Origin of the sequence: Lyngbya confervoides BDU141951 (genome assembly GCF_000817775.3) — a bacterium.
GTDB classification, from domain to species: Bacteria; Cyanobacteriota; Cyanobacteriia; order Thermosynechococcales; family Thermosynechococcaceae; genus Lyngbya; species Lyngbya confervoides.
The window spans coordinates 1-57,671 of the sequence record NZ_JTHE03000106.1 but is presented as its reverse complement, the minus strand read 5'-3'; the positions used below and the strand labels follow the sequence as shown (position 1 = coordinate 57,671).

General features: G+C 50.0%; 44 protein-coding genes (1 of these 44 running past the window's edge). 34 read left to right on the top strand and 10 right to left on the bottom strand.

From position 1 onward, the window contains the following. The 14 genes from QQ91_RS18965 to QQ91_RS18900 all read left to right on the top strand — a co-directional run. Window positions 1-1,430, top strand: the 3' end of a protein-coding gene (locus QQ91_RS18965; RefSeq protein WP_166277412.1) for an SDR family NAD(P)-dependent oxidoreductase. It extends 3,877 nt beyond the left edge of the window; only the last 1,430 of its 5,307 coding nucleotides appear in the window; the start codon falls outside the window, past its left edge; it ends in the stop codon at window positions 1,428-1,430. Between the two features lie 151 nt (window positions 1,431-1,581). Then, window positions 1,582-2,760 carry a bifunctional chorismate mutase/prephenate dehydrogenase gene (gene tyrA, locus QQ91_RS18960; RefSeq protein WP_166277409.1) on the top strand — a complete coding sequence of 393 codons (1,179 nt, stop codon included), beginning with the start codon at window positions 1,582-1,584 and terminating at the stop codon, window positions 2,758-2,760. A gap of 56 nt (window positions 2,761-2,816) precedes the next feature. After that, window positions 2,817-4,265, top strand: coding sequence for an MOP flippase family protein (locus QQ91_RS18955; RefSeq protein WP_166277406.1), 1,449 nt, complete (start codon window positions 2,817-2,819; stop codon window positions 4,263-4,265). Window positions 4,266-4,461: 196 nt separating this feature from the next. Next, window positions 4,462-5,388: a sulfotransferase family protein gene (locus QQ91_RS18950; RefSeq protein ID WP_166277403.1), complete on the top strand. Its 927-nt coding sequence runs from the start codon at window positions 4,462-4,464 to the stop codon at window positions 5,386-5,388. Between the two features lie 30 nt (window positions 5,389-5,418). Further along, the gene (locus QQ91_RS18945) at window positions 5,419-6,360 is read left to right on the top strand and encodes a sulfotransferase family protein (protein ID WP_166277400.1); all 942 of its coding nucleotides are present in this window, start codon (window positions 5,419-5,421) and stop codon (window positions 6,358-6,360) included. A gap of 30 nt (window positions 6,361-6,390) precedes the next feature. Then, on the top strand, window positions 6,391-7,479 hold the full coding sequence (locus QQ91_RS18940; RefSeq protein ID WP_166277397.1) for an acyltransferase family protein: 1,089 nt from the start codon (window positions 6,391-6,393) through the stop codon (window positions 7,477-7,479). Between the two features lie 101 nt (window positions 7,480-7,580). Then, entirely contained in the window at window positions 7,581-8,840 is a 1,260-nt protein-coding gene (locus QQ91_RS18935; protein ID WP_166277394.1) for a glycosyltransferase family 4 protein, read from the top strand. Between the two features lie 246 nt (window positions 8,841-9,086). Beyond that, window positions 9,087-10,352 (top strand): glycosyltransferase, encoded by a 1,266-nt coding sequence (locus tag QQ91_RS18930; RefSeq protein WP_166277391.1) that lies wholly within the window; start codon window positions 9,087-9,089, stop codon window positions 10,350-10,352. Between the two features lie 189 nt (window positions 10,353-10,541). Next, a complete protein-coding gene (locus QQ91_RS18925; RefSeq protein WP_250833407.1) occupies window positions 10,542-11,645 on the top strand; it encodes a glycosyltransferase family 4 protein in 1,104 nt (367 codons plus the stop codon). Next, window positions 11,642-12,787, top strand: coding sequence for a glycosyltransferase (locus QQ91_RS18920; protein ID WP_201277200.1), 1,146 nt, complete (start codon window positions 11,642-11,644; stop codon window positions 12,785-12,787). Before QQ91_RS18925 ends, QQ91_RS18920 begins: the two co-directional genes overlap by 4 nt. 155 nt (window positions 12,788-12,942) lie before the next feature. After that, window positions 12,943-14,166: a glycosyltransferase family 4 protein gene (locus QQ91_RS18915; RefSeq protein WP_166277383.1), complete on the top strand. Its 1,224-nt coding sequence runs from the start codon at window positions 12,943-12,945 to the stop codon at window positions 14,164-14,166. 25 nt (window positions 14,167-14,191) lie between these two features. After that, window positions 14,192-15,262: a sulfotransferase family protein gene (locus QQ91_RS18910; RefSeq protein WP_166277380.1), complete on the top strand. Its 1,071-nt coding sequence runs from the start codon at window positions 14,192-14,194 to the stop codon at window positions 15,260-15,262. A 278-nt stretch (window positions 15,263-15,540) separates the two neighbouring features. Continuing rightward, complete coding sequence (locus QQ91_RS18905; protein WP_166277377.1) at window positions 15,541-16,701, top strand: glycosyltransferase; 1,161 nt, start codon at window positions 15,541-15,543, stop codon at window positions 16,699-16,701. 166 nt (window positions 16,702-16,867) lie between these two features. Beyond that, on the top strand, window positions 16,868-18,226 hold the full coding sequence (locus QQ91_RS18900; RefSeq protein ID WP_201277199.1) for a hypothetical protein: 1,359 nt from the start codon (window positions 16,868-16,870) through the stop codon (window positions 18,224-18,226). A 286-nt stretch (window positions 18,227-18,512) separates the two neighbouring features. Here QQ91_RS18900 and QQ91_RS18895 read toward each other — a convergent pair whose 3' ends face one another. Next, the gene (locus QQ91_RS18895) at window positions 18,513-19,340 is read right to left on the bottom strand and encodes a hypothetical protein (RefSeq protein ID WP_166277374.1); all 828 of its coding nucleotides are present in this window, start codon (window positions 19,338-19,340) and stop codon (window positions 18,513-18,515) included. Window positions 19,341-20,606: 1,266 nt separating this feature from the next. On the opposite strand from QQ91_RS18895, the gene QQ91_RS18890 reads away from it, so the two are divergent. The 5 genes from QQ91_RS18890 to QQ91_RS18870 all read left to right on the top strand — a co-directional run bounded on the left by QQ91_RS18890 (window position 20,607) and on the right by QQ91_RS18870 (window position 25,637). Further along, window positions 20,607-21,404, top strand: coding sequence for a cistern family PEP-CTERM protein (locus QQ91_RS18890; RefSeq protein WP_166277371.1), 798 nt, complete (start codon window positions 20,607-20,609; stop codon window positions 21,402-21,404). 41 nt (window positions 21,405-21,445) lie between these two features. After that, window positions 21,446-22,303 carry a cyanoexosortase A gene (gene crtA, locus QQ91_RS18885; RefSeq protein ID WP_166277368.1) on the top strand — a complete coding sequence of 286 codons (858 nt, stop codon included), beginning with the start codon at window positions 21,446-21,448 and terminating at the stop codon, window positions 22,301-22,303. A gap of 5 nt (window positions 22,304-22,308) precedes the next feature. Then, the gene (locus QQ91_RS18880) at window positions 22,309-22,959 is read left to right on the top strand and encodes a cyanoexosortase A system-associated protein (protein ID WP_166277365.1); all 651 of its coding nucleotides are present in this window, start codon (window positions 22,309-22,311) and stop codon (window positions 22,957-22,959) included. Between the two features lie 44 nt (window positions 22,960-23,003). After that, a complete protein-coding gene (hpsJ-A, locus tag QQ91_RS18875) occupies window positions 23,004-23,708 on the top strand; it encodes an HpsJ-like protein, cyanoexosortase A-associated (protein WP_166277362.1) in 705 nt (234 codons plus the stop codon). 1,119 nt (window positions 23,709-24,827) lie between these two features. Continuing rightward, entirely contained in the window at window positions 24,828-25,637 is an 810-nt protein-coding gene (locus QQ91_RS18870; protein WP_201277197.1) for a WecB/TagA/CpsF family glycosyltransferase, read from the top strand. Window positions 25,638-25,678: 41 nt separating this feature from the next. On the opposite strand, the gene glmU is transcribed toward QQ91_RS18870, so the two are convergent. Then, entirely contained in the window at window positions 25,679-27,031 is a 1,353-nt protein-coding gene (gene glmU, locus QQ91_RS18865; RefSeq protein WP_166277539.1) for a bifunctional UDP-N-acetylglucosamine diphosphorylase/glucosamine-1-phosphate N-acetyltransferase GlmU, read from the bottom strand. A 211-nt stretch (window positions 27,032-27,242) separates the two neighbouring features. Between glmU and QQ91_RS18860 the strand changes: the two genes are divergently transcribed. The 4 genes from QQ91_RS18860 (at window position 27,243) to QQ91_RS18845 (ending at window position 35,044) form a co-directional block, all read left to right on the top strand. Continuing rightward, complete coding sequence (locus tag QQ91_RS18860) at window positions 27,243-29,183, top strand: AMP-dependent synthetase/ligase (RefSeq protein WP_166277359.1); 1,941 nt, start codon at window positions 27,243-27,245, stop codon at window positions 29,181-29,183. A 29-nt stretch (window positions 29,184-29,212) separates the two neighbouring features. Continuing rightward, window positions 29,213-29,680, top strand: coding sequence for a YlqD family protein (locus tag QQ91_RS18855; RefSeq protein ID WP_166277356.1), 468 nt, complete (start codon window positions 29,213-29,215; stop codon window positions 29,678-29,680). A gap of 281 nt (window positions 29,681-29,961) precedes the next feature. Further along, a complete protein-coding gene (locus tag QQ91_RS18850) occupies window positions 29,962-33,105 on the top strand; it encodes a valine--tRNA ligase (RefSeq protein WP_166277353.1) in 3,144 nt (1,047 codons plus the stop codon). A 115-nt stretch (window positions 33,106-33,220) separates the two neighbouring features. Next, window positions 33,221-35,044, top strand: a complete 1,824-nt coding sequence (locus QQ91_RS18845; protein ID WP_166277350.1) for a protein kinase domain-containing protein — start codon at window positions 33,221-33,223, stop codon at window positions 35,042-35,044. A 44-nt stretch (window positions 35,045-35,088) separates the two neighbouring features. Here QQ91_RS18845 and QQ91_RS18840 read toward each other — a convergent pair whose 3' ends face one another. Continuing rightward, window positions 35,089-35,451 carry a response regulator transcription factor gene (locus QQ91_RS18840; RefSeq protein WP_166277347.1) on the bottom strand — a complete coding sequence of 121 codons (363 nt, stop codon included), beginning with the start codon at window positions 35,449-35,451 and terminating at the stop codon, window positions 35,089-35,091. 267 nt (window positions 35,452-35,718) lie between these two features. Beyond that, window positions 35,719-36,807 (bottom strand): class I SAM-dependent methyltransferase, encoded by a 1,089-nt coding sequence (locus tag QQ91_RS18835; RefSeq protein ID WP_166277344.1) that lies wholly within the window; start codon window positions 36,805-36,807, stop codon window positions 35,719-35,721. A gap of 77 nt (window positions 36,808-36,884) precedes the next feature. Between QQ91_RS18835 and QQ91_RS18830 the strand changes: the two genes are divergently transcribed. Next, entirely contained in the window at window positions 36,885-37,895 is a 1,011-nt protein-coding gene (locus QQ91_RS18830; protein WP_236095965.1) for a lysophospholipid acyltransferase family protein, read from the top strand. 95 nt (window positions 37,896-37,990) lie between these two features. On the opposite strand, the gene QQ91_RS18825 is transcribed toward QQ91_RS18830, so the two are convergent. Further along, window positions 37,991-38,647: a DUF8619 family protein gene (locus QQ91_RS18825; protein ID WP_166277341.1), complete on the bottom strand. Its 657-nt coding sequence runs from the start codon at window positions 38,645-38,647 to the stop codon at window positions 37,991-37,993. Between the two features lie 110 nt (window positions 38,648-38,757). Here QQ91_RS18825 and QQ91_RS18820 point away from each other — a divergent pair, with 110 nt between their 5' ends. Then, window positions 38,758-39,408, top strand: coding sequence for a J domain-containing protein (locus QQ91_RS18820; protein WP_166277338.1), 651 nt, complete (start codon window positions 38,758-38,760; stop codon window positions 39,406-39,408). Window positions 39,409-39,638: 230 nt separating this feature from the next. Continuing rightward, a complete protein-coding gene (locus tag QQ91_RS18815) occupies window positions 39,639-40,031 on the top strand; it encodes a hypothetical protein (protein WP_166277335.1) in 393 nt (130 codons plus the stop codon). 149 nt (window positions 40,032-40,180) lie between these two features. On the opposite strand, the gene QQ91_RS18810 is transcribed toward QQ91_RS18815, so the two are convergent. After that, complete coding sequence (locus QQ91_RS18810) at window positions 40,181-40,420, bottom strand: hypothetical protein (protein ID WP_201277196.1); 240 nt, start codon at window positions 40,418-40,420, stop codon at window positions 40,181-40,183. A 197-nt stretch (window positions 40,421-40,617) separates the two neighbouring features. On the opposite strand from QQ91_RS18810, the gene QQ91_RS18805 reads away from it, so the two are divergent. The 4 genes from QQ91_RS18805 (at window position 40,618) to QQ91_RS18790 (ending at window position 47,438) form a co-directional block, all read left to right on the top strand. Next, on the top strand, window positions 40,618-43,095 hold the full coding sequence (locus tag QQ91_RS18805; protein WP_166277329.1) for a U32 family peptidase: 2,478 nt from the start codon (window positions 40,618-40,620) through the stop codon (window positions 43,093-43,095). A 627-nt stretch (window positions 43,096-43,722) separates the two neighbouring features. Beyond that, a complete protein-coding gene (locus QQ91_RS18800) occupies window positions 43,723-45,783 on the top strand; it encodes a cation:proton antiporter domain-containing protein (protein WP_166277326.1) in 2,061 nt (686 codons plus the stop codon). 260 nt (window positions 45,784-46,043) lie between these two features. Further along, complete coding sequence (locus tag QQ91_RS18795; protein WP_236095963.1) at window positions 46,044-46,244, top strand: acetyltransferase; 201 nt, start codon at window positions 46,044-46,046, stop codon at window positions 46,242-46,244. Window positions 46,245-46,313: 69 nt separating this feature from the next. Beyond that, window positions 46,314-47,438 (top strand): alkene reductase, encoded by a 1,125-nt coding sequence (locus QQ91_RS18790; RefSeq protein WP_166277320.1) that lies wholly within the window; start codon window positions 46,314-46,316, stop codon window positions 47,436-47,438. 148 nt (window positions 47,439-47,586) lie between these two features. Here QQ91_RS18790 and QQ91_RS18785 read toward each other — a convergent pair whose 3' ends face one another. After that, window positions 47,587-48,135, bottom strand: a complete 549-nt coding sequence (locus tag QQ91_RS18785; protein WP_166277317.1) for a pentapeptide repeat-containing protein — start codon at window positions 48,133-48,135, stop codon at window positions 47,587-47,589. Between the two features lie 284 nt (window positions 48,136-48,419). Further along, window positions 48,420-49,583: a cysteine desulfurase family protein gene (locus tag QQ91_RS18780; RefSeq protein WP_166277314.1), complete on the bottom strand. Its 1,164-nt coding sequence runs from the start codon at window positions 49,581-49,583 to the stop codon at window positions 48,420-48,422. A gap of 168 nt (window positions 49,584-49,751) precedes the next feature. Between QQ91_RS18780 and QQ91_RS18775 the strand changes: the two genes are divergently transcribed. Beyond that, window positions 49,752-50,474 carry a sulfite exporter TauE/SafE family protein gene (locus QQ91_RS18775; protein ID WP_166277311.1) on the top strand — a complete coding sequence of 241 codons (723 nt, stop codon included), beginning with the start codon at window positions 49,752-49,754 and terminating at the stop codon, window positions 50,472-50,474. 224 nt (window positions 50,475-50,698) lie between these two features. Continuing rightward, a complete protein-coding gene (locus tag QQ91_RS18770) occupies window positions 50,699-51,325 on the top strand; it encodes a histidine phosphatase family protein (RefSeq protein WP_166277309.1) in 627 nt (208 codons plus the stop codon). A 51-nt stretch (window positions 51,326-51,376) separates the two neighbouring features. Here QQ91_RS18770 and QQ91_RS18765 read toward each other — a convergent pair whose 3' ends face one another. Continuing rightward, window positions 51,377-51,841, bottom strand: coding sequence for a nucleoside deaminase (locus QQ91_RS18765; RefSeq protein WP_166277306.1), 465 nt, complete (start codon window positions 51,839-51,841; stop codon window positions 51,377-51,379). Between the two features lie 265 nt (window positions 51,842-52,106). Here QQ91_RS18765 and QQ91_RS18760 point away from each other — a divergent pair, with 265 nt between their 5' ends. Both QQ91_RS18760 and QQ91_RS18755 read left to right on the top strand, forming a co-directional pair. After that, window positions 52,107-53,807: a mechanosensitive ion channel family protein gene (locus QQ91_RS18760; RefSeq protein ID WP_201277195.1), complete on the top strand. Its 1,701-nt coding sequence runs from the start codon at window positions 52,107-52,109 to the stop codon at window positions 53,805-53,807. Continuing rightward, complete coding sequence (locus QQ91_RS18755; protein ID WP_166277300.1) at window positions 53,792-55,105, top strand: YegS/Rv2252/BmrU family lipid kinase; 1,314 nt, start codon at window positions 53,792-53,794, stop codon at window positions 55,103-55,105. Before QQ91_RS18760 ends, QQ91_RS18755 begins: the two co-directional genes overlap by 16 nt. Window positions 55,106-55,899: 794 nt before the next feature. On the opposite strand, the gene QQ91_RS18750 is transcribed toward QQ91_RS18755, so the two are convergent. Continuing rightward, on the bottom strand, window positions 55,900-57,588 hold the full coding sequence (locus QQ91_RS18750) for an NACHT domain-containing protein (RefSeq protein WP_166277297.1): 1,689 nt from the start codon (window positions 57,586-57,588) through the stop codon (window positions 55,900-55,902). Window positions 57,589-57,671: the final 83 nt, after the last annotated feature.

Sequence of the window (57,671 nt, the reverse complement as noted above, 5' to 3'; positions counted from 1 at the left end):
TCACCTTGCGGGATCGAAAGCAGGGGTTAGAAGTGGAATCGGCGGAGATGGGAGTGTATGATTGCTTCGGTATCCTCAGTTCCTGCACCATCCATCACTTACCAGAGATGCCCCTCACTGACATTGGTGTGATCGATCGGCCGCAGTTGCTGACCCTGGGTTCCTCTACCAGTAACGATCTAGTGAATCCCCGCACCGAAGTCGAACAGAAGCTGGTGCAAATCTGGCAGGATGTGTTAGGCATTCCCCGAGTTGGTGTCTGCGACAGTTTCTTTGAACTGGGTGGCACTTCCATTCAAGCGGCCAAACTCTTCGCTCAAATTGATTATGTTCTAGGCACAAATCTACCTCTGTCCACTCTGTTCACGGCTCAAACCATTGAACAACTGGCATTTCTGATTCAGGACAATACAGAAATAAAGGAATGGTCTCCCTTAGTGGCCGTTCAGCCCAATGGCAACAACCCCCCAATCTTCTGTATTCATGGAGCTGGGGGCAATATTCTTATGTATCGAGAGTTGGTGCCTTACTTGGGCGAGGATCAACCTCTCTACGGGTTGCAGGCCGTTGGATTAAATGGAGGTGCTCCCATTACTCGGCTGGGAGAAATGGCCGGCATCTACGTTGAACACATCCTTAAGGCGCAACCTAAAGGCCCCTATTATCTGCTTGGATTATCGGTAGGCGGTATGATTGCTGTTGAAATTGCCCGAATATTGCAAGGAAAGGGTCATGAAGTCTCACTCCTAGCTATGATCGACTCCCTTGGTCCTGGTTATCCCAAGCTTTTGCCCGTAGTGCCCCGTTTCTTTTCTCTGCTGCCTTATGCCTTGTTGATGGGTGTCAAACGTCTGCCTGCTTTAATCCAGAAGAAACTGAACCGAGGGAAACCTGATATCAAACAAGCAACCACCTCTCTCCTGACAGATTCCCCTATATCCCAACGAAACAGCCACCTCCCGTCTGGACTGGCACCAGCTCTGACGACGGATGCTGACCAGCCCGAAGCGTCCTCGGCTCAATCCCAAAAATCAGTATCCAGTAGCCTGAACTGGCCGCTCAATCAAATCGAGGCTATCACCCTGAATCTCCTGAGATATACGCCGTGGGCGTTTGTGGTGCCCCGGTTCTACCTAGATAGTGGTCGCTCCCTGCCTCAACGCTATCAGCGAGTGCAGGAAGCCACTGTCAAAGCATTTCTGAATTATAACCCAGAACCGTATTCCGGTTCTGCTGTGCTGTTCCGGGCTAGCCAACAACCCCCCGGTTGTTACCCTGAACCTACCTTGGGCTGGAGCAAGGTTATTGAGGGTGAATTAAAAATTTTCGACGTGCCGGGGGTTCATGGCGAGTCCCTACTTTATCGGCCAAAGAGTTTACAGATACTAGGACCAAGGATTAGAGAAGTACTGGAGAATGTGCAACCCTAGTAGATTGTCAACCCTAGTAGATTGTCCACCCTCAGGGACGTACTATCTCACCTAGGAGATGCGTGAAAGTCTAACTGCTGATTACATTATGTTTTTAAATTTTCTAGAGCAGTTTAATCCATTCAAGGTTGGTTCTTAACGAGGAAAACCCATGTTTACCGCCGAACAAGTTCAAGCCCTAGAAACTGATCTCGAATCCATTGACGCTGCCCTGATTTATCTTCTGCAACAACGGATTGCTCTGATAGGGAATTCGCAATTTGCAAGGGGACACGCGCTGTCATTGCAGCAGCAACTTCAAACACGACAAGCCTGCTTGAAGCAGTACGACGTACCAGAACACCTCTGGGAGACCCTGGTCACTGGATGTACCGCCGCCGCTACGCTACAACAATCACAGAGTGCTACCCTAGGGACGGCACGACGGATTGCTGTTGTTGGTGGTCGTGGAGTCATGGGGCGATTCTTCTGCCAACGCTTTACTGCAGCCGGTCACATGGTTAAGGTTCTGGAACGGGATAACTGGTCATCGGCCGCTGAGTTGCTGGCCGATGTCGATCTGGTGTTACTTTGTGTCCCATTACATTTGACCGAGCCTTTAGCTTATCAAGTTGCCCAATATTTATCTCCGGGAACAGCTCTGGCTGATATTGCTAGTGTTAAAGCTCCAATTGTAAAAGCCATGTTAAAGGCTCATCAAGGGCCTGTAATGGGACTACATCCGATGTTTGGTCCTGGTGTTCAATCATTTATGGCTCAGAAAGTCGTTGTTTGTCCTGGTCGTCATGATGCAACATTTCAATGGTTGTTAGACCTCATTGAACAGGATGGTGGTCAATTAGTGATGGCATCTACTGAAGAGCATGACCAGATGATGGTTGTGGTGCAGGCAGTGCGCCATTTTTCCACCTTATGTCTGGGGGTCTTTCTAGCACGGGAAAATATCGATATTAATCGCAGTCTTGAGTTTGCTAGTCCCATCTATCGTATGGAAATCAATATGGTTAGTCGATTATTTGCCCAGGATACGGCTCTTTATGCTGATATCATCATGGCGTCTGATGATCGTTGTCAAGTGGTTCAACGACTCGTTGATACCTATCAGGAAATTGCTCAGCTCTTCCTCGGTAGGAAGCGAGAATCTCTGCTGAATGAGTTCCATGCGGCTCATCAAGTATTTTGTCTGGAATCGGAGCGGGCATTTAGTGAAAGCAATTATTTGATTAAGAATCTCAGTGATTTATTAATTGCCAGTCAGTTGGATACAAGGGCATCGTCTCAAGTTCCTATTCAAGTCAGCAATCGTCCTCATCATGAGCAAGCTGCCTGATAGTGTTTCACTAACTTCCTCTTAACTTATGCCTATATTTGAGAGTTAATATCTCCATGAGTTTCCAACAAAAAGTTGTTAAAGGTGTTCTTTGGACTTCAATTCAAAACTGGGGAAGTCAGGCTCTTTTTTTTGTTACTTTTCTCGTTTTGGCTCGGTTACTTGGACCCGAGACATTTGGCCTCGTATCTCTCTCAACTATCTTTATTCACCTGATCCAAGCGCTTTTAGGTCAGGGGTTCTCTGATGCTATTATCCAGCGGAAAGATTTAGATCGGGAACACCTGGATACAGCATTCTGGGCAAACTTTGGTATTGGTCTGTTCCTTTTTATACTGGGTGTGATCAGTGCCCCTGCTATTGCCCTGGCTTTTAAGCAACCGGACCTTATCCCTATTGTGCGCTGGATGTCATTGCTGGTTGTCTTCAACTCTGTGAACACAACCCAACAGGCAATTCTCCGCCGCGAGATGAACTTTAAAGCCCTAGCGGCTCGGCAACTGGCTGGACAACTGGCCGGTACCATTGTTGCTATTACCCTGGCGCTGATGAACTTTGGTGTGTGGAGTCTAGTCTGCCAACAGTTGGTAACTAGCATTGTGGGCACACTCTTGCTCTGGAAAATTACAAGATGGAGGCCAAAACTTAAGTTTTCGGTTAAGCATTTTCGAGATCTTTACCGTTTCGGCATTAATGTTGTTGGGATTAACATTTTGACTTTTCTAAATGTTAGGGGAGATGACCTGCTGATTGGATATTTTCTGGGGCCAGTGGCATTAGGTTACTACACCGTCGCCTATAAAATGCTCGTAACGCTTACTCAATTACTGACAGATACGATCCGACAAGTGGTGTTGCCGTCTTTCTCCCGGCTTCAAAATGATCTGGAAAAAATGCGTCGGGCATTTTATACAGCAACTGAGTTAGTTGGCTTTGTGACCCTACCTGCATTCCTTGGAATGGCCGTGTTGGCGCCAGAACTGGTGCTGGGTTTGTTCGGTGACCAATGGCAACCTAGCATTCCCGTAATGCAATGTCTGGCCTTTGTCGGGGTTGCCCGTGCCTTGGTCAACTTTACGGGGGCTGTAATTATGGCGATGGGAAAACCGTCATGGAGTTTGATGCTATCGTTATCTGACACGCTGGTGCGGATTATAGCCTTTGCGATCGCCGTGCAGTGGGGCATTGTGGCGGTGGCAATCGCCCTTGTTATTTCAACCTACCTGTTTGCTCCTATTCGATTGGTAGTGGTTAATCAATTAATACCACTTGATTTTCTCACCTATTGCAAACAATTTATCCCTCCGCTACTGGGTTCAGGTGTCATGGTTGTCAGTTTATTAACAGCAAAGCAATTTTTGAACTTGACACTGAATGCTCAATTTCTCCTGGGACTGTATATTCTAATTGGAGCGTTAGCTTATGGGCTGACAACTGCGATTGGAGCCCCTGACCTGACCCAGCGGTTGTTAAAGCTTGCCCGCATAGCTGGGCCTTTAGCATGAGGAAATAAAGCATAACCCTTGCCCACTGAACGTTTGCGGAATTGCCCTGAAATCTCCTAAGTATTTTCTATCTTCTAACTATAATTCTGTTCACTAGAGTGGATTTTATTGGCTTAAAGGTGTACAACCCCTACGCAGAGAGCAGCGCCCCCTGCAGTCCGAGTAAAAAGTGCTATATAACCAGGTTTCTATATTTATGATCGCCCATGATACTCAGCAAAAAATATTGCCTAACTTCTTAATCATTGGTGCTGCAAAGGCGGGGACAACTTCCCTCTATTACTATCTGAAGCAGCACCCCGACGTTTACATGAGTTCTTTGAAAGAACCACATTTTTTTAGTTTTGAAGGGGAAACTCTGAGGTTTGTTCGAGCAGGCAACTGCTCTGATCCAATTAATCAGACTGCTATTACCCGATTTGAGGACTACTGTCAATTGTTTCAGGGAGTCTCCAGTGAAAAGGCCATCGGGGAAGCCTCCCCAAGCTATTTACACACGCCTGAGGCTGCACAACGCATTAAATCCCGTCTTCCAGATGTGAAACTCATCGCCATCCTTCGGCATCCGGTAGAGCGGGCTTACTCTGCATTCACAGGACAATATCTCAATGGCATACAGCAGGGGATACCCCATTTAACAAACTTTGCGGAGGCAATTTATTCAGAAGAAAAATTCATGCGAGAAAACTGGACACCCATTTTCTTTTATAAGAAACTAGGCTTTTATTATGAGCAGCTTACCCACTATTACAGCCTGTTTTCTCCAAAGCAAATTCACGTCTGTCTGAATGAAGATCTGCAACGAGATGCCACGGGCACCTTGCAAGACATATTTAGATATTTAGAGATTGATGATACATTCGCACCAGATACATCAGTGCGAGCCGGAGTATCTGGTATACCAAAGAATCAATTCATTTATCGCATGGTTAAGCAAAAACCTTTGCAATCCGTTTTGAAACCTCTCTTGCCTAGAGGAATTGGTCAGAAACTTGAGAAGCATATGCTTAATAAACCTCAATTGAACCCCGAAATTCGTCAGGACTTGCTGGCTGTTTATCGTGAGGACACGCTAAAATTACAAAATTTGCTTCAGCGTGATTTGTCCGCCTGGTTGAAATAAGATTGTTGTTACATACGAAAGGAAAATAGGGTGAAGAAACCTGATTTTTTTATTGCCGGGGCACCAAAATGTGGAACAACTGCGCTGTATAGCTATCTAGAAAAGCATCCCGAGATTTATATTCCAGATACCTCCAGTACCATTGAGGCTACGTATGGTGGTAAGAAAGAACTACATTTTTTTGGACGGGACCTGGCTTTTTCTCGCCCGTCTCTGGAGGAGTATCTTGCCTATTATGCGAGTGCAACTCAAGAGAAACGGTTGGGTGAATCTTCTGTATTTTATCTGTATTCAAAGACTGCGGCCCAAGAGATTAAAGAGTTTTGCCCTACGGCCCGGATTATTATCATGCTCAGAAATCCAGTGGATATGATTTATTCCTGGTATTCCCAATTATTGTTCTGGGGTGACGAAGATGTATTCGATTTGGAGGTAGCCTTAGCGGTAGAAGCGGATCGTCAGCGCGGACAGAAGTTGCCGTCCCGACATGATCATCCGATTGAGTGTTTCTTTTATCGAGAAATTGCTCAATTTTATGATCAGGTAAAGCGCTATCTTGATATCTTCGGTTCTGAACAGGTGCAAATTATTATTTTTGATGATTTCAAGAAGGATACTGCGACAGTATATCGTGAAACCCTCAAGTTTTTGGACTGTGATGCCACCTTCATGCCGGAGTTTGAAGTTGTGAACTCAAATAAGACTATTCGAAACCGTTCACTGCAAACGCTCCTTAAGCGTCCCCCGAAATCGGCTCAAGTTGTCAAGCATCTGATTCCAGTCTCGCTGCGTCAATCCATTCGTCAATATTTACAAGGCTTCAATATTAAGACTGAGTCAAGGAAATCCATGAATCCTGAACTCAAGCAACAACTCCAGAAAGAGTTTGCAGGTGAAGTCAAAAGACTTAGTGGTCTGATTGGCAGAGATTTAACATTTTGGAGTCATGAATTGATTTTTGAGAACGACTGAATTATAAAACATAAATTTTGAGGATCAAGTATGTCCGAAAAAAATCGGTTGACGGGTATTGATTTATTGCGAGGGCTGGCAATCTATGCAGTCATTGTGTTGCATTCGGATGAACCCTTAACCCTGTCTCCCTACGGATGGAATAGTATTTTAGAGTTTTCTAAATTTGCAGTTCCCTTTTTCCTGGCAGCATCTTTCTATTTATCGTTTCTGAAATTTTATACTGCGCAAAAACCATTTCAGCTTAGGGTCAGAGCCATGCGATTATTGATTCCTTATGGCATCTGGAGTGGTGTTTATCTGGGGTATAAAGGGCTGAAATATTTATTGGATGGTGAAGCTGACAAAATTGCAACTATTGTTCAAGATCCAGTTGGAATAATTTTTTGCGGCGGGGCTGCTTTTCATCTCTACTTCTTGCCATTGCTTATGATGGGAACAGTTTTAGTTAAATTAATCTATCTCTTGCCCCGGCGAGACATCAGCATTTACTTATTAGTTGGGTTATTCATTGTTTCTTTAGCTGGATATCAGGCATTGCTGGCATCGGGTAATGAGTTTAATAATGCTCAAGGAGCCGCTTTTCTAACAATGCTCGATAACATATCTCCAGCACTCAGAAATAACATTCTGCTTAGACTCTTGTTGGTTGCTCTGGCCTGGACAATTCGCTGTTTACCTTACATTTTGCTTGCGATGGTCTGGACCCATCCCAAGGTTCAGAGTCGTCGGTTGGGGTTTCAGAAGTGGCAGGTTTCAGTAGCTTTTTTCATCTTTATTACCGTTAACCTAGGGGGCATTTACATTTTACCTGGATCTATGTATGAATTGGGGCGAGGATATACGGGATTGATGTTGGCACTAATGATTTCTCAAATTCTTCAGGGGAATGTCTGGATTCAAGATTTGGGTGTTTGTTCCTTTGGAATTTACCTCTCACATTTGTTTTTTGTAGAGAGCTTTTATATTGTAATTAATCGAGTCTATCCTGCATTTTTATCTAGTGCATCTAGTTTCACATTGTTGATTTGTTCTGGGCTAATTCTGTTGGTTTGTTGGTGGTTTACTAATTTAGTTAAACAGAAAAAACTGGCGGCACCATTTCTGTTGGGAACCTAGATTTAGGTAGAGAAATAATCTTTTTGGAAACAATACTATTAATCGCTGACCTAAGCATCTGACCACTGAATATTCATGACATATTTTAGGCATGTTGCCCTATGAACATTGTTCACCTCAGTACGTCTGACCTGGATGGCGGTGCGGCGCGGGCCGCGTACCGTCTTCATCAAGGATTAAATCGGCTGGGGGCTACCTCCCAAATGCTGGTGCGAGCTAAAGATAGCATTGATGATCAGGTAATCTCGGATGCCTCCTGGCAAACCCGCTTGGGGCCAGTGATGAACGGATTCCCCCTTAAACGTTATGCGAACCGCGATCGCGCTCTGTTTTCCCCGCAATGGTTCCCGGATGCCATCGCCCCTCGACTCAACGTCCTGAACCCGGACATTGTCCACCTCCACTGGATTTGTAACGGCTTTGTGCAGATTGAAACTCTGCCTCGTTTGCACAAGCCGATGGTCTGGACGCTGCATGATATGTGGGTGTTTACCGGAGGATGTCATTACAACAAAGACTGTTTTCAGTACAAGGAAAACTGTGGATATTGCCCCCAGTTAAACAGTCAGCGGGAGCAGGATTTATCTCGACGTATCTGGCAGCGAAAGGCAAAGGCATGGAAGGATTTGAATTTAACGCTGATTACCCCCAGCCACTGGTTTGCAGACTGTGTTCGTAGCAGTTCTCTGTTCCGGAATCGGCGGGTGGAAGTGATTCCCCATGGATTGGACCTGAGCCAATATCAGCCTGTCCCGAAGACCTCTGCCAGGGATATTCTAAAACTGCCCCAGGATAAGCAACTGGTGCTGTTTGGAGCCTCCTCCGGTACCATGAATGATCCCCGTAAAGGGTTTCAGTTTCTGGTTCCTGCCCTGAAAGATTTAGCGTCTACGGACTGGCACGGGAAACTTGAACTTGTGATTTTTGGCGCTAATCAGCCCAGTACTCCCTTAGATCTGGGGTTCCCCGTACATTACCTGGGACGGTTTCATGATGACATTACCCTGGCGATCGCCTACTCAGCTGTAGATGTGATGATCGTGCCATCTATGCAGGAATCCTTTGGACAGACGGCTTCGGAAGCTCTTGCCTGCGGGACGCCCGTGGTGGCGTTTAACGCCACAGGGGTCAAAGATATCGTCAGTCATCAACAGGATGGCTATTTGGCACAGCCCTTTGAATATCAGGACTTAGCCCAGGGCATTGTCTGGGTGCTAGAGGATGGCGATCGCGGAGTGTCTCCGAGCGAGAATCGCCACCATAAACTCAGCCATCATGCTCGCGAAAAGGCCATTCAGGAGTTTAGCCAGGATCTCCAGGCTAAACGTCACATTGCGTTATACGAAGATATACTTTCGTAGCAAATAGTATTGAGGGCAAAGCTAATTACTCTCCCGTCAAAGCAACGGAGTTATCCATCTTTGGGTTTTCTATGGATGAATACCGTATAAGACTTTCAATAAAACTCTACGTATGTTCCTTGTATCACCTTATCCATGCTCCAAAATGTTATTTACTGAAGAGTATAGTGAAATAGCTAAGAGCCATAGAATTAATCCATGGTGTTTCATTAAATTTCTGTATTGTTTTTATTCTTAAATCGCTCTATGAATTGTATTCAGAAACAGCACCTTTCTAATCATCATTTGATGCTGTTTGATCTTTCTATTTATGGACATCATCCCAGCTACATTCAATATTTGATTGAATGTTGGGAAGACTATGCGATACCAGGGAAACTCTCAATCGTAGTTTCTCCACAATTTTTGATGAAGCATTATGATGTTGTAGAATATGCCAATCGTCCTACAGTTCAGAATGTTGAATTTGTTGCGATTACATACTCTGAAGAAGCAGTCTTGGCGAATCGAAGTAACGGATTCAATCGCAACTGGAGGAATTTTCAGGAATGGAAACTCTTTCGCAAATATGCCAGAACCCTCAAGGTTGATCACGCTCTGGTAATGTATCTGGACACCTACGAACTCCCGATCGCCCTTGACGTTACTCTTCCCTGTGACATATCTGGTATTTATTTCCGACCCACGTTTCACTATCCTCAACTCTCCGGGAAGCAGTCTTCCCGACGGGAACAAATTCAACACATGTGGGAGCGTATGCTGCTTCATCGAGTTCTGCACAACCGCAAGTTTCGCAATCTGTTCAGCCTAGATCCCTTTGTCCTCAAATATATTGATAATGTTCCGGCGTGGGCATCAGTGCTTCACCTCTCTGATCCTGTGCGACTCGATCCGGCTCCTGCCGATCTGGAGGATCGACTCAGTCAACTCACGCAGCACCTTGGGATAGAAGCTGGCCGGACAATTTTCCTGATGTTTGGTGCCCTGACGGGGCGGAAAGGAATTTATCAGATATTGGATTCAATTCCGTTGTTGCCTAAAGACGTGAACCGGAAGATCTGTCTGCTTCTAGTCGGTGGAGCAGATGATGGTAATCGGGTACGGATTAATCATCAAGTAGACAGTCTATGTGAACGATATCCTATTCAAATTATCCGTCATTATGATTTTGTCCCCGACGCAGAAGTACCTCTATACTTTTATCTATCAGACATAGTGCTAGCCATCTATCAACGCCATGTTGGCATGAGCGGAATTTTAATCTGGGCCGCAACCACGGGGAAACCAGTGATCAGTTCTGACTATGGGTTAATGGGGGCAATTGTCCGACAATATCAATTAGGAACGACCTTGGATTCCTCAGAACCAAAGCAACTTGCTCAAGGGATGCAAACATTGATTGACAATCCATCGAGTGCAATTTGTCTCGGTATGGCAAAATCGTTTGCAAGCCAAAATTCCCACAGGGATTTCTCAAAGTTGATCTTCCAATGTCTAGGCAATTCGGCTTAGGTTTCAGTTTGATTATTTTTAGGTTTATTCATATAGTAGTCTGATATATCTATTGAGCGAAGCAAAGAATCATTTTCCAATAAGAATAATATGACTAACAAACTAAGAATTGCGTGGCTGTTGCAATCTACCTGGTTTTACTGGCAACCAGCTATTAGTAAACTGACACAAAAATTTCCTGAAACGAAGGTGCTGACTGCCCGTTGGCCAGGATATGCAAAGGGGTTCGAGGACTCGATTAGTGTTCAGGTGGTGGGGCAGCGGAAAATTGTCGAGTTTTCATCTAGTGCAACTGGGTATGGCTCCACATTGACCTATGTGACTCCCGCCGTCATGTTTCCCCTGTTTCGATTCTGGCCTCAGGTTATTTTTACGAATGCCTTTGGTATCTGGACGTTGATTGCCCTGGTTCTAAAGTTATTTGTAGGATGGAAGGTGATTATTGCCTATGAAGGAAGTTCCCCTGGCGTAGATTTTCGAAACTCTCAATTACGGCTGCTGATGCGACGCATCATGGGTATTCTGGCGGATGCCTGTATTTCCAACAGTCAGGCTGGAAAAGATTACCTGGTGAATGTCCTGAGATTGTCTGACGAAAAGGTTTTTGCCTACCCCTACGAGGTGCCCGCCGCAGAAAGTTTGTTAGGTGTATCAGAGGATGAATCCGAGGTTAATCTTTTGCTGAAGCGAGATGATCATCGCCCTGTTTTCCTGTTTGTGGGCCGTATTATGCCCCGAAAAGGGTTGCAACATCTCCTAGATGCAGCAGTGCGGTTGAAGGAAAAGGGCTATACCGATTACAACTTGTTGGTTGTAGGGGATGGTGAACAACGGGAAGAACTTCAGGAGTTTGCTCGCTTTAATCATCTAGATGATTGCGTTCGATGGGTGGGTCGAGTTGATTATGACCAGATTAGTGCCTATTTTCGTTATGCTGATGTGTTTGTTATGCCGACTCTGGAAGACACCTGGGGCGTAGTGGTTCTGGAGGCCATGCTATTTGGTAAGCCTGTGTTATGTTCAGCCGGGGCCGGAAGTTCTGAAGTAATCACTGATGGGAGCAATGGCTATGTTTTTGAACCGGGTAATCCAGAATACTTGGCTAATGTAATGAGCAAATTCATTGACAATCCAACTCTAGCTCAGATGATGGGAGAACATTCAAAACAGGTGATGGCTACTTATAGCCCAGAGAAGTCTGCACAGTTCCTGGCAGAAATTGTGGGATTTGTGTGCGATCGTCAATCCGTTACTGTCCAATATTCTGCCCAGGAGGAAAACTTGGTATTATGATATCACCGCTACCATCCATTGCAATCTTAACATGGGGCCTTGCTGGGGGGGCACTGGCAAATAACACTGCTGCTATGACAAAGGGATTTTGGGAAGCAGGGGTTCATAATATTTATCTTGTTTATATAGCTGAACCTCCAGGCCAATACGTAGAAATTCCTTCGGGTGTGAAACTAGTAAAGCTTGATTGTAAGCGAGCAAGATCATTGATTTTACCCCTGGCAAAATTTCTAAAAGAATACAGTCCAGATATATTGATAGCCATTTCAATGTTTATTAATATTCCTGCAACTTTAGGATGGCTTATCCCTGGGAAAAGTAAAACAAAATTGATTCTTAGCCAGCATTCAACAATGAGTTATAAGGCTTATGTGGAACAAAAAAACAGTCTTCAAGTTCGTTCTTATCCACTGCTTGCAAAATTGCTTTACCCAAGAGCTAGTGCTCTCCGAGCCAACAGTCAAGAAGTTTTAGATGATCTCCTTCGTGAAGTTCGCATTTCAATACCTGCGGATCGAGCTATTACTATTCCTAATCCTGTCAATATTGAAGCAGTAATGCGATTTAGTCAGGATGAGGCGACTCATCCTTGGCTTATTAATAAAACGCATCCTGTTATTTTAAGTGTTGCTCGACTGGCAAAGCAGAAAAATTTTCCGCTGTTGCTTGAAGCTTTTAAGCTCATACATCAACAATCTAGTGCGAGGTTGATTATTTTTGGAGAAGGATCTGAAAGAGAAACTTTAGAGAAGATAATAACGAAACTGGGTATAGAGGAAATCGTTAGTCTGCCAGGATTTACCTCTAATCCTTGGTGCAATATGGCGCAATCCGATGTTTTCGTTTTGCCATCGGAAGAAGAGCCCTTTGGCTTAGCTCTTGTAGAGGCTATGGCTTGTGGAGTTCCTGTGGTTGCAACAGATTCTATTGGAGGGGGGCCGAGGTACATTTTAGGAAATAGTGAGTATGGCAAGTTAGTACCAAACTATAATATTGAAGCTCTTGCAAACTCAATCAATCGGTTACTCTCTTCAAGAGAAGAGAGAATGCATTTTTCTCAAGTAGGCAAAACAAGGTGTCTTGAGTTTGATCCGAAATCTATTGCTATGCAGTGGCTTTCTTTCTTTAGGACGCTAAGTTGATTATCTTCTTAGTATTGATGGGACTAAGTAGGAACTTTCACTATGCTTCTCTTAGACGCTTGTAAGTTTATATTTGTTTTTCTATTTAGTTTTGACTAGTTACATTACTTTCTTGTGTTTTTTGGGATGATCTTTAATTTAGAGGCTTGTAATCCATGAAAGTTCTTCTATCTGCTTACGCTTGTGAAGCAGGTCGAGGCTCAGAACCAGGTGTCGGGTGGAATATTGCCTGGGAACTAGCAAAGGAGCATCAGGTCTGGGTATTGACTCGTCCAGACGATGGTCGCCCTGCCATTGAGTCATACTTAGCAGAAAACCCAAATTCTAACTTGCACTTCGTCTATTTTACGCTGCCAGTGATTGGCGGATTTTGGAAGCTTGGCTCTATTGCCTTTGTTTTTCACTACTATTTATGGCAGATTCAGGCATATTTTGTTGCGCGCAAACTCCATCGGGAAGTTGGCTTTGATGTAGCGCATCATGTTACATTTGTGCGCTATTCCACCCCCAGCTTTATTTCATTGCTCCCCATCCCTTTCATTTGGGGCACGGTGGGTGGAGGGGAAATGGCTCCAAAGTCCTTCTGGCAGGATTTTAGCTGGCGGGCAAAGGTCTATGAAATTTTGCGGGTTTTGGCCCATCGCGTAGGTGAACTCGATCCCTTCACGCGCATCACGGCCCAGCGTAGTCGAGTGGTACGAGTCACCACAGAAGACACTGCTGAACGAGTGCGGCTTCTGGGAGCCCAACAAGTTGAAGTGGTCCCCGAAACCAGTCTGCCCACGGAAGAAATTGAGCAACTGTCCCGATGTCCCATGCCCGATCCATCGAAACTGCGGTTCATTAGCATGGGCCGATTACTCCACTGGAAAGGCTTTTATCTGGGTATCCGGGCCTTTGCGGCGGCGAACCTGCCCGATGCTGAGTACTGGATTCTGGGGGATGGCGTCGAAATGCAGAATTTCCAGCGATTGGCCCAGGAGTTGGGAGTGGGCGATCGCGTCAAGTTTTGGGGCAATCTCCCTCGGTCTGAAACGCTGGAACGATTGGGGGAATGCCATGTGTTAGTCCATCCCAGTTTACATGACTCCGGCGGCTGGGTCTGTTTAGAGAGCATGGCGGCAGGGCGTCCTATCCTTTGTCTTGACCTGGGTGGTCCTGGTGTGCAGGTAACCAAGGAGACCGGCATCAAGGTACTAGCCCACACCCCGGAACAAGCTGTAAAGGATTTAGCCTATGCCATGAAGCAACTTGCCCTTGATCCCGATAGCAGGATTGAAATGGGGAAAACGGGACAGCAGTTAATCCAATCGAAATATAACTGGGAAAGGAAAGGGAAGGAACTAAGTGAACTCTACCAAAGAGTTTTGAACACTTAAAGTTGTATAGGCGAGGTAACTTGTAATGACTTCGAACGGATCAGCGGAAAAAGATAACTTATTTGGTAGTTTGCCTGGACAGGAGAAAGATACAACTAAAATTAAAGATCCTGTTCTTTTTATAGTCAGTTCAGGTCGATCAGCAACCACATTACTCCGATCAATTTTGAATGCCAGTAATCAGATTGCGATTCCACACGAAAGTGACTTTATTGGTCGAGCCTATCGCTTCTATCAAAAAAAATCTGAGTTTATCCCTCAGGATTATGAGAATATTGTCAGCCTTTTTATGGTAACATCTCGTGGTCAAGGATGGGGTCTTGATAAGGATTATCTAATCTCCTATCTTAACCGCTATCAGCCTCAGAGCTTTGCTGATATTAATCGTGTCTTTTATCAGGCATATCACGAACGGGAGGGCACTGAAGATCTGCTCTGGGGAATCAAATCACCAGTGCTAATTGCAAGCCTGGAAGAAATTCTCACTGTTTTCCCCGATACTCAAATTATCCACGTTGTTAGAGATGGACGAGATGTTTATCTCTCTTACAAAAAAGTTCATCAAAAAAGTCAGGTAAAATTTGGACCGAAGCGATTATTGCCTGCAATTCTTTACTGGGTTGATGGACTTCGTCGAGTCGAAAAATTAAAAAATGGAGAACAAAAAGTACAAGTATATGAACTCAGGTATAAGGATCTGATAAGGTTTCCAGATGAGGAACTCTCCAAATTATGTGATTGCGTTGGGATTGAATACTTTCCAAAGATGTATCAGGATTACCATAATTTGGAGCGAAATCAGAAACTAGTTTCCCCAAAGTTCATGACATCATTTCACTCAAAAGCAAAACAAGGACTTGATCCGAACAATGCAGAGAAATTTTATCGCGAGATGAGAAAGCGTGAGCGCTTCTTCTTCGAACTATTGGCTGCGCCGTACCTGCAAAAGTACAATTATCCGATTGAATTTAAATTTCTTTTGTTGCCAGTATGGAATATTCTGCGATATCCACTTTATTTTGTGTCCAAACTGTTTAACGATTGGCGTTATCGAGAGCGCGATTTTAAATCCCTCAAATGGGCAAATATCAATTAGGTTTGAGGAACCTCCTCAATGGAGGATAAAAGTAACAGGATGGTAGGCAGTTGAATCGCCTACCATTCTGACTTTGGTTGATAGCCTAGTATGAAATGGTCCAGATAAATTTTAGTCGATCGAAGGAGTGTTTTAGAGAGCGATGAGGTTGCTTCCTTCAACACCAAAAAGCAAGTCAATCCAATAGGTTTGTATTCGGCTGAATCTAGATGAGTAAGATATTCAAACAATTAGTTTAATATCCTAATTATCGATAATCCACAATTTTTTATCCAGGTATGAAAGTTTTAGCAGTCCATAATTACTATCAGCAACTTGGGGGGGAGGATACTATCTTTGCCACCGAGGCCGATTTGTTGGAATCCAATGGTCACCAAGTCTATTGTTATACGGTTCATAACGATCGGGTAAACGGGATGGGCGCGATCGCCCTTACCAAAAACACACTCTGGAACAGCGATGTGTATCGTGAATTGCGATCGCTCATCCAGAAGGAGCGTCCCCACGTGGCCCATTTTCACAACACCTTTCCCGTGATTTCACCAGCAGCCTACTATGCGGCCAAAGACGAAGGGGTGCCTGTCGTTCAGACATTGCACAATTATCGACTACTTTGCCCCAACGGCTTGTTTTTCCGAGGTGGACAGGTCTGCGAAGATTGTATAGGTAAATCATTTCCCTTTCCCGGAATCATTCATGGTTGTTATCGTAATAGCCATGTTGCCAGTGCTGGCGTCGCCTCAATGGTCAAATTTCATGACCTTAGAGGCACCTGGACAAACGCTGTTGATGTGTTTATTGCCTATAGCCAGTTTGCTCTCCATAAATTCATTGAGGGAGGACTCCCCAAGGAGAAGTTCCAGTTTAAGACAAACTTCCTACATCCTGCCCCAACACCGGGAAATGGATCTGGAGGATATGCGTTGTTTGTTGGTAGACTCTCTCCAGAAAAAGGATTGGATACGGTTTTAGAAGCGTGGGAAACCTTAGGGACTAAAATTCCCCTCAAGATTGCAGGTGATGGCCCTCTCGCCCCGATGGTAAAAACTGCTGCTGAAAAGGGCAAAGGAGTGGAATGGTTGGGACGACGATCACTATCTGATATTTATGATTTGATGGGAGAAGCCATGTTTTTGGTGTTTTCTTCAGAATGGTACGAAACCTTTGGGCGAGTAGCGATCGAATCCTTTGCAAAAGGGACTCCTGTGATTGGTGCTAACATTGGGGCGATCGCTGAGCTTGTCGCTCCCATGAAAACAGGGTTACACTTTCAGCCAGGGCATACAGCTAGTTTGATTGAGCAGGTGGAATGGGCATTGGCTCACCCAGATGCCATGCAACAAATGCGGATTAATGCCCGAAGTGAATTTGAGGAGAAATATACAGCTCACAGCAACTACAAACGAATGATGGAAATCTACCATTTAGTGTGTACGTAGATTAGTCTGGGTATGAATTCCTCTAAGTAGGTCGGGGCTAAAAGACTCAGGTAAGCTGAATTCTTAAATCCCTTGCTATTGTTGGAATCCAGCCTAATTTTAGTTCATAGCCCTGACTGAGGATTTCAACGCTCACCTACTTATCGCAGATAATAAATCTAATAATATGCAAGGGCTCTTAACAAATTCTAAGACTATTATTTTAGCATTTAGCAGTATTTTTTTTGTGCGTATGTTTGAGACTTTTGGATTTCCAGCTCAAATTAATTTTCTGCACTTTGTTACAGTTCCTCTTGCCTGTGGATTAGTACTTATAAAAAGTCGCTCAGAGAGTCAAAAAAAAATATTTATAACCAGACAACTTTTGATCGGAATTTTTATTTTATTCACGATAATACTAATTAGTGCTATCCTTAACAATGCTGGTGTTATCAATGCGATTCTTTCTTTTTTGCTACTAGGAGAACCCTTTATTTTCCTAGTAGCTGTTTATGCTTTATCGGCTTCTGTCAGTGGCCTTAAAAATTTACAAATCTGGATTCGTCGCTTTTGCCTGTTCCATATTTTCTATGCGCTAATTCAACGTTTTATTCTAAGGTTTGACTTAAAGTCAACGGGGATGGAGCCTGCAGATAATATTCAGGGAGTCTTTTTCTTGTCAGGTTCAGGGCACGTCGTAGGAGCCTCAGTCTCTATGTCGTTTGCACTGTACTACTTGATGACGGCTAAAGATGTGCCTTTATGGTTTCGGAGTGTCGTATTGACTTTTGCTTTAATACATGTGCAGGTGGCAGATGCTAAACAGGTGTTGATGGCAATATTTGTAGCTTGGATATTATTGATACTAATCAAATTAAAAGATATTGTAAGAGTCTTACAGTATGTTGCCGGAGGTTCTTTAATTGGGACTGTATTCTTTTGGGCAGTTCAAAATTTACCCTCGTTCAGAGCTTTTAATACCTGGATTCGACCTGAAATTTATGGCCCGGAAGGCGAGGCAACATTGCTAAAGATGGCAACATTCCGTATTGTCCCAACCTACTATAAATCTTTTCTTAACAGGCTATTTGGCTTGGGACCTGGGCATACTGTTGGTCGTTTAGGCGGATGGATGCTAGATCAATATTCGAGTTTACTTAATCCTCTCGGAGCGACACAACATGAAGCGAGCAAAGCAGTATGGAAAACTGTAGCAGAAAGCTGGTTAGGAAACCAATCTAGTATGTTTTCACCCCTGTTTGGATGGGCAGGAATTTGGGGGGATCTAGGATTGGTTGGGTTAGCTATTTACTTTTTACTAGCTTTCTTAGTCTGGCATCATATTTGTAAAGATGATTGCTCAAGGCTACTACTGCTCAGTGTTTTTGTGGTTGGAATGATTTTTTCCCAATTAGAAGAACCTGGGTACATGCTGACAATTTCGGTTCTAATTGGGCTACGTTGGCATGAGCAAAATATGGGAAAGGTACTTGTTGAATATTCTCCATCCTCACAAAAATCTAAAAGTTGGTTAAGCTGGTTATAAGTGGTGAGGCAAGGCTAGCATCAATGATTATTTCGCAATCTAAAGGGGATTTAACACACCATCATAATAATATTTATCAATAAATCACACTCCAATTTAGGCCCTAGATCTGCTTATTTTATGCGAAAGTCATAGCTTTTTTATAAAGGTTACTCTTCTTGCATAAGGCATGACAGTAATTAGGGATACATTACTGTCATTGTCATGTACGAGATAAGGAAAATTCATGGTTTAATTGATCAAAGTTAGTCTTGGAGATGTCGGTATGTCTTTAAAGCTACACTATCTAGTTTATACTCTGCATTAAAGTATTATATAGATTATAAGCTTCATCTCTTAAACGAGATAGTTTGTCAGAGCGGAACTCTTTCTCTAGAAGATTTCTGTCTATATGTCTTGAGTCTGAGGGACGACTTATAACATTCTCTTTTATTGAACCAAAAGATTTCTCAAATCCCTGATCAATTAAATCAAAACACTGCTTAATATTTTTTTCTGTGTGCTTGAATTCGTTGAAGCATGTACCGTACTTATTGTTTACCTTACCAATAATTTCACCATAGCTTGTCACAACTTTTCTAAAGGGAGCTAGGACGAATTCATTGCGATGTGGAAGAATTGGCTTATAGAAAGCTATATAATCTTGAAGAACTTGTCTCATTGTGATTTTAGGATCAAATTCTCCAACTATGTATGAAATAATTGCCTCTTCAGGGTCGCGAATAAGAACAATTGTTGGAACTCTTCTTCTAACTGCTGCAATAACTTGAGCAGCAGCATGAGTATGATGTCCAATGTTAATATATTCATCCTGAGCGAGCTTAAAGGCTATATGAGCAAAAGTATTGGCTGTACGAGGAAAGCCTTCAATAACAATTTCAGTGTTTTTAGATAATGGAAATGGAGCCGCAGGTTCGTAGTGAGTATTCTCAGGTACATATTTCCTCCTCCATCGTCTCCATCGCCAACTCGAAAAAGGGAGGAAAAGGCTGGGATATTGACGGCAAAAGGTTCTTAACTTGTAGTAAAGAGAAGGAGGAGTTGCTCTACGAACAAAATACTGAGTTGCTCTGTAAGCTTCAGTACTAGCGCCATTAATTACACGTAAGCTCATACTATACCTCGTGAACTTTATCTTTGAATGTTGATTTATATTGCAGAAATCTTATAAGACAAGTTTAGACTTGAGAGAGAAATCATAAGGGCACCTCGAATAATTCAAGCTTATTGAGAATGACCAACGGAAAGTTAGGTGTCCTATTAACTCTAATTTGTCAATAAGGCTATTTTTCGAGGTGCCCATAAAATAATACCATACGATTAATTTGAGACATAATAAGTAGGTTGGGGCTAAAAAGCTCAGGTGAGCTGAACATTGAAATCTCTTGACAGTAGTGGATCATAGTCTGTTTTTTGTATAAATTTCTGACTGAGGATTTCAACGCTTACCTACTTAATCCGCTCTTTTTCGAGTGCTGATTTACCCAAAATCAATTGCCCTTCATGGATGAAATGTTTGTTATGAAGTCTTGATAAACACATAATTTAAATTCCATTTTTCAGAACAGCTTATCTTTGCGCTACATTGATCTCGGCCCTGTCTTGCTTCTTAAGGTCAACAACCTCTCTGCAGAGCTTAACTTAGTTAGCCCTTGATTGTAGACACTCAAATGTAAGTTAGAGTGTGGTGATTTTGTCCTCTCTTGTGTTAGCCATGATCTAAAGTAAAGCATGCTTTTTGGTTTTATCTCTGTAATATGCGTATGAAAATGCAGGCTGATGTTAATCTTTTGTCCGGATTATGCAGATTAGTGATGCTGAGCCGAGTTTCCCATGTTATAAGTACGGAATATTTAGTAGTTCTCTCACAGCTTTCGGTTGCTTTTTCAAGACTCACGGTTTAACGGGAGCAGTATTACTGATTTACGACCTAAGTAAGGCGCAAGATTCCGAAAATTTTAGAACTGCTAGGTTAAGCGGTTGAACTGACTCAATTAATCTGCCAAGCCAATACTTCGGTAAGGCATGCGGAATTGCCAGCACATTCTTTGGGATCAGCTCAAATTACTGACAGTTTATGTATCCTCAGTATAGTTATCCTAGTGAGAAAGTCATTTCTTACTGCCTTAGAGACAAGGAAAATTTTTTTATCCAAAAGGGTTTGATTTGCCTTTAAGGCATGCAAATTATATAAATTTATTAACACTTGGGACTCTTGTAATCAAGCCGCTTTTTTTGAAGTTCAGTCTCTGAACATAACGTGAGCTTTGACTATCTAGCCCGAGTGATTATCTGTAAAGTTAATTTTTGTTGATTGACAATTTTTTGAGAAAAGAATAAGTTGTTAGATGCAAGATTTAAGGACTCACTGGAGATAAAAATGCCTTCCCCCCCTCGATTCTCCTCAGTTATACCAATAACGCTTAGCCTTACCGGCCTTATTTCTTTAATGGCCGCTCCCCTGCCTGCCAGTGCCTACCAGGTCTATCTGAACGGACGGCAAGGCGGAAACCCTGTTAGTAATCTTCATAATCTCACATTGGATTCTAACTATGATGTTGGCAGAACCTTGGATCCAACAACATGGTATGTTCCCGCCGGCACCTCTAACGGGCGTGAGATAACCCCCATTCCGCTAAGTGCCACCTTACAAACTGTTGTCAAAGCCTTTGATAGTCAAAAGTTAACCTTAGGTTTAACCATTAAAAACACTACCACACTTCCTAGCTCCAACTATATAGCGAATATTCTTAGTTTCGGGTTTGGAATTACACCAAATGTAACCTCAGTAAGCCTGAGCCAGTCAGAAAATGCTGTTTTTGACAACGCTATTGTACAAACAAGTAAACAGCAAAAATTTCCAGGTGGTTTCAAGCAAATTGATATTTGTATATTTTCTGACGGCTGTAGTGGAGGAGATGTTAAGACGGGTCTACAGGCAGGTCAGTCTGATAGCTTTGACCTGAACATAGCCGGTGATTTTTGGGATTCATCAAAGGGAACTAATTTTGTCACCTTGAGTGACTTTCCGCTAAAGTTTCAAACAACAAATGGCAGCTTTGAACCCGCTGGTGTTCCGGAGCCTACAACAATAATAGGTACAGCTCTAGCCTTAGGATTTGGAGTAATGTCTAGAAAAAAACTTATTAAGAAGCAAGCGCGAACGGTCTCTAAGTAGTAGTCATTTTCTCCCGTCTTCAAGGGATGAGTATAGTCATTATGAAGAAACTTCAGTTATCTTCTGTGGCTTCGATAAAGGTTCCTGAAATTTTGCTATTGGGTATCGGTGCCTGTCTAGTTGCGATCAATCTAACTTTGATATCTAGGACTTCGCAAAGTGATCTTTTTACTAGCAGCATGCTATTTTATTTGGCGATTGTGGTTCTGATATGGATTAAGCGGCAGGAACTTAGACTAGAATCCGACATGGTTTCGAGTCTTTTCGGAGCTATGTTCATTATTTTGGTGTTGATTAGAAGTCTTGTTATCTCAGGTTATGATCCTTTTCTGAGGATTGCTCCCCTCATCTCAGGATTTGGTCTTGCCTTGTTTGCTTCGGGATGCCTACACTTGAGGCAATTCTGGAGAGAACTCTCTATTCTCTGTTTTTTGGCTCCTTCTCCAGGAGCCTTAGCTTTTTTACTTGATATTTCTAAGCAGACTGCTCAGTTTGCTACCTTTCTTCTATGGAATCTTGGTTTTGACGCCTCTCGTCAAGGAGTTTATGTTCACCTTCCGGGGGGGAGTATTGAAGTATATCCAGGTTGTTCAGGTATCGAGTCTATGCTTCATCTAGTGGGATTAGCGGCTCTTTTTTTGGTTATGTTTCCGACAACCCGATTCCAAAAAATTTTAATTCCTACCGCAGCTCTTTCCATTGGTTTTTGTGTTAATGGAACGAGGGTGGCTTTAATGGCAATTCTCGCCGCCTATTCCAGTCAAAAAAGTCTTAATTACTGGCATGTTGGGCAAGGCTCTTTGATATTTTCTCTTTTTTCAGTTTTACTATTAGTAGTTCTATGCTTTTATTTGCTTCAACAGAATGATGTAGACATTAAACAATCCATGCAGCAATAACTGACATGAACTTTAAGCTGGGCCTTAGAAACTCACTATCAATCCTGGTTTTTTTTAGTTCTGTTTTTGTTCTGGTAAAAGTGACAGTAGCTCCAGCTACTGATACCCAAAAAGCTGATCCGTTTGCCTTTCCTAATCAGATTCAGTTATCACAGTGGCAGGCTTTGCCTAGTCAACGTCTGCTTACGCAAGATATTGGACTATCTAAATATTTAGGGGGTAGGCGCTACCAGTACCAAAAAAACGGTACTTCCTTACTGATTGAGTTGTATCACTTTACAAATTCGGATGGAGAGGTAAAGCAATTTCTAAAAAACAAAATATCTAGTCCATCCCCGCTAATTCAGCATAAAAAAAATACTGGGTACTACGGACTGTTTACTGATCAGAAACGAGCCTATCTTAGTGCTTGTATTAATCCTTCTGGTAATAGCACATTGACTAAAAGACAGTTCAAGCAAAACCGTAATACTTATGATCCTGCGATGCGTCTGCTGCCATGGCTGCTGGGGAAGAGTAATCTCATCGAAAATCGCTGTATGTTTGTCCTGCTCTCGACTCCACTCAAACAGGATTCCACTATCCCTTATCAAATCCTCGAAAATGTCTGGTCTTTATGGTATCAATCTTGGAATTATCAATTTCCGATATTCTGATTTTGTATTTCTCTTTTATTCCTTATAAATCGTATTAATATTTTATGCATTTGCCGAATACTAAAGCTGTGCTGCCAGGCTATCTGTTCCGCCTGGTTGGCTACGGTCTCTTGATCCTAGCTTTTTTCAATCTGATTGATATTCTGTTCCCTTTGCAGATTATGAACCCCCCTTGGGAATTTCAAACATTTGGATCTCTGGTCGAAAGTTCTCCTATCCCTTTGTTGGGCCTAGCATTGGTATTCTACGGTAAGTTTGAAAATCGCCGTAACTGGGAACTTTTGGTTCTTAGTTTTCTTTCCTGGACTACTCTGCTCTTGGGGATCTGTTCCTTCTTGATGATTCCTGGTGGACTCAGCAGTGCACATCGAATTAACCTGCAAAACTCTGTTCAACTTAATGCTCAGGCTAATCAACAAATTGATCGAATACAACAGCTTCAAAATCAACTGAATCAGGCTACTGCAGGACAATTGAAAATATTATTTGATCAGGTGACTGCTCAGAATCCTGAGCTAGGGATACAAACCGCTCAGGACCTGAAGGAGCGTCTCCGCCAAGATCTAGATCAAGTTAAAAATAGTTCTAGAGCACAAATTAAAGCTGAACAGAAAACAACGCGCCTCCAGCTAATTAAGCGTGCACTAAAGTGGAGTTTTGGAGGCGCTGTTTCAGGATTCCTGTATATTCAGATTTGGCGTGGAACTCGAAGAAGACAAGGAGGCTCCCACAGAAAAAGTGGACGGTAGTATCAATTTGCACCGGGTAAGGCGGTAACTCGGGAACAGCTACATCCGTCAATTTTATGGGGTTTATGTCAGAGTTTGTCTGTTTCTGTTTTAGATAGGCATGACTTCAACAAAATTTTAATAATTTTCTTCTATTACGTTGGGAGATTTAATCGTGTTTGCAAAGTTTAAGCGAATGATAAAACAATCTTTGATGACAGTTTGACAGAAGAAGTAGAATATCACTTGTGTGGCAGTTTCAAGCAGATTTCTTCCAAGAACTTTCAACAGCCTTGACGCTGCTTGGTATTCCGCTTGGGTTTGGAATGATGAAACCGAAGAGTAATTGAATAAGTGCTTGAATGCACGCATCTAATGCTTGTTAGTAATTGGAGGCCTAAAACGCTGTTGATCCTGTTGCACCTACCTTGATCGTGTCATGCCTAAGTCTTTACTACCGTTGCCTGGGACGCCTCTAATTTTAAAGTGTGCTTTTATCTGACTTTTTATGACTTTTTTAGCTTGATTTTGCCAATCCGGAAGATTACTATATTTTAAACAATTTTCAGAACTACCTTAACTCCTGAGTTGCACAAGCTAACTCCTATTGTTAACTGCTTGGTATATAGCAATCTCATCTCATTCGTGAGACTAGATTGTCTTGAAAGCCTTAGTATCTCTGGATTTTGTTCTCACAATTCAAGTCGGATTGCTATATATATTGACAATCATCTCACTTGGCTTTTTGTTTGATTTAGTTTAAGGGCACCTCGAAAAATAGCCTTATTGACAAATTAGAGTTAATAGGACACCTAACTTTCCGTTAGTCATTCTCAATAAGCTTGAATTATTCGAGGTGCCCTTAAGCCTGACTTTTTTCTGGTTTTCTCGTGTGTCAGATATGTATTTCCAGAAAAAGAATAAACTAGGCTTCTATATTCCAAAATTTGTTTTAACTGGGTTGGTTATATAGAAATTGGACAAGATAAATCCTGAAATTATTTTACTGTTGGAGAATTCTAGCCTCATTCTTGTGCAGCTTTCAGGCTAATGATTATAAGGCTATGCCGTTTACTCTACCTTCATTCATATAGGGACTTTTATTTGTTGCCTTATCGTTGTAAAAATTGCCCAAACCAAATGAATTCTTTAGTTTACTTTAATATGAAAGCTCTTAGCATTAGCGTCGTTGGGGTTCCTATTACTGCAATGCCGTTTGACTGGCAAATTTCTCGAATTTGTGAATGGGCGCAGACATCTGCAAGCAGAGTGATCTGCTTGGCTAACACTCACATGTTAGTAGAGGCAACTCAAAATCGTCAGCTTATGAATATTATTACAAACGCGGATTTAGTGGCGCCTGATGGAATGCCCTTAGTCTGGATGTTAAGGCTCCTGGGAGCACGTCACCAAAACCGAGTCGCAGGGCTAGACGTTTTTGAGAGTATTTTTCAACGGTCTTCAGAGTGTAATCTTGGGATCTATCTAGTCGGATCTCATCCGGCAATTCTTGCAAAAATGCAGGAAAAACTGGCAGATGAGTATCCCGCCGCTCCTGTTGTTGGGATTGAGCCTCTACCCTTTAGCTCATCCATAGAGTGCGATCAGAATTTGATAGATCGGATAAACGCTAGCAAGGCCGGAATTGTTTTTGTGTCTTTGGGCTGTCCAAAACAGGAAAAGTGGATGGCGTTACATAAGGGCAAGATCAACGCGGTTATGATTGGAGTTGGAGCAGTCTTCCCGGTCTATGCCGGAATTCATAAACGAGCGCCTCAATTTTTGCGTACATTGGGCCTCGAGTGGCTGTTTCGGCTAGCGCAGGAACCCCTACGTCTTTGGAAGAGGTATGCCTACACCATTCCGATTTTTCTTTATCGAGCCACTCTGCAATTACTTCACACGAGTCTATCTGCTCCTGGTGAGATTCAAGACCAGAAAAGTCATTAAATGTCTGATTGATCTGGCCATAAACAGATGAGTTCTAGCTTCTATTCGCTTTTCATCCGCCAGCCCGGCATCACCGCCTGCTTAGCCCGCGCCACCACCAAGGCATCATCCTGAACATCTTTGGTCACGGTTGAACCGGCCCCCACGGTGACATCGCAACCTAAGGTAAGGGGGGCCACCAGCACACTATTCGACCCGGTTTTGGTGCGATCGCCAATCACGGTCCGATGTTTCTTCACCCCATCATAGTTCGCCGTAATGGTTCCGGCGCCAATATTCACCTGAGTGCCCAGGATGGCGTCTCCCAGATAGGAGAGGTGGGCCGCATTGGTTCGAGCGCCCAGGGTGGAATTTTTGATTTCCACAAAATTCCCCACCCGACAGTTTTCGGCAATTTGAGCCTGGCCCCTTAGGTGTGCATAGGGACCGATGCGGCTACCGCTAGCGATCGCACTATCGCGAATCACCGAAAATAGCACCGTCACCTGTTCCCCAATCTGGGCATTTTCCAGCAGTGACCCCGGTCCAATTTTGCTGCCCGTCCCAATGGTGGTGCTTCCCCGCAGATGGGTCTGGGGTTCAATCACCACATCGGGCTCAATGTGAACCGTATCTTCAATGGTGATCGAATCCGGCTGCACCAGCGTCACCCCCGCCAGCATCCAGTGGGTTTTAACCCGATCCTGGAGAATGTCTGCCGCCATCGCCAGCTGCTTGCGATCGTTAATCCCTAAAATCTCGCGATGGTCCGCAGCATCCACCGCCATAATCGGCGCGAGGTGATTCACCGCATCGGTCAGGTAATATTCATTTTGATCATTGTCCGATCGCAGTTGGGGCAGCACCTGCGCCAGGTCAGGCCAGCGAAAGCAATAGACCCCAGCGTTAATGCGATGATTCTGGCGCTGGGCCTCGGTGCAGTCTCGATCCTCCACGATCTGCTGCAGCATATTCTGGGCATCACAAAAGACTCGCCCATAGCCCTGGGGATTCGGCAGTTGCGCCGTCAAAATGGTGGCGGCATTCTGGTGATCCTGGTGGGTTTGCAGCAGCTTGCTCAGGGTTTCTGGCCGCAGGAGCGGCACATCGCCATTGAGCACCAGTAGATCGCCCTCAAAGCCCGCCATCACCGGCATCAGCTGCTGGACCGCATGGCCCGTTCCCAACTGCTCCCGTTGCTCCACAAACTCAAGGTCGCCATCGTGGCTCAGGGACTCGCGCACCTGTTGCGCCCCATAGCCCACAATCACAATCCGCTTCTGCGGATTTAAGCCCACCACACTTCCCAAAACCCGCTCCACCAGAGTTTTATCCCCAATGCGATGCAGGACTTTGGGCTGCGTTGACTTCATGCGGGTTCCTTTTCCCGCCGCTAAAATTGCGACCGCAATCATGCTAAATTCCAGGCTGTAGCTATTAACGTGGGCAAGGCCTGCCAAATCGGGCAGGGAGCGGCTGCTCCTCACGGAGTATACCTCGTTCAGGGACCCAGACCACTCCTTGGCCCTCCCGCAACCGGTCATGCCGGACCATACACACCCACCCGCTGCCGATCCTTGGCTATCTTCCTTGGCTGTCTGTTGTTCTAGAAGGAGCGTCTGACCTATGAGTTCTTCTCCCGCCTCGCCGGTGAACCCGCAGTATCGCCAGCTTGACGCTCTCTCCGATATTTGGGCGATCGCCGCCCAGAGCTTCGGGGAAACCGTGGCCCTCATTGACCCCCACAGTCAGCCCCAGCAGCAGATCACCTTTGCTCAACTCGCGGAGGCCCTCACTCGCTTTGCCTGCGGACTGCAATCGCTGGGGGTGCTACCGGGCGATCGCCTGTCCCTTTTTGCCGACAACAGTCCCCGTTGGCTCATTGCAGACCAGGGTTGTATGCTGGCCGGTGCGGTGGACGTGGTGCGTAGTTCGGAGGCAGACCCGGCGGAGCTAGCCTACATCTTAGAAAACAGCGACTCCACGGTTTTAATTGCTGAAAACCTGAAAACCCTCCAGAAGCTGGTCCCCTTTTTACCCCAGATCCCTTTGAAGTGGATTGGATTGCTTTCCGATGAAACCCCCAGCCAAGACTATGGGGTGCCCGTCTATAGCTTTGGAGCCATCGTTACCGCAGGCGAATCAGCCGATCTGGTCCAGCCCTTGGGCGATCGCAACCAGCTCGCCACCTTGCTCTACACCTCAGGCACCACCGGCAAACCGAAGGGCGTCATGCTCAGCCATGGGAATCTGCTGCACCAAATTACCGCGGTTCCAGAATTTTTAAGTCCCCAGGTGGGGGAACTGGCCCTGACCATTTTGCCCACCTGGCACTCCTTTGGCCGGATCGTGGATTATTTTCTACTCTCCCAGGGCTGCACCCTGGTCTACACCAGCATTCGCCACATCAAAGCCGATCTCAAGGACTATCGTCCCCACTATATGGCCAGCGTTCCGCGCCTGTGGGAATCGCTCTACGAAGGCATCCAAAAGCAGTTTCGATCTCAACCTGCCTCTAAACAGCGGCTGGTAAACCTTTTCTTTCGCCTCAGCGAACGCTACATTGTGGCGCGACGGATCCGGCAGGGCCTGAGTCTGGATCTGCTCTCGCCATCCCCCCTGCAAACCCTGGGCGCCACCGTGCAGCAGATCACCCTGGCCCCCCTCCATGCCCTGGGCGACAAAATAGTCTATGGCAAAGTGCGCGAGGCCCTGGGCGGGCGCTTTAAGCTCTCCCTGAGCGGAGGAGGTGCCCTGGCCCAGCATCTGGAGAATTTTTTTGAGATTGTGGGGATTGAACTGCTGGTTGGCTACGGACTCACCGAAACCTCCCCCGTGCTAACCGCACGCCGCCCAGAGCGAAACTTTCGCCGCTCGGCAGGTATCCCCATTGCCCAGACGGAGCTGAATATTGTGGACCCCCAAACGCGCCAGACCCTGAAGCTTGGCGAGAAAGGGTTGGTGCTGGCCCGCGGTCCCCAGGTGATGCAGGGCTACTATCACAATCCTGAGGCCACCGCCAAGGCCATTGACCCCGAGGGCTGGTTTGATACCGGCGACCTGGGCTGGATGACCCCGCACCAGGATTTATTTTTAACCGGGCGGGCCAAGGATACGATTGTGCTCTCCAATGGAGAAAATATTGAACCCGAACCGCTGGAAAATGCCTGCGCCCGCAGCATCTACATTGACCAGATCATGGTGGTGGGCCAGGATCAGCGATCGCTAGGGGCCCTGATTGTGCCCAACCTGGAGGCCCTGCAGCAATGGGCGATCGCCCGCAATGCCACCCTCCCCGCCGCCGCCCTAGGCGACCTGCCCCCCGCTCCCGCCGCCGCCACGGTCTTGAACTGGGACAGTCCTGATATCACCGAACTCTACCGCCAGGAGCTGATCCGGGAGGTTAAAAATCGCCCCGGTTTCCGACCCGATGATCGCATTGGGGTGTTTACCTTAATCCTAGACCCCTTTTCCATGGAAAACGGATTGCTCACGCAAACCTTAAAAGTCAAGCGTGCTGTTGTGCTTGAACGCTACCGCGATATGATCAACGGGATGTTTGCTTAAATTAGCCGTTTAGCGAAAAATTAGCCCCTATGGATATTCCCACGGATCAGCTTCTCCTTAAGCGTGCCATTGCGGTCAAGGCAGTGGTGACTCCTCGCTGGAAGGAAGAAGCACAACAACAGCTTCAGACTCAAATTAATCAGCTTGACGGGCAATTGCAGCAGCTAGAGCTGCGCGTTAAACAGATGATGAACGAGCTGCGCAAGCAAAATATTCAGATTGTGGGTGCGGAGGGAAATGCCCCTTCCAATACCGAAGCGCAGATGCAGAACCTCCAGGCCCAGGCCAATGCCCAAAAAAGCGAGCTTCTAGAGCAAAAAAGCCAAATCTTAAAGCAAATTGACCAGGTGCAAAACTTCGAGATGGAAACCGAGGTGGAGCAGGGACAAATTGAAAACTTTTTCCACGTCAAGAAGGGCGACAACCTGGTTCAAAAGATGCAGGTGGAAATCCTGATTCGTGATGGCGTGATTGAAGATATCCGCGGCCTGCTCTAGCTCTAGTCTTCGGCTCCAGAATGCCTATCCCGTCCATCCTGGAGAGGGCACCGCTGTGGCAGAGGGTGGACTCGGCTCACCCTCTCACCGTGGCCAGGGGTGAATCTCCCCCGCCGTGCTCTCCCCCGCAGCTCTCGCCTCCCGAAATTCCAGTCCCCCAAGTTCCAATCCCCAGAGCTCAAGCCATCGAATGGGATTGGGGTCGGTGTGGCAGAATTTTAAAAGACTCAAGACTCCTTTGTCCTTCCTCCTCCGCCCTTAGCTGAAGCACCTCTGAATCCATGACGGCAACCGTTCCCACCCTGACCAGTCAATACGACCCCAGCGCAACCGAAGGCAAATGGCAGCAGGCCTGGGAAGCCCAGCAGGTCTTTCGGGCCGATCCCGCCCAAGGGGGCGACCCTTACTGCATTGTGATTCCGCCCCCGAATGTGACCGGCAGTTTGCATATGGGGCACGCCTTCGAGAGCGCCCTGATTGATGTCCTGGTGCGCTACCACCGTATGGCGGGGCGCAATACGCTGTGGCTACCGGGCACCGATCATGCCAGTATCGCCGTCCACACCATCTTAGAGCAACAGCTTGCCGCCGAAGGCCTGACCCGCCAGGACATCTCCCGCGAGCAGTTTCTAGAGCGCGCCTGGAACTGGAAGGCAGAATCCGGCGGCAAGATTGTGAATCAACTGCGCCGCCTGGGGGTGTCCGTCGACTGGTCCCGCCAGCGCTTTACCCTGGATGAGGGCCTTTCGAAGGCCGTGATTGAGGTGTTTGTGCGTCTGCACGAGGAAGGGCTGATCTACCGCGGGAATTATCTGGTCAACTGGTGTCCTGCGAGCCAGTCCGCCGTATCTGACCTGGAGGTGGAAAACCGGGAGGTGGACGGCCACCTGTGGCATTTGCGCTATCCCCTAACGGATGGGTCCGGGCATGTGGAGGTTGCTACGACCCGACCCGAAACCATGCTGGGAGATACCGCCGTCGCGGTCAATCCAGAGGACGATCGCTATCGGCACCTGATTGGCAAAACCTTGACCTTGCCGATCATGAACCGCGAGATCCCGATCATTGGCGATGCCTTTGTCGACCCCAGCTTTGGCACCGGCTGTGTGAAGGTGACCCCGGCCCATGACCCCAACGATTTTGAAATGGGACAGCGCCACAACCTGCCCATGATTAGCGTCATGCACAAGGATGGCCGCCTGAACGAAAATGCGGGACCCTTTGCGGGCCGCGATCGCTTTGAGGCCCGGCAGGACGTGGTGGACTGGCTCGAGGGCGAAGGCTTTTTGGTGAAGGTGGAAGACTATCGCCACAGCGTGCCCTACAGCGATCGCGGTAAGGTGCCCGTCGAGCCGATGATCTCCACCCAGTGGTTTGTCAAAATCGATCCCCTGGCTCAGCAAACCTTGACCTGGCTGGATCAGCAGAATTCCCCTCACTTTATTCCCGATCGGTGGCGCAAGGTCTATCGCGACTGGCTGGTGAACCTGCGGGACTGGTGTATCTCCCGGCAGCTCTGGTGGGGGCATCAAATCCCCGCCTGGTATGCCGTGAGCGAAACCGAGGGGGAAATTCGAGAGCATACTCCCTTTGTGGTGGCCCGCACGGCCCAAGAAGCCCGAGACAAGGCCGTGGCGCAGTTTGGCGAAGTGGTGCAGCTTGAGCAGGACCCCGATGTGCTCGATACCTGGTTTTCTTCCGGACTGTGGCCCTTCTCCACCCTGGGCTGGCCGGATCACACCGAGGACCTGGAGTTTTACTATCCCACCAGCACCCTGGTCACCGGCTTTGACATTATCTTTTTCTGGGTCGCGCGGATGACCCTGATGGGATCGCACTTTACGGGATCCATGCCCTTCCAGGATGTGTATATCCACGGGCTGGTGCGGGATGAAAAGAATCAAAAGATGTCTAAGTCCAAGGGAAATGGCATTGACCCGCTCGTCTTAATTGAGAAGTATGGCACCGATGCCCTGCGCTATACCCTGGTGCGGGAAGTGGTGGGCGCAGGGCAAGATATTCGCCTGGACTACGATCGCAAAACCGATGAATCCTCCTCGGTGGAGGCCTCTCGGAACTTTGCCAATAAGCTCTGGAATGCCTCGCGCTTTGTCCTTTTAAATCTCAAGGGGCAAACGCCAGCACAACTGGGTGAGCCCGCGGCAGTGGATTTAGAGCTGTGCGATCGCTGGATCCTAACGCGCTACGCCCGCCTGGTCAGCCAAACTCAGGAGTCCATTGCCCAATACAGCCTGGGGGAAGCCGCCAAGGGCCTCTATGAGTTTATTTGGGGAGATCTTTGCGATTGGTACATTGAGCTGGTGAAGCCCCGACTGCGGGAAGAGAGCCCCTCGGGGCGCGTGGCCCAACAAACTTTGGCCTACGTCCTAGAAGGAACCTTGCGGCTGCTGCATCCCTTCATGCCCCATATTACGGAGGAGATTTGGCAAACCCTGACCCAGGCGCCGGATCACACCTTTCTGGCGCTGCAGGCCTATCCCACCTTAGGCGGGATCCTGACCCACCTTCACGCTCCGCCGCAGTCCCAAGGTCGCAGCGTTGCCTCACCCCCAGACGAGGCAGCACCGTCGGTCACCGATCTCCTCAAGGATCTTCCGAGTTTTACCCAGAAATACCAACGCAGTCTAGTCTGGTTGCTGGGGCTGGGGATTTTAATTCTGGTTTTGAGCACCCTCGCCTCGGCCATCAGTACCTTGAACCATGTGCCCCTCCTGGGGCGGTTGCTGGAGATCATCGGACTGGGGGCTACCCTGGTGTTTGCCGCGCGTAAGCTGCTGTGGCAAACCGATCGCCAGCACTTTCTCCAGAGCGTTCTGGCCCAAAAAGATTTGATTCTAGACCGGATGCAGCATGCGGAGGCTCTTTCCCCCGCCAGCGCCGAGACCGGTGCGACGGCTCAAGCCTCAGCACCGATCGCCAGCGAGATGGAGACCCAGTTTGCGCTCATCCTGGAGACCATTCGCACCGTGCGCAATCTGCGGGCGGAGGCCAACATTAAGCCCAGTTTGCACATTAGTGTCATTCTCCAGTCCGATAATCCTGAGGAGCGCCAGATCCTCACCCAGGGACGTACCTATATTTTGGATGCCGCGCGGGTCGAGTCTTTGCAGATTACGGATACCGTGCCTGAAACCTTGAAGCAAACCCTGGTGGGTGTGGTGGATACGGTTCAGGTGCTGGTGCCCCTCAGCGGTGTGGTTGACCTTGAAACCCTCAGGGCCAAGGTGGAGAAGGATCTGGCCAGGGCCGAAGCTGATGTGAACGCCTTGCAGGGGCGCTTGGGGAATCAAAAGTTTGTGGAGAATGCCCCTGCGGAGATTGTTCAGGGCGCCCGAGATGCCCTGGCGGAGGCCCAGAAGCAGAGTGAGATTCTCCGCGATCGCCTGCAGCAGTTGCAGGAATAGGCTCGACTATCATAGAGTTGAGCGATTATATTGTCCTCAATAGGTTGGAACGTGGGGTGCAGACTCGACCCCGACGAGATGGCTGTCTAGAGGGACGCAAGGTCCACGGAATGCAATGACCTCCCAGGCGATTGGAGACTTAACCTGTTCGCGAGGGCACCGGAATGGGCCTTCAAACCGCTATTGCCAATACTGCGGCGAAAAGCTCAAGCCTCGTGATCCGGTGGAGCCTGTGATCGTGGGGGATCGCTACCGCGTCATTCGCGAGTTGGGGCGCGGCGGCTTTGGGCACACCTATCTGGCCGAAGATACCAATCGCTTCAATGAGGTGTGTGTTCTGAAGGAGTTTGCCCCGGAGCTGGATCAAGAAGCGGCCCTGGAAAAGGCAAAGGAGCTGTTTTCTCGGGAAGCAGAGGTGCTCTACCGCCTGCAGCATCCACAAATTCCCAAATTCCGGGAGTGGTTCATGGACGATAAGCTCCATGCCCTCGTTTTAGTCCAGGAATACGTCCTTGGTCCCACCTACTTTTCGCTGCTCCATGAGCGCCGGGAACAGGGCAATCCCTTCACCGAAGCCGAGGTGATTCGCTTTTTAGCAAATTCCCTCCCCATTCTGGACTACATCCATAATCAAGGGGTTATCCATCGAGACATCTCCCCCGATAATCTCATCTGTCGCCAGGGGGATCAGCTGCCGATTCTGATTGACTTTGGGGGCGTTAAACAGGTGACCCTAACCGTAGAAACCTGGAGTGCCCCTCAGGTGGAGCGCAGGAAAAACCTCACCCTGATTGGAAAACCTGCCTACGCCCCTGAAGAACAGATCCGCTTGGGCCAGGTTAATCCCTCCAGCGATGTCTATGCCCTTGGCGTGACGGCTCTGTGTCTGTTGACCGGGAAAGAGCCACAGGACTTTTTTGATGCCTACAAGCAAACCTTTAACTGGCGATCGCAGGTGCAGGTGCAGCCCCACTTCGCCGCTGTCCTCGATAAAATGACCGCGCATCGCGCTGCCGACCGTTATCGGTCAGCGGCTCAGGCCTTAGCTGATCTGCCAGAACCGCCCACGCCCCAATCCCAGGTGGGCACGCCCCCGAAAACACCCCAAACCCTGATTGTGTCTCCCGCCAATCCCACCGCAACGCCAGTTCTGAACCCGGTGACGCCTGCCAGTCCGCTAAACCCCCACCCGGTCTCCGGGGCAACCTGGTCACGGTCAGACTCTGCTGAAACGGCGGTGGTCTCTCCCCAGAGGGGCTCTTCCGAGAAAAGGCGCGCCGTTGATGCTTCTCGATCCCCCCATCCGGTGCTGGGCGCCATCGGGGCCGTCCAGCGCACCATGGTCCAGGGGATTGTCACGCTGGTGAAGGGCATTTTGGTTTTCTCTGGGGTTGTGGGACTGGGAGCCGTGGGCTGGTGGATTGTGCAGTCTCGCCTGGAGGCCTTTCCCGATGGGGGCCAAGACCCGCCCCCCGAATCCTCGGCACCGGCCCCCCAGCTTTCGGCCGCCGAGCGGGACCGACGGGTCGGCATTCTAGATCGGATGGATCAGCTGCAGGTCCCGGCGGACTACTTTAATCGGGTGACCAATGAAGCCTTTTACTTGCAGTATCCAGAGCAGCGCGGCCGCCTGCTGAACGGCACGAGTCCTGAAGATGAGGCCTTACGATCGAGCTGGTATGATGTGGCCCAGGAAATTTTAGACTACACCAATCAGCTCACCCCGCCAGCGCGATCGCGGCTGGGTCAGTACCAGTCCTCTGATCTAGATCGAATTAATCAAACCCTGGCGCAGCGACGGGTCAATCAGCGGCGCTTTTTTCGCGATATTGATCGCAACTTAACCCGGCGACTGCCCATGTACCGGGATCAGTCCCTGGATCAACTCCAGGCCAATCAACTTCGACTGGCCCTGGCGCTGGTGCGGCTGCAATCTTGAGTTTGAATCTTGAATCTGGAATTGCTTTCCGGGGCTGGCTCACCCTAGCAAAGCAGCGTCTTCATCCGGTCCAACAGTTCCTCTACCTCGTAGGGATCCGAGAGACAGGCATTGGCCCCTGAATCTATCCCCCGGACACAGGCTGTTTGCTCATTTCCGTTGGGAATGCGGGACAGCAGTAAGATAGGTCCCTGGTAGCCATCTCTGCGCAAATCACGACATAGCAAGTAGCTATCTTCACTTTGGGGGAGAAGATTCAGTAATATCAGATCATAATCACAGAACTCCGCCATTTTTAAGGCGGTTTGACTATCTGTGACTAGATTCACCACATACTTGCTGCTCAGCAGGGTGTGCGAGAGCGAGATTCCCGTATTTTGATCGTCGTCCACTAACAGGACCTTCATGGGTCAACTCCTATGGCCACCACCTCACGCAGCGAGCAGGGCCTCTGTGCCCCTGCTCCTCGAACAGCGCCCGTGAAATAGCGGAATATGCATGGGCATTGCGGCCTAGCAGTCTGGAAAAAATTCCCCTAATCACTCAGTTGGGGGCATGAATGGCCCCAAACTACAGCGATCCGGAAGCGGACCACAATCACCCCCATTTTAGGTCATCGGCCCAGGCCTGTTGGGGGATTAATCTTAAGCTCACCCTAAGATTGCGTAAATATTTCATAACCGCTGGGCCACGATGAACTTGCTCAGAAAGTGTACGGAGGTCTCGATCACGGTAAACCCAGCCTGGGTGATCCGGGCTGTGAGGTCATCCTGAACATAGTGCCGGTAGTAGGGCTCATGAAACCGGGTCGCAAAGTTGAGCATCATGGGCAAAAAGTCCGGTGAGTCCTGCTCTTGAATGGAATCGCAAATCACCAGGGTTCCTCCGGGCTGTAACACCCGGTGGCACTCCGCAAGCACAGCCTGACGAGCTGGCCCCGGTAGCTCGTGGAAGACAAACACCACGCTCAGTCCCTGAAAGGTGGACGGGGCAAAGGGCATCTGTTCGGCATTGGCCGCGATGAGCTGGGGTAGCGTTTGGGACTGGTGGGACAACCGCTGATTGGCCTTACGCAAATAGGCCATGGAGAGATCAACGCCATGGAGCTGGGCCTCGGGAAAACAGGCCCTGAGCTGCTTCAGGGTTTGGCCGGTGCCGCATCCCACATCTAGAATCCGCACTTGACGAGGGGATAGGTCTGGAAAGGCCTGCTGCAGGCCCTGTTTCAGGGGAGATAGAATTCGTCGTCGCATGGCATCGGCTTTCCCCCCAAAGAGCAACTCCACCTGATGGTCGTACAGCTGGGCCGATTCATCGCTGAGATAGCCGTTGGTTTGGTAGTGAAAATTTTGCAGATAGTAGGGGGGATAATCCGTGAGGTCAATTTCTGGATCAAAGTCCTGCCCTCGCTGCCCGTGGGCGCGTTGCCAGGCGCGCGGGAGATCGGCCCAAAGACGAGGATAGGACTGGAAGAACTCGTCCCAGGCTTCCTCAAATAGGAGATCCACGGGATACACCCCGGCCTTGGCATCCTGCCAATCTTGATCGAGCAGATCCTCAACCCGCTGTTGAAGCTGGCGCAGCAGGTCTGGATGCAGGGGTTCCGTGGGGAAGGATGGATAGAGCAGTTCTTCAATGCGTCCGGCTACGGTGCGATGGAGCAGGCTGAAATATCCCTTGCTCCACTGCAAGCCGCGATAGGACTGGTTTACCCATGCTTCAAGCAGGGGAAACTGCTGGAGGGCGTTTGAAACCAGGGTCATGGATATCGTCACAAAACTTTACCTTGTGAGCAAGGTAGCACAAATTAAGGCAAGTCAGTGGGCTTGAGTCCTGTGGGATGATGGTGCAGCAGGCTGGCCCTTGCCCTTGCCTCCATTTCTCGCGGGATATTCCCCAAGGACTCTTTAGCCTGATGATCCAGTCCGCCCTCTCACTGCCTTGGTCCTCGCTGCAATCCTCTCTGAAGCGGCCTCGACAGCTGTTTCAGTCTGCCATTCACTGCCCCGAGGATCGGTGGGATGGGACGCGCCTGAGCGATCGCGACCCAACCGTGATCGAAGGGTTTTTGCCCCTCTGGCAATGGTTTCATGATCACTACTTTCAAGTCACAATGGAGGGCTGGGACTATCTTCCCCAGCCTCCCTATCTGGTGGTGGGGTCTCACAATGGTGGACTGGCTGCCCCCGATATGTTCCTGTTCATGCTGGGTTGGTTTCGCCGCTGTGGCCCCGAGAGTCTTGCCTACGGATTGATGAATCCGAAAATGTGGGTGGCCTATCCTCCCTTGGCCAGGCTGGCCGCCCAAGCTGGAGCACTTCGAGCAACGCCACGCCTGGCCATTGCGGCCCTTCAGGCCCAGGCAGCGGTGCTGGTTTATCCAGGAGGAGCCCGAGATGTTTTCCGGCCCTACCGGCTTCGGCATCAAATTTATTTAAACGGCAATACCGCCTTCATCAAGCTGGCCTTGCGTGAGCGGGTGCCTATTGTCCCCTTGATTTCCTGGGGGGCCCATGCCACGCTGCGCGTGATTGCCGATCTCTATCCCCAACTGCAGAAACTGCACCAGCGGGGGATGCCCTGGCTATTGGGTATCGATCCGGAGGTCTGGCCCCTCTATGTGGGATGGCCCTTTGGTTTAGGGTTTGGGCCGGTGCCCAATATTCCCTTTCCCGGTCCAATTCATATTCGGATTGGTGCTCCCCTGATGTTTGAGCGTCAGGGACCCGCAGCAGCGCGGGATGAAGACTATGTCTACCGGTGCTATGACCAGGTGCACCAGCACATGCAGGCCGAACTCAATGATCTAGTCCAAATTCATCGGACACCTCAACGATCAGCAAGATCTTAAAGATGCGCGCCAAGATCTACCAGATCTCAAAAATCTAGCCCAAAAAGGCGCGACCAATCAGCGACCAACCAAGGGGCGATCGCAGTGGCCCCACTCTAGCGACGGCGACGGCGACGGTGCTCGTAGGCTAATTCACGACTCACCTGTTCAAAGCTTTGCCGCTGCAGGTAGGGATAGTCACTGACCCAAACATCATGGTTCGGAATATAGACATCTGAAACCTGCTCAATGGGACTGAGATCGGGGCTGCGAGAGAGAATGAGCAACTCGGCGCGATCGCCTGGGCGAATCGGACGATGATTTCGCTGCAGAGGTGCCTGAACCTGAATGACAGTGCCCATGCGATCCTCTAGCTCTAAGTTAATGCGCCGCTCGCGGTTTTCAACAATGACCAGCTGCCCCGCCTGGTTCACCGATTCTTCGGTACCGATTAAATCCTCGCTGATGAAGACATCGTAAACTCGACCCTGCCAGAATCCACTGTAGGGGTACTGGCGAATTTTACGATTGCGCAGGGTTGCCCAGAGCACGGGTGCCCAGAGCCAGTACAGACCGGCCACCAGACCCAATAGTAGGCGCAGGCCCTCTCCAATCACCGCGGTGAGGATAAAAACCACCACCAGAACCGCTAGGGAAATTAAGCAGCGGCGGAGCAGATCTTGAGTCTTGCCCCAGTAAAACTGATATTGCGCCCCCGTCGCCGTCAGCGGCATGAGCTGTTCAAATTTAGACCGGGTAATGGGAACCAGCATTGGGGAATCGGAAAAATCTATGCAAGAATCAATTAGGCTATGGGGCATTGTTAACTTAGCAGTCCCAGTTGCCAATTATAGGTTTACGACGAGGAAGGTGTTCGCCCTGCATGGATATTGCGGACTGTTATCGAATTTTAGGCTTAACGTCTGTTGCCTCGGCCCAGGAGATTAAAACCTCCTACCGCCGACTCGCGCGCCAGTGGCATCCTGACGTGAATCCTGATAACCAGCAGGCCCATGACATGTTCATTCGCGTCACCGAGGCCTATAAAGTGCTCCTGAAGGTCACCCCCCAGCCCATGGTGCCGTCCCATGGGATGCCTGTGAGCAAGGCCCCTCCCCCCCGGACTGCTGCCAGCGTCTCCTCCCCGGGGCCATCGCCTCAACCCACTCACCCCAGAAGGGCTCCCGGCCCCCGCTCTGCCTCAGCGTCCTCCGCCTCAGCAGTTCCCCATCCCGACCCGGCCTATCGGATTAAGCTACAGGCCTATGAACAACTGCGGCAGCTCGTGAAAACTAAGCGCTATCCCAGAGCGATCGCCCTGATTGAAGCCCTCAATCAAAAGCTGCCTCAAGATCCCGAAATTCGCCAGTGGCAGGCCATCATCTATCAGCGATGGGGACGGCAGTTGATCACCGAACGAAAATACAATCAGGCCCGCGCCTACCTGCGCAAGGCCATGCAAACCGATCCGGGCAATAAATCTCTGCTCTCAGAAATTGAGCAAGATCTCAACGCCATTCGCATGGCGGTCTAGCCCAAGCCCTGGGATCAGGGAAATGCGGCGGATGCAATATGTTGAGGATTGCAACGGAAGCGTGGGCGACATCGGTCGGATGACCGTCTTTTGGTAGGATAAGTTTACATTTCGAATCATGGGGATCATTTAATTTACTCAAGCTTTACCGTTGAACTCCACCAACGGCGACAGGTTGAGGCGGTTATCCCCGGCCATTGCGATCGCACGCACAGTCCAGGAGATATTAAATGTCTGCTATTACAAAATTGTTTGGGGCAATTTTTGCTTTGCTGGGTAAGCTACTCGGGGGAATTCCCAAGTTATTGAGCAAGAAGAACCGGAAAAACGGGTTTTACCTGGAGATTGAAGAGAACGGTTCTTCGGCTCCCGCACCGAAGCCTAAAGCGGCGAAGAAAAAAGCCCCGGAGACTCAGCCCAATGCTGCTGCTGCCCCGGAATCTGAGGCCGCCGCCGAACCTGCCGCCGCGCCAGCGGCCATTTCCGTTGCAGAAGTGCTCAACATGCCAAAGCCCCAGGTGGCCACCATTGAGCCCTTAGACATTCCTAAGTTTGGTCCCCGTCGTCAGCCCGGTGCCAACATGAAGCCGTTTTTGGACATGGCAAAAACTGTCAAGTCGTAAGCTGTTCGGTCATGTGCGGTTTAGTTATCCGCTTTTTCGCCATTGATGATTCGCCATTGATGAGTTGAAATGAGCCTCCCGATTGGGGGGCTTTTTTTGAGACCCTTTACAGCCAGGGGGTATCCCGTTACGAGTTGAATGGTACGAGTTTAATCGCCCTTGCAGGCTATTTTGCCGTAGCGGCAGCCAAAGTCCAGACCCACTTGAAAAATGTCTGAGGTCGTGACCCCCATCTCAACCAAGGCAATGGCCGCCTTGGCAATCACCAGGGAAATGTTCTGCTCCAAACCATCCTGAAGGCGCTGGGCCTGGTGCGCTTTGGGGTCCGTTTGCGGCGTCAGATTCACCCACACCTCCTCCCCTCGGATCTCCACAGGACAGGACCGCACATCATCGGCCCAAGCATCAAGCGATTTACCCGTAATGCTTGCCTTGGGAGAGCACCAGAGCCTCCCTTACAAGGCGTGAAGGGGGTGGAGTTCTCCATCTCCGTCTCTCGCTTCAGTCTTGATTCGAATGGTCAGAGGAATCTTGAGCCATACTGTTCCTTAAGCCACACTACTCTTGAACAGATCCTCTTGAACAGATGCCTGACCCTCAACTCTCCCCCGGTCCTGAGCTTTTAGCCCCTGCTGGGGATTGGGACTGCGTTAAAGCTGCGGTTGAGAATGGGGCCGATGCGGTTTATTTCGGCCTGGACCAGTTTAATGCCCGCATGCGTGCCCAAAACTTCACCGAATCTGACCTGCCTGCGCTGATGACCTTTCTGCACCGACGCGGTGTGAAGGGGTACCTCACCTTGAATACCCTAATCTTCACCGCAGAGCTCCCGGCTGTGGAAACCTACTTGCGCCATATCATTGCCGCAGGCGTCGATGCGGCTATTGTGCAGGACGTGGGACTATGCCGCCTGATTCGCCATCTTTCTCCCGACTTTCCCATTCATGCTTCCACTCAGATGACGGTGACCAGTGCTGCGGGCGTTGAATTTGCCGCAGATTTGGGTTGTGAGCGCGTAGTGCTGGCGCGAGAATCTTCCCTAAAGGATATTGAAAAAATTCAGGCCCAGCTCAGGGCAATCCCCATAACCATACCTCTGGAGGTTTTCGTTCACGGGGCGCTCTGCGTTGCCTATTCAGGGCAATGTCTCACCAGTGAGGCCCTGGGGGGGCGTTCAGCCAATCGGGGAGAATGTGCCCAGGCCTGCCGCGTCCCCTATGCACTTGTGGTAGATGGCAAGGAGGTTGATCTAGGCGATCGCCGCTATCTTTTGAGTCCTCAAGACTTAGCCGGTCTGGAGGTTTTGCCAGAGCTAGTCCAAACTGGCGTGAGCTGTCTGAAAATTGAAGGTCGTCTCAAGAGCGCGGAATATGTGGCCAACGTTACACGCATCTATCGGCAGGCCCTGGACCAAATCCTTCAGGAAAGGTGCTATCATCCGACGCCCGACCATCGCTATCGCCTAGAGATGGCCTTTTCTCGGGGGCTATACACCGGATGGTTGCGTGGAATAGACAACCAGACACTGGTGCATGGCCGCTTTGGGAAAAAGCGGGGTGTCTATGTGGGGGAAGTGATTGACCGCCATCAGCATCGCATTACCCTTCGTCTGGAAGCCCCCCTGAAACCAGGAGATGGCGTAGTCTTCGACCGTGGAAATCCGGCCGAAGCGGAGGAAGGCGGACGGATTTACACCATCGAGCAGCAGGGGTCGCAGGCCACCATTACCCTGGGTCCCCAGGCCCTCAACCTGCAGCGGATTCGCCCTGGGGACAAGCTGTGGAAAACCAACGACCCGGAGCTGGATAAACAGGTGCGTCAAACCTATAAAGGCGATCGCCCCCAGTTCCGGCGGCCCCTCTCTCTGGAAGCCTATGGACAGGTGGGAGAACCCCTGCGGGCCGTGGCGCGCGACGATCAGGGCCACTGCGTGCAGGTCTGCTCCCAGATGCCCCTGGTGGCGGCAACGCATCAGCCCCTGACCCCAGATCGGCTGGCCCAGCAATGGGGCCGATTGGGGAATACGCCCTTTGAACTTCGCCGGTTGCACTGCCAGATCTCGGAAGCCTGCATCCTCCCGGTGAGTGAGCTGAACCGGATGCGACGGGATCTGGTGCACAGACTCGAAGCCGTGCGATCCCAGGCGCTGTGCTGGCAGCAGCACCCCCAGGCTCGATCCCGCGATCTGATGCCCCAGGCCACTGGACCCGATCCGGCCCAGGCTCCAGAACTGGTGGTCTTGGTGCGATCGCTCCCCCAGTTGGAAGCCGCCCTGGCTAGTGGCATACAGGTTTTATTGTGCGAACTGGAAGATCCCCGCACCTACCGGCAAGCGGTGCAGCAGGTCAGGGACAACTCCGCCCCTGCCGAAATCTGGGTGGCCCCCCCGCGCATCACCAAGCCCCGAGAAACCTGGATATTAGATCAAGTCAAGCGCAGCCAAGCCGACGGATATCTAGTCCGGAACTACGACCAGCTTCGCTTTTTTAGCGATCAGCGCTGCAGGGGCGATTTTTCCCTGAATGTGACCCATCCCATCACCGCAGCCTATTTCATGGATCACTTCCGGCTAGAGCGGTTAACGGCCTCCTATGATCTAAACATTCAGCAGCTTCTAGACCTGATCGGTCAAAGTCCGGCAGATTGGTACGAGATTACGCTGCATCAGCACATGCCGATGTTCCACATGGAACACTGTGTCTTTTGTGCCTTTCTATCCTCAGGCAAAGACTTCCGCGACTGCGGTCGTCCCTGCGAAACCCACCAGGTAAAGCTGCGCGATCGCAGGGGGGTCGATCACATTCTCCAGGCCGATGCTGGCTGTCGCAACACCTTGTTTAACGGCAACGCCCAAACCGGCGCAGAGTCCATTCAATCGCTTCTGGCCGCCGGAGCTAGGCAATTTCGCCTGGAGTTTTTGCAGGAGTCTCCCCAAACGGTGCAGCGGACCATCGCCCTATACCAACAGCTGCTGCGTCAGGACATCACGGGCACCCAGCTTTGGAAAACCCTGCACCTTCAAAATCAACTGGGAGTCACGCGCGGGAGTTTAGGACGAGGTTAAGAGTCACCACTCTTACCATTGTGACTAAATGTCGCGAGAATGTTGCGAGAGGGCAACATGAATAAACTTTGGTGTCAATCACGGGTCTCACCCTCTACCCATGATACTTTAGGGACATGGCACAAATTGATTCCGTAAATCAATGCAAACCCCAGCTAGATCAGGTGTTGTGCCTCCGGCCGATCTAACTGCTCAAAGGATTTTCCAGGCTATTGGCCGCTTATCTTACGTCGGCAAACCCGTTTTGTTTAGATAGAGAGGTGATTTATTGTTAGCTTCTAGACTGGCCGTTCCAGGTAAGTCTGTGTCGCTCATGCTGAAAACCCTTTGATCTGTAAACCTCTAGTTATTTTCTTCTCCTATCTACTTTCAACTTCTGAGCAAACTTAATTCGCGATTTCACGTTTCATTTTGGGTCTGACGCCTCGGTTAGACCCAATATTTTTTGCCCAGTTTCCTAACCCTGATCGTCAACTCAGGCAGTGGCGGCAATGATCCGATTGGCCTGGCCCCTGGGCAGGAATCGGGGCGCCTGGAGAGCAGTCCAGGCGACATACAATCAGAAGCCTTCATTTTGGTTTAGAATCTCAAGGCTTTGATTGGGTGGCGTTACGCTAGCTCGCTGCAATGGAAACACTTCTCAGGCTCATTCCCTACAGCCCCTTGGTTGCCTTTACCCTGGTGCTGTTGGTTATTCTGGCAGTTCCTCCGCTATTTGAAAAACTGCGCTTGCCAGGGCTAGTCGGCCTTCTCGCTGCGGGCATTGTGCTTGGCCCCGATGGACTCAATCTCCTCAATGCCGAGTCCGAGACCATGAAGCTGCTCTCGGATATTGGCAAAGTTTATCTGATGTTTGTGGCCGGCTTGGAGATTGATCTGCAAGAATTTCGCAAAACCCAAAATCGCTCCTTAAGCTTTGGGGTGGCCACCTTTCTCATTCCAATGCTCGTGGGCACGCTGGTGGGACAGGGCTTTGGCTTTAGCCTGAACAGCTCTATCTTGATTGGGTCGCTTTTGGCCTCCCATACCCTTTTGGGATTTCCCATTGTGACGCGACTGGGCATCGTGCGAAACGAAGCGGTGACCGTGACCGTTGGCGCTACTATTTTCACCGATATTGCCGCCCTGCTGGTCCTGGCGGTTTGCATCGCGGTGCAGTCTGGCGAGTTCTCGCCGCTGCGATTACTCGGTCAACTCGTGGCGCTGGCCATTTACGCGGCCCTGGTTCTGGTGGGCTTTGACTGGGCCGGAAAGGAATATTTTCGCCGGACTGGAACGGATGAGAGTAATCAATTTGTTTTTGTCCTGCTGGCGGTGTTCCTGGCCTCCGTGGGGGCACAGGTCATTGAAATTGACAAGATTATCGGCGCATTTTTAGCCGGTTTGGCGGTGAATGATGTTCTCAAGCACAGCCCCGTGGAAGAGAAGGTGGTGTTTGTCGGCAGTACGCTGTTTATCCCCTTTTTCTTTGTGGATATGGGGCTGCTCATTCGATTGGCCGATTTTTCTAACACCTTGACGCGCGAGTTTTTGCTGACCTTGGCCATTGTGGGTGGACTGATTGGGAGTAAGTTCCTTGCGGCCTTTGCGGTGCGATGGATCTATCGCTATTCCTGGCGCGAGATGATGGTGATGTGGTCCCTCTCTCTCCCCCAGGTGGCGGCAACCTTAGCCGCCACGGTGGTAGGCGTAGAAGCAGGACTGCTCTCCAATGCGGTCTTTAACGTGGTGATTGTGATGATGCTGGTGACCTCTATTTTAGGCCCGGTGCTGACCAGTCGCTACGGGCGATCCCTGGCCAGAGCCGCGGAGGCCCAGCCGATCCAGACCCCAAACGTGCCGGAAACGCCGCTGCTCATGGGGACTCGTTCTGAAGCAACGGTTCCCTTTCGCGTGGTGGTGCCCATCTGCAACCCCCGCACGGAGCGCTATCTCATTGAAATGGCGGCCCTCATTGCCCGCCACCATGGTGGACAGGTCATTCCCCTTTCAATTACCCGCGTTAACTCTAAAACCAGTCCGGCCCTGCTAACGCATTCTGTGCAGGTCAGTCAACAGTTGCTGGATAAGGCGATCGCCCTGAGTCAAGAGTTTCAGGCCATTGCCCAAGCGGTTCTGCGCATTGACGACGACGTGGCTCTGGGCATTTGTCATGCGGCCCGTGAACAACAGGCTAGCCTAATTCTAATGGGATGGGGCCAGCAAAATCGTTTCCAAATGCGGTTGTTTGGAAGCTTGGCAGAGCGGGTCTTTTGGTCTGCCTACTCTCCAGTGGCGATGATGCGCCTGCTGCGTGAACCCAGGCAAATGCGGCATATCCTGGTGCCCCTGAAGGGGATTACGCCTCAGGCCTTAGACTTAATCCAATTTGCCCAGGGCCTGGCCCAGGTGAATCAAGGCCAAGTGACCCTTTTGCATATTGTGGAACCCACCACTCCCGAATCTATGTGGCAAGATTTTCACACCCATCTTCTGGCGATAACAGAGCCCATCGGATTACAGCCCCAGGTCCAGGTCCTCTGCAGCCCAGACCCAGCCCGCTGCATTTGTGAAGCTGCCGAGACAACGGACTTGGTGATCTTACGGTCCCAACGTCGGCGCACGGCGGGAGGCTTGGCGGTAAGCGATGTGGCCACGCAAGTGGTGGCAAACTTGAAAGGATCTTTGATTTTATTTGGTGAAACTTAGCCAAGGGGTCACCCGATCCCCCTATTCTACGCGGCCTAGGTAGTTGTCGTGACCGGCCTATGTCAGTAATCAGTAATTGTCACCTAACACCATGGTGGCGAGTGCCGCCCGCAAGGGCAACTGCTGCTCTCTATGGCTGCTCTCTATCCAAAGACAGACCCCGAAATGGACCGGAGAGGAGAGTCCATGCTCAGATCCAGGCCTTAGGCTAGCAGGAGAGATTTTCACGAAGCTATTCGGAACCCCCTACCATGTTCTTAATGAGAAAAGAATCCGCAACCCTGGTTAAAGTCATGGACCTTGAAGCCTTGTTCAACCCGCTTCGAGATCAGGTGCAGGGACAGCATCAAGCCGGAGAGGAGGAGCAGCCACCACGATGGTTTCCGAAGCAGGGACTAGCCTTTCCCTCGGGTGAAGCCCTTCCCCAGTGCTGGACTGATGCCAACTACCGCCAACCCTAAGACCGTCCGTTGCCTGCTGCCCGCAGGCATAGGTTTAAGTTCCATGTTGTTTATGATGCTTTCATTCCCATGCCTGAATTGAGTTCAGTTCCCCACCTGCTCAGCCCCCTAGCACTGAACACTCTCTCCTTGAGCAACCGGGTCGTCATGGCGCCCATGACGCGGGCTCGAGCCGGGGCCGATCGAATTCCGAATGCGCTCATGGCTCGCTACTACGCCCAACGGGCAGACGCAGGGTTAATCATTACCGAAGGAACCACAATTTCTCCCCAGGCAAATGGGTGGACCCATACCCCCGGCATTTACACTCCGGCGCAAACCGAAGCCTGGAAGCGAGTGGTTGCAGCAGTGCATGAGCAAAACACGCCTATTTTTTTGCAGCTCTGGCATACCGGACGGGCCTCCCACAGCAGTTTTCACGGGGGGGAACTCCCCGTGGCCCCCTCTGCTATTCCCATCGAAGGATCCCAGGCCCATACGCCCCAGGGCAAACAGCCCTACGAAACTCCCAGGGCACTGAACACCGAGGAAGTCGCTCAGGTGGTGGAAGACTACCGTCAGGCTGCGGCGCGGGCCAAGGCTGCAGGGTTTGATGGGGTTGAAATCCACGGGGCCAATGGTTATTTAATTGATGAGTTTTTACAGTCTAAGACTAACCATCGCCGCGATCGCTACGGTGGCTCGGTGGAAAATCGCTATCGGTTTCTGCAAGAGATTGTGGAATCGGTCTTAACGGTTTGGGACTCGGATCGGGTTGGCGTACGCCTGTCTCCCAATGGTAGCTATAACGACATGGGTTCACCGGACTATCGGGAAACCTTTTCCTACGTCATTGAGCAGATCAATGCCTACGATCTGGGCTATCTTCATGTGCTGGACGGTTTGGACTTTGGGTTCCACGATCTAGGAGATCCCATGACTCTGGCTGAAATTCGCGCCCTCTACAAGGGCACGCTCATGGGCAACTGTGGCTATGATCGCCAGTCTGCCGATGCGGCGATCGCGTCTGCAGAGGCAGATCTCATTTCCTTTGGTCGGCCCTACATCAGCAATCCCGATTTGGTCACTCGGTTTGTCAATCAGTGGCCGCTCAACCCCACCGCAGACCCCAGCCTGTGGTACTCCTTTGGAACCGAAGGCTATACGGACTTTCCCATTTACCAGGCCTCTTCCCCAGTGGCCCAGCGAGCGTAAATCCCCAGGAAAGGTCCCATGCCTTTTGACCCTTGCGCGCTGCAAAGGTGGGTCGCCGCCCCAACATGGCTGGGCATTCCAACACCTAAAGGGTTGTGCATGGTTGTGCGGTGATGGAACCAGGGCGACAGTGCCAGGGTAAAACAGGCTAGGCCTGAATTGAGACAGGATGTGCGCCCCAGGAAACCCAGCAGTGGGAAGTTCCTTCCGCAGTTCCCGACTCGTAGCTATCCACCAGGGAAAGATCGGTGCCGTCGAGGTCTGCATCTTCTAGATTGGATTGCACAATGCAGGCACAGCGGAAGTTGACCGATCGCAGATTGGCTCCGCCCAACAGCACCTCGGACAAATGAGATCCCTGCAAGTCTGCTTTCTCAAGGGTGGCCGAACGCAGATCCGCGCGGTCTAGATTGGCGCCCACCAGACAGGCTCCAGTGAGATCGGCTCCAATGAGATTCACATCGCTGAGGTTGGCGCCGCTAAGATCCGCACCGCTTAGGTCGGCATCGGTTAAGTTAGCGCGGCTCAGATTGGCTCGGCTTAAATCAGTGCCGCGCAGATCCGCCGCACTGAGATCTGCGCAACTCAGGTCAATCCCACTCAGCTTAGCCTGACCGAGATCAGCCCCATGCAACCAAATCTCTGAAAAGTCTCGATACCCCTGATTGTATTCGTGGAGAACCTGTTGAATATTCACGATATTTGCCTCTCTGCTGGTTGAAACCCCTGCTGCCACATTGCTCCCTGCCGAAGCTTGGCAGAGTGAAGAATAAGGATTAAAAATGAGGGATGTCTGATCCCACGGTTCAACGCTAGGGGCAACTCCGCCCCTGCTGACCAGAGTTCAAAGCCTCACTCCTGAACGGCTTTTCTGGGTTTAGGCGTTAAGTTTCATCTATCATTATTGCCCAGTTTCCCGGCTCCCACGAATCGGGTTCATCGATTGTAATAGTCCGCTCTGCGGGTGTGCGCCTGTGGATATCAACGGGCGGGTCCTGGTGCTGCAACGTCTCTAGCCAAGATCTGGCGCAACACCTGGGCCGTCCAATCAATATCAGCGGCAGTGGTATCGCGGCCCAGGGTGAGACGAATTCCGGATCGAGCGATCGCATCGGGCAGTCCCAAGGCTTTGAGAACTCGACTGGGCAGGGTTTTACCACTATTACAGGCAGACCCTGCGCTTATCCCAATTCCGGCTAAGTTCATTTGCCGGACCAAGTAACGGCCTGTGGGCGGATCTCCCTGAGGTGGCTTTAGGCAAAAGCTAAGGTGATGGGGTAAACGATCCTGGCGATCGCCGGTGGGATAGAGATCTGGCACCTCTGCTAGGGCTGCAAACAGACGCTCCCGGAGCTGAATGAGGCGATCGCGCTCCGGAACCAGCTCTTGGGCAGCATAGTGAGCCGCAACACCAAAGCCAGCCAGGGTCGGCAATGATGGCGTCCCTGGCCGCAGTCCCTGTTCCTGTCCGCCGCCCTGCAGAGGGGGATGCAGCTTGACGCCGGCACGAACATAGAGGGCACCAGCCCCCTGGGGGCCGTAGAGTTTGTGGCTAGAGAGGGACAGTAAATCCACCGGCAGGGACTGCACGTCAAGGGGAATGCGCCCGGCAGCTTGAACTGCATCGGTGTGGAACGTGATCTGGCGATCGCGGGCAATTGATCCAAGGGCTTGAATGGGCTGCACCGTCCCAATTTCGCTTTGGCCATAGATTATGGAAATTAGTACCGTGTTGGGGCGTAGCGATTGCACCAAGTCCTCGGGATGAACCCGGCCCTGGGCATCCACCGGCAGGGTTGTTACCTCCCATCCCTGGGCCGTGAGCTGCTGGGCCGGAGCTGCAATGGCCGAATGTTCTACGCTGGAAATAATCAGATGCTGAGGCTGGGCATAGCGACCGGTGATGCCATAAATTGCCAGGTTATCGGCTTCAGTTCCCCCCGACGTAAATAAAATCTGGGTGGGGTCCGCGCCGATCAGACGGGCCACCTGCTCCCTGGCTTCCTCCATCACCCAGGCAGCCCGTTCTCCCCATTGGTGTAGGCTGGCAGGATTTCCCCAGGTGTCGGTCAACACCGCCTGCATTTTTGCCATGGCTTCGGGTCGGCAAGGGGTGGTGGCGCTGTAGTCAAGGTAGATTTGCATAGGCCTGGGTGCAGAGGGAGCAAGCTGAGAAAGACTAAAGGGGGCTACCCTTTCAATTTTAGGGGCTGCCCTGGGCCTGTGAACCATTTAGGGTGTCTCTTGTGCCTGCGTTCCCCCCAGGCCAGGAACATTCCCTTAAACTGGAAGAGCGATTTCTTTTGTCTACCCGTGCCCCTTTCCCCCAGCGAAGTTCTCCTCGCAATTGCCATTGTGACCGTTGGGGCAACGGTGCAGTCTGCGGTGGGCTTTGGCCTGGGACTGGTGGCTGCGCCCCTGCTCCTGCTCATTGATCCGCGCTTAGTTCCTGCCCCTCTGATGACCGCAGGGGTTCTCTTAACCGTGCTGATGGGCTACCGCGATCGCCAGGGCATCGATTTCCACAGCCTCAAGTTTGCCCTCTCGGGCCGATTGTTGGGAATGGCTCCCGCGGCCCTTATGCTGTCCGTGGCCTCTCAAGGGATTTTTGATCTAATTTTTGCCGTTTTAGTCCTGGTGGCGGTGGCCCTGAGCGCCTGGGGGCGATCCCTCCCTCCTACGCGCCCGCGAGCAGTGCTTGCCGGGGCCGCCTCTGGCTTCATGGGCACGATTTCAGGCATTGGCGGCCCTCCCATCGCCCTGCTGTACCAGCGATCCCACGGGCTACAGCTTCGCGGAACGCTGGCGGGATTTTTTGGGGTTGGATCCCTTTTGTCGCTGTTGGTGCTCTCCAGGGTGGGCCGGTTCGGATGGCTGGAAATTAAGCTAGCTGGCGTTCTGATGCCGGGTATTGCCCTGGGCTTTGCCCTTTCTGGATCCCTGGCGGCGCGAATGAGTAAAACCAGCGTTCGCCCCTTTATCCTGGGCCTCTCCGGGGCGGCAGCCATGACCGTTTTAATCCGCGCACTATCCTAAGCCGCCGATCCCCAGTGCCGCCGTGGAGCGCCCTGAACACTGGGGGCTCCTCCTCAATGGATTGAAGTGTGCTGGAGGGCTAGTCAGGGAATGTTGGTCCAAGTGTGAGATTCAAGATTACCCTGAAAAAGTCTGGCCAAGCCGCTGCCTCTCAAAGAGACTGGGGGGCCAGGACTGTTCCCTTCCTACTCCAATACCCACGTTAGTTCCCAACGTTAATTCCCATGAGTTTAAACCTGTACTTTCTGCGCCATGGCGAAACGACCCACAGCCAAGATGATGCCTTTTGTGGAACCACAGACCCTGCCCTGACGGAGCGAGGAGAAAAAATGGCAGAGGCCTTTGCGAACGCTTACCAGGGGATGAACTGGGCCGCTATTTACGTGAGTCCCTTACTGCGTACCCGCCAAACGGCTCAGCCCATTTGTAAGGCCACGGGATTAGAGCCCCAGCTGCGTGAGGGAATTCAGGAGATGAACTTTGGCCTGTGGGAAGGCCAGAATCGAGACCGGGTCCAGCGTGACTACCTGCAGGAGTATGTGTGCTGGCTCACCGAACCAGCCTGGAATGCTCCGCCAGAGGGCGAAACAGCCGTCCAAGTGGCCAGCCGGGCCTCCTTGGTGATTGCCGAAATTGAAGATCGGCACGAGTCTGGCAATGTTTTACTGATTTCCCACAAGTCCACAATTCGCATTTTGCTCTGTAGTTTGCTGGGCCTTGACTTGGGCCGCTACCGCGATCGCATTGAGATGCCCGTCAGCTCCGTCAGCGTGATTAAGTTTGACCTTTACGGCCCCATGCTGCAGCGCCTCGGCGATCGTGCCCATTTACCTGAAGATTTACGGGTTTAGAGCCTAGCAAAAGGCGGTCTCCTCCAGACTGTATCGTTGCCAAGGTCTGGATTATCCTGGTAGCTCGGATCCAGACTCAAGGGTGCCAATATCTTCAAACCAGATCTGCGGACTGGATTGGATAAACGCAGCCATGAGCTGAATACAGGCAGGGTCATTGAGGACCTCCACCTGAACGCCTCGCTGCTGAAGCAGGGCTTCTTCCCCTTGAAAGGTGTAGTTTTCACCGATGACCACGCGGGGGATTTTGTACAGCAGAATGGCGCCGGTACACATACTGCAAGGAGAGAGGGTGGTGTAAAGAGTGACATCCCGGTAAAAGGCGGCGCTCTGGCGTCCGATGGATTCCAGGGCATTCATTTCTGCATGATGAATGGCGCTATTTTGCTGAACCCTCTGATTATGGCCGCGGCCTATAATGGCGTTATTTTTGACCAGCACCGAGCCAATGGGAATCCCGCCCCCCTGCTGACCCTTTTGGGCCTCGGCGATCGCGGCTTGCATAAACCAGTCCATGGAGATCTCCTTCAATCACTTGCTGGCCGGCCCTGGGGGAGGCAAGGGTCCCTCAGAGGCTTAACAATAACCATGGCATCCTCCGTAAGGGCGTCAAGCGGCCTCTGCTGGGGCGGTTCGTTAACATAGGAACGACTTTTGGCAGCGACACTCAATCCATTTCGCAACAGGCATGCCGTTATTATCCCCGATTATTTCTCGAAGGTTCATCCTGTCTTTCTCCCGGTACAGAGTCGCCGTTGGGGTCCGGGTCGGACTCCTTCTGGTGGGACTCCTCCTGTTCCTGGGGGGACCCAGTCTGGCGCAACGACCATTTTTGCAGTCCCCAGTCTCTCCGGCACTGCAACCCGCTGTGCCAGAGTTGGAGAACCTGGAGGTGGCCCCCATTTATTTAGATGGCTATCCGATCTTTTCCATTACCGCCGCTCGCCTAGACACGGAGGATCAAACCACACGATCGCGCATCTCCCCCATTCGAGAGCGGGCCAAGAACGTGCGTCGGCAACTCAGGGCGATCGCTCAGAAAAACCTCGATCCGGCCAACCTCAGGATCACTTCAACCGCTGTGGATTCAAGCCTGGAAGGGGAATCCGTTCCTCAGATCCTTCGGGTCAACGGCCAGTATCTTATGACGGTCAATCGCACCGATGCAGAACTCTATGGCACCTCCAACATTGAAGAGCATGCCCAGTACATTGTGAACGAAGTGAAGACTGCCCTCGATCGCTATTATGATCAGCGACAGCCAGCCTATGTTCAACGGCATCTTGTGCAGTCTCTGGCCATCGTCGTCGCGATGATTTTGATGACCCTGGGGCTACGGATCGGTCAGCACCGCCTGCGGCAGCATCGTCAGGCAGTCCTCGATCAATTGGAGCAAGTGGCCCTTACACAGACAGAAATCGCGGCGAATCTGTCCCCAACGGAACGGGAGGAGGCCATTGCTCAAGCACAGGCGCAGCAAGCGTTTGAAGATCGCAAAAACCGGATTCGCTTCCGCTACGATATTGGCAGCAAGCTGCTTCAGATCAGCCTCCTCTGTTTGTGGTTTGGGGCGATCGCCTTAATTCTTTCCTTTTTTCCCCAAACCCGCTGGTTTCAGTCCTACGTTCTGGCACGCATCTTACAAAAGGCCCTCGCCGTGGTGCTGAGTCTATTTGGCACTTACCTGTTGATTCGGCTCAGCTTTCTGGCCACGGACTATGCCTTTGGGTTGATCCAGGCGGGGCAGCAGCTTTCCCATCATCGCCCCGTTCGCAGTTTACTGCGCCTGCAAACGCTCTCCGGCTACGTCAAGAGCATTTGTGTGTTTGGGCTAACCCTGGGGGGGATTCTCCTGATGCTCACGCTATTTGGTCTGGATCTTGGCCCGGTGCTGGCCGGGGCTGGCATCTTGGGGTTAGCCATTTCCTTTGGATCTCAGAATTTGATTAAGGATGTCCTGAATGGATTATTTTTAATTTGGGAAGATCAATTTGGGGTGGGAGACGTGGTCACCATTAATCAGGTGAGCGGAGCCGTAGAAACGATGAACCTAAGAATTACCCAGCTTCGCAGCCAGGACGGTGATCTCATTACCCTGCCCAATGGCAGCATTGAAATGGTCAAAAACCACTCTAACCAGTGGTCGCGGGCCAATCTGGGGATTGAAATTGCCTACCACACAGATCTGGACCAGGCCATTGAGGTCATTCGCGCTACGGCAACGGAGATGACCCGCGACCCACAATGGCAAGAGGATATTTTAGAACCGCCGCAGGTGCTCGGTGTGGATGCATTCGGGGAAAATAGCGTTACAATTCGCCTTTGGATTAAAACCTCTCCCTTGCGGCAGTGGGACGTAAGCCGAGAGTTCCGGCGGCGGCTCAAGTATGCCTTTGACAAGGTGGGAATCTCCATTCCCTTTCCGCAGCGGTCAATCTGGTTTGAGAATCATCTGGAGCATCGGTCATGGCCACACAAGTAGCAATCATTGCCCAGGATGGGCAGCAGGAACAGCTAAGGCAAATTGTTCAAGCGCACCAGTCGGTGCTCTGTCGCTATCCTCTCATTGCCCCCGAGGCGACGGCTCAGGAAATTGCGCGCACCACAACCCTGGCTCCCCAGGCGCTACTAGCTCTGCATCGCGGCGGCATTACTCAAATTGCTGCCCGAGTAGCCCAGCAAGAAGTGGTGGCAGTGCTCTATCTGGCTGACCCGGAGACCCTGGGGCAGCAGAGTGAACTGCAAACGCTGCAGCGCCTGTGTGTACTGTATGACGTGCCCTTGGGTCTGAATCCCAGCACCATTGCCGCGATCTTGGACCAGTTACGGCGATCGCGGGTGGCCCATCTCATTTTTAATCCCGTCTCTGGTCAAAGTGATGCTGTTGCCGATCTCAAGCTGATTCAATCGGTGCTGGGGTCAGCCATGACGCTCCATGTTCACAAAACCAGCCCCGATACCCATCCAGCGGAACTGGTCCAGGCGGCGATCGCTAGCCAAGCCGACTTGGTGATTGCGGCGGGGGGCGATGGCACCGTTTCAGCCGTGGCTGGGGCGCTCATGGGATCGCAGATTCCTTTGGGGATTATTCCTCGGGGCACAGCCAATGCCTTTGCCGCAGCCCTGGGTATTACTGGGGGCTTTATGCAGCTTCGCAATGCCTGTCGGATTATTGTTGAGGGAAAAACGGCAGTGGTGGACGTAGCGCGGTGCAACGGGCAGCCCATGATCTTGCTGGCAGGCATTGGCCTGGAGGCAGAGGTGGTCGAGCGTGCAAACCGGGAGGCCAAGGATCGCTGGGGCGCTCTGGCCTACATCATGGAGGGCATTCGCCAGTTTAATGCTCAGGAACTGTTTGAAACAGAAATCGAAATTGAAGGGGTTGTCAAACAGTTCAATGCAGGAGCTGTAACCATCGCCAATGCGGCTCCTCCCACCTCCGTCATGGCGCAAGGGGGAGGAACGGTCAATGCCACCGACGGGCTGCTGGATATCACCGTCGCCGCGCCCCAGTCGGATTTAGAAGCTCTAGGGGCCATGGTCAATCTGGTAGGTGCAGCTCTTCTGAGGACGCCCACTAGTCGAGAGGATATTATTAACCTCCAAACGCGACGGGTTAAGGTGACCACCTCTCCCCCCCAAAAGGTGGTGGTGGATGGCGAGATGTTGGGAACCACACCCATCGAGGTTGAGTGTATTCCCCAAGGACTGGCGGTTCTGGTTCCACAATCTATGCAGATGGATCCAGAACAAGAGGCCGATGATCATTCAATACTTTGATCCCAAATAGCACATGAAATGGAAAAACACCTGAATTTCTGTTGGGTTTCTATATTTTCCGACCTGGGAAACCTCTTTTAGCTGATCCTGTTCTCCTGGGCTGAAGAGACTTTTCAAAGCGACTCTAAGCGATGGCCTGACCCAAAATCAACGAACCCTCTATCTTCAGTGCAGCCATCCGGAGGACTCCTTCATGAGAATCACGTCGGTGCGTGCAATAAATTTACCGGATTCTCCCTCCTCTGAAGTAGAAGGTCGCCCCCATGAAGCGTCATCGGTCATCGGTCAGAGTTTCTCTTTGAAGCAAGGGTTACCTATTCCCTTCAGCACAATGACCCAGGGTACTGGGTGGAGGATGTACTCGCTCGGGTAAATGCGGAGACAGGAGAGAACAGTTTTTTGCGGCTGCTATAGTGGAGCGCTTGTACCCAATCCTTGAGAGTGGTCAAGCACCCGATTGCGTTGTTGAAACCCCAGTGTATCGCTATTGAGAGTCCTGATCCGGTTCAATCCTCTCTGTCCTTCGATAAGACCTGCAGTTCATTGTGGAAAACATGAGTGCAGATGTTGCGGCGGCGAAGTCAGGGGTGACGCCAAAGGAAACTTAGAAGGAGCGCAGGCTCTGGTGTGACGGCTTTTGAGCCGTAAGCTGGGGGAAATTTCGCCTGAGGTGGAGATGCAAGTTTTCCCGCTTTCTTTCCCGATGCTGGAAAAGTTGGAGAAGATTTGTTGGATTTTGAGCGCCTGGCTGCTTGGATTCAGGGGGTTGAATCCGCCTGTGCAGCCTGTTTGAGTTAGGCGTTACGCTGCTGGCGTTCTGCATAGTAGCGATTAATTTCCTTCTGCGGCAGGAGTAGTGTATCTTCGATTTCCTGGCGGACTTCGGGGCTGACGGAACAGTCGCTGTTGAGGCAGTCCACCAGTAACTGATTGGCTTTGAAATATTGTTCTAGTAGCTTGATCTCTGCTTCGGTGAAGTTCCAGTCGTGGCCGATGTTGCGATGTTGGATCATTGCTGCCTGGAGTTGTTCTGTCCAGCGATCGCCATTCTCTGTCCACCAATCTAAGAATCCCAAATAGTCATCATTTTCTATCTTAGGCAATTCTCTCTGCAAATGCTCAAGGATGGTATGCAAGCCGTGATCTTGAGATTCTGACGCACAAACCATCGCATAAGCAATTGAATCGACCAACTTATCGAATCGAACCCGGATTGATAGAAGATCTTGCATCACTTCGAAATCGTAGTCAGGATAAGCGTTGATAGGACAGACAAAAGGCCAAAATAAAGAAGAACGCAGCAAAGAAAGGTTTCTTTGGGAAAGAAATAACGCTTGATCAAGATTAAGGATCTGCCCAAGGTTACACGCTTTATACGTTTCGCTCCCAAAGCCATTTGAAAGGATCTTAAGCAATAATTCTAACATGAGGTTATAGTTTTTAGAATCCCTGTGACTTGGCAAGAATTGTTCTTTTAAGCATTCATCAATCCCCAAAGATAATTGGAGTGCATAAGTACGGCATCTTGAGCTCTTTAGCTGTGATAACCAGAAGTAAAAAGCTCTAATTGCTGCCTTTTTATAACTACTTTTACAGCAAGCAGCCTGTCGAGCAATCCATTGCAGTATTGTCTGGGTATTCTCGTTACCAGCAATTTTTCTTTCTAGGCTACCTTTGACGAGCAATAGGAACGGATCAAGTTCTTCCCTTCGTGAGAGGAGCATCTCTACTGCTAGTCGAAAAACTTCATGCCAGCGAGATTGAAAGATATTCGTCGCGATAACTCCATATTGATGAGACTCGATAATTTCGTAAGCCGTAAAGTATTCGTGAAATATCAAATGGGAATAGGAATAGACATTCACCGAACGCTCAACCAGTAGCCCGTGCTGTGCCTGAATCGACCGCAGTACCGTTGCGCTGTCTACATCACGTTTATCTGGCTTGGGATCTATCCCTGATAGGTTGACAATGGAGTCTGTGATAATCTCCTCTGCCTCTTGCCGCTTAAAAAAGTAGCGCTCATTCCGAAAGGTTTCTAGCGCCAGCTTTCCTAACAGGTCTTGTCGCCGTTTTGAAGAGAGTCCCCTGTAGATTTCGTCTCGTTCCTTTTCTCGGCTGTTGTCCCATTTCTTCAGGAGTAAATCTACTGCTTCGGCATATAGATCAGAGCGATTGCTTGGAAATTTTCCTTTCTCCTCAAAGATCAGGCAGAGCAAAGTCAATAATAAAGGACTATTTGCCAACTCTTTGACAGGTTGACTCTCCTCCAGCTTTGCAAAAAAAGACCGTGCAATCTCTTGCGGCTTCTGCTTGACCTGAAACCACTTTTCAACAAAGATTCGAATCTGTGGTTCATCAAAATCTGCGACTTCAACGACTCTAAACCCTTGAAAGGTGTATTCCTTTGCCGCAATGCGACAAGTGATCACAATTGTATTTTGGCTGTAGTCATTGGTAAATTGCTGAATGATTTGATTCACTCGCTTAGGGACTTCCAATCAATAAAGTAGCCCACAATTAAGCTGTTTGGTAGGGAATGGTGACGAACCAACGTCCCAAATCT

Bases quoted from the DNA above. Each gene is read 5' to 3' on its own strand.
- tyrA (WP_166277409.1), top strand. From the start codon at position 1,582: ATGTTTACCGCCGAACAAGTTCAAGCCCTAGAAACTGATCTCGAATCC.
- QQ91_RS18955 (WP_166277406.1), top strand. From the start codon at position 2,817: ATGAGTTTCCAACAAAAAGTTGTTAAAGGTGTTCTTTGGACTTCAATT.
- QQ91_RS18950 (WP_166277403.1), top strand. From the start codon at position 4,462: ATGATCGCCCATGATACTCAGCAAAAAATATTGCCTAACTTCTTAATC.
- QQ91_RS18940 (WP_166277397.1), top strand. From the start codon at position 6,391: ATGTCCGAAAAAAATCGGTTGACGGGTATTGATTTATTGCGAGGGCTG.
- QQ91_RS18935 (WP_166277394.1), top strand. From the start codon at position 7,581: ATGAACATTGTTCACCTCAGTACGTCTGACCTGGATGGCGGTGCGGCG.
- QQ91_RS18930 (WP_166277391.1), top strand. From the start codon at position 9,087: ATGAATTGTATTCAGAAACAGCACCTTTCTAATCATCATTTGATGCTG.
- QQ91_RS18920 (WP_201277200.1), top strand. From the start codon at position 11,642: ATGATATCACCGCTACCATCCATTGCAATCTTAACATGGGGCCTTGCT.
- QQ91_RS18915 (WP_166277383.1), top strand. From the start codon at position 12,943: ATGAAAGTTCTTCTATCTGCTTACGCTTGTGAAGCAGGTCGAGGCTCA.
- QQ91_RS18910 (WP_166277380.1), top strand. From the start codon at position 14,192: ATGACTTCGAACGGATCAGCGGAAAAAGATAACTTATTTGGTAGTTTG.
- QQ91_RS18905 (WP_166277377.1), top strand. From the start codon at position 15,541: ATGAAAGTTTTAGCAGTCCATAATTACTATCAGCAACTTGGGGGGGAG.
- QQ91_RS18900 (WP_201277199.1), top strand. From the start codon at position 16,868: ATGCAAGGGCTCTTAACAAATTCTAAGACTATTATTTTAGCATTTAGC.
- QQ91_RS18895 (WP_166277374.1), bottom strand. From the start codon at position 19,340: ATGAGCTTACGTGTAATTAATGGCGCTAGTACTGAAGCTTACAGAGCA.
- QQ91_RS18890 (WP_166277371.1), top strand. From the start codon at position 20,607: ATGCCTTCCCCCCCTCGATTCTCCTCAGTTATACCAATAACGCTTAGC.
- crtA (WP_166277368.1), top strand. From the start codon at position 21,446: ATGAAGAAACTTCAGTTATCTTCTGTGGCTTCGATAAAGGTTCCTGAA.
- QQ91_RS18880 (WP_166277365.1), top strand. From the start codon at position 22,309: ATGAACTTTAAGCTGGGCCTTAGAAACTCACTATCAATCCTGGTTTTT.
- hpsJ-A (WP_166277362.1), top strand. From the start codon at position 23,004: ATGCATTTGCCGAATACTAAAGCTGTGCTGCCAGGCTATCTGTTCCGC.
- QQ91_RS18870 (WP_201277197.1), top strand. From the start codon at position 24,828: ATGAATTCTTTAGTTTACTTTAATATGAAAGCTCTTAGCATTAGCGTC.
- glmU (WP_166277539.1), bottom strand. From the start codon at position 27,031: ATGATTGCGGTCGCAATTTTAGCGGCGGGAAAAGGAACCCGCATGAAG.
- QQ91_RS18860 (WP_166277359.1), top strand. From the start codon at position 27,243: ATGAGTTCTTCTCCCGCCTCGCCGGTGAACCCGCAGTATCGCCAGCTT.
- QQ91_RS18855 (WP_166277356.1), top strand. From the start codon at position 29,213: ATGGATATTCCCACGGATCAGCTTCTCCTTAAGCGTGCCATTGCGGTC.
- QQ91_RS18850 (WP_166277353.1), top strand. From the start codon at position 29,962: ATGACGGCAACCGTTCCCACCCTGACCAGTCAATACGACCCCAGCGCA.
- QQ91_RS18845 (WP_166277350.1), top strand. From the start codon at position 33,221: ATGACCTCCCAGGCGATTGGAGACTTAACCTGTTCGCGAGGGCACCGG.
- QQ91_RS18840 (WP_166277347.1), bottom strand. From the start codon at position 35,451: ATGAAGGTCCTGTTAGTGGACGACGATCAAAATACGGGAATCTCGCTC.
- QQ91_RS18835 (WP_166277344.1), bottom strand. From the start codon at position 36,807: ATGACCCTGGTTTCAAACGCCCTCCAGCAGTTTCCCCTGCTTGAAGCA.
- QQ91_RS18830 (WP_236095965.1), top strand. From the start codon at position 36,885: ATGATGGTGCAGCAGGCTGGCCCTTGCCCTTGCCTCCATTTCTCGCGG.
- QQ91_RS18825 (WP_166277341.1), bottom strand. From the start codon at position 38,647: ATGCTGGTTCCCATTACCCGGTCTAAATTTGAACAGCTCATGCCGCTG.
- QQ91_RS18820 (WP_166277338.1), top strand. From the start codon at position 38,758: ATGGATATTGCGGACTGTTATCGAATTTTAGGCTTAACGTCTGTTGCC.
- QQ91_RS18815 (WP_166277335.1), top strand. From the start codon at position 39,639: ATGTCTGCTATTACAAAATTGTTTGGGGCAATTTTTGCTTTGCTGGGT.
- QQ91_RS18805 (WP_166277329.1), top strand. From the start codon at position 40,618: ATGCCTGACCCTCAACTCTCCCCCGGTCCTGAGCTTTTAGCCCCTGCT.
- QQ91_RS18800 (WP_166277326.1), top strand. From the start codon at position 43,723: ATGGAAACACTTCTCAGGCTCATTCCCTACAGCCCCTTGGTTGCCTTT.
- QQ91_RS18795 (WP_236095963.1), top strand. From the start codon at position 46,044: ATGAGAAAAGAATCCGCAACCCTGGTTAAAGTCATGGACCTTGAAGCC.
- QQ91_RS18790 (WP_166277320.1), top strand. From the start codon at position 46,314: ATGCCTGAATTGAGTTCAGTTCCCCACCTGCTCAGCCCCCTAGCACTG.
- QQ91_RS18780 (WP_166277314.1), bottom strand. From the start codon at position 49,583: ATGCAAATCTACCTTGACTACAGCGCCACCACCCCTTGCCGACCCGAA.
- QQ91_RS18770 (WP_166277309.1), top strand. From the start codon at position 50,699: ATGAGTTTAAACCTGTACTTTCTGCGCCATGGCGAAACGACCCACAGC.
- QQ91_RS18765 (WP_166277306.1), bottom strand. From the start codon at position 51,841: ATGGACTGGTTTATGCAAGCCGCGATCGCCGAGGCCCAAAAGGGTCAG.
- QQ91_RS18755 (WP_166277300.1), top strand. From the start codon at position 53,792: ATGGCCACACAAGTAGCAATCATTGCCCAGGATGGGCAGCAGGAACAG.